The sequence below is a fragment of the Thioclava sp. F36-7 genome (assembly GCF_002020075.1).
GTDB lineage: Bacteria > Pseudomonadota > Alphaproteobacteria > Rhodobacterales > Rhodobacteraceae > Thioclava > Thioclava sediminum.
In genome coordinates this window covers 1-55,873 of the sequence record NZ_MPZR01000003.1, presented here as the reverse complement: position 1 = coordinate 55,873, position 55,873 = coordinate 1, and the positions used below count along the sequence as shown (strand labels likewise).

Here is a 55,873-nt window from a genome sequence, read left to right as displayed (position 1 = left end):
ATCGGCACATAGGGCCCGCCGAGAAATCCAAGCTCGGAATCGTAGGAATAGCTGAAGGACAGGTTCGCCGCGGTCGAGCCATTGGGCAGCGCCGGGGCGACGATCGGCCAGATCTCGGCCACGGTCGCATTCGTCGTCGCGCCCGAGCAGCTCACCGTGGCGGGCGCCGCGCAGACCCAGCTCTTGGCGCTGCAATTCGTACCGAATTGCGGCTCGGTCTCGTCTTTCGGCGTCACGCCGCGCTCATTCGTCTCCGGCACGCCGGCACATGCCGCCGGACGCACCGCTGCCACTCGCGCCGCGACCTGCAACCCACGCTGCATATTCACATAGTGAAAGGCCAGACGCCCGAAATCGAGAAGCCCGAAGAACACCAGAAGGTAGAGGCCGAAGACCAGCGTGAACTCGACAAGGGTCGCCCCCTCCTCGTCGCGCAGGAAGCGGCGCAGTGCGCGCGCGTGATATGCGAGAGGCCCGGTCATGAGCCGAAGACCCGGTTCTGGTCGGCGATCGTCGTGGTGACGGTGCCGAGCGTCGTGGGTGTGATGAGGGTGAAGAGACCGGCGAAGGGGAAGGTGATCGTGACATTCGCCGCCACTTCGACGATCGGCGCATCGCCGAAACGATAGCTGCCTTCGATGCAATCGAGGCTCGGCACTACCGTCGTGACGGTGATCCCGCCCCCCAGAACGCTGCCGCCGGTGATCGCGTTGCCGACGATATTCGCGAGCGTCGCCGCCTGATCATCGACGCTGCCGCCGGTTTCACAGATGCTGCGCGGGGTGATCCGGGCGAGGTAGCGGCTTGCATCGCGCACCCCTCCGATCACCGTCTGATAGGCAAGAAACATCCGCCCGCTCTCGATGATCGCCGCGAAAAGGATGAGCATCAGCGGAAGCACCAGCGCGAATTCCACCAGCTGCGCGCCCTCATCGTCGCGCCAGATCCGGCGCGGGGAGCGGAGGCGATATGCGCGAAACCACCGCATCGCGCTCACCGGTAAAGCTGGACGACGTCGCGGACCATGCCGCCCGTGCCCAGCTCCTCTTGGTCGCCATTGCTGGCGGACCCGATCACTTCGCCCCAGATATCCATCGTCGGCGGGCTCGATCCGTCCTCGCCCACCGGTTCGGTCAGGAAGACTTTGACGAATTCCTTCACCGGCACATTCGTCGCCGCGCCCTTGATCACGGTACCCGTCTCCGCGCTGCAATCGATGCCCGCAACGATCAGCACGCGTCGGTCGGCATTGGGGGCGGCAGCGGGCGCGCAGCTCGGCAGGCCCGTCTCGGCGCGTCCCGAGAGGATGTCGCCGCCAGCCGCAGCCGCGATCTCGGCAAGATAGAGGTCATAGCGGGTGTCCGCATCCGCGAAAGGATCCGTGGCACCCTCCGCCGTGATGTCGATGCCATAATTCTTCTGCATGTAGGTGATGCGGCCTTGCGACCAGTCACCATCGCCGAAGCGACCGCAGGGCTCAGCGGCCCCCTCCAGGAAGCAATCGTCACGCGGCAGGCCGACCGTATCGGGCGAAAGCTCTTCATTTTCCTTTATGCAGGTGTTTTTTCCGCCGCCATTCGACGTGGTGCCATCCTTCCCGCTCGGATTGGCGGCGACGATCCCCTTGATGACATTCGGCGCGGGCGCGTAATCGGGATCGTTGCTGAGCCCGTTCATGATCGACTGATACATGTCGAAGCGCACGTTGAAGATCGCCGCGTTGCGCCCTTCCTTCTGGCCCGGTTCGAGATCGACGCCACGCTGGTTGAAGCATTGGGTGATCTTGCTGACGGCGCCGAGCAGGCAGGCGTCGAGCTGCGCGCCGGATTTCTTCGCGCAAGGCCCCTCATCATCGATTTTCGCGCCGTTCGGATCGAGGAACCCGAAATCGCCGGGCCCCCAAGCGGCATCGCCGCCCCCGCCCGAGCGCAGCAGGATCATCTGTCCGACATCCTTCTCGGCATCGAAGCCGGGCGGCACGCAGAACATCAAGGGCGTGACATCGCAGGCGAGAATTTCGAGCCCCGCGACCGCCTGAGCCGTGGCCGAGCCGTCGAACGCGTCATACCCGCCCATCGTCGTGAAAGCGGCGGCGAAGACGCCCTGAACCTCACGCTCATCGACATCGACCCGCACGAAGGCGGCCTTCGCGGGATCGGTGGTCACTGCGTTTGTCGCGTCGCTATCGCTGTCCGGCAGTGCGCTGAGATAGGTCAGGGTCACATCGTTCGCAGCTCCCAGCACCTGCGAGCCAGTCGCGAAAGTCTGGCTGTCGACGATGAGCTGTGCAGCCGCATCGGCGCGGGTGATCGCGTCGGAATTACCGTCAAGTTCGCCCGCAGCCGCCAGCGCCACCGAATCCGCGAAGGATTGCAGCTCCGAGCGGGTGCTGCCGAGCCGGCCCAGATCGAAGGAGAGCGCGACCAGACCGAGCACCACCACGAGGCTCATCCCGAAGAAGACGAGGATCGTCCCGTCTTCCTCTCGGGCGAAACGCCGGATGCTGTTCTGGATGCGCCCCATCGACCCCGAGCCTCACTTGATCGTCGTTTGGGTCACTTCCGTGCCGCGCCGGATCGTCACCGTGCGCACGGGCGTGGGTTCGAGCTTGTTCGCAGACCGCTCGCTGAGAATATCCGCCAACCCGATCGAGGGCAGCGGATCGCTCTCGGCCTCGTCGAGCGTGCGGAGCGTCAGGCTGAGCGTTCCCGCCTTCTGCGCCAGCGCGAGGCGTTGGCCCTGATCGGGCGAGACCTCGACGGTGACAGTGCGCGCCACGCCGGGGGTTTTCACCTTCTCATCGGCTTCCTGATCGACCCCGATGACGCGAACGTCCTGAAGGATCGTCACGGTCTTGAGCGACTCGTTCTTGCCGCGGGTCATCATCACGTCGACGCGGTCGCCCGGCGTCACGAAGCCGCCGACGCCGCTCGTGGCGTTGACCTCGATCGCCATGGCGCGGCTGTTCGGGCCGAGGGTCTGAACGATTGTGACCTTCTCACCGTAATTCGAGACCTTGGAGGCGAGGATCAGCTCGCCCTGCGCGATCTCGGCGCGGGCGCGGCGCGGCTCTCCGCCCGTTTCGGGCAGGAGGGCTGCATAATCAGTGAAGACACCCGGCGGCAGCGCCTCTTTCGGCCAAGAGATCGAGGTCAGCTTCTGCGCCTCGATGGTCTGGCCGAAGGGAATGTTCTGTGCAGCGGCAAGGACCTCGACGAGGCCTTCGCGCTCGGCGGCAAGGTCGCGTTTGTATTTCGCCTCGAAGAAATCGCGCGCCAGGTAAGCCGAGCCACCTGCCACGGCGAGTCCTGCAGTGAAGGTCAGCAAAGATGCGATACGCATGGCGCTCTCCGTTTCATGAAATGAGTTGAGTGGCCCAGGGCAACGCGGTGACGGTCGCCCTGAGCGAAAGACGCGGCATCAGTTGCCGTAGGCGCCGGTTGCCGTCGAATCCATGATTTGGGCGCCAGACAGCATTTCCCCGTGCACCGCGGTACCGAGCGTCGTATAGATCGCCGAGCCGATGCCCACGGCCACCGCCAGCGCGATGCCGTATTCGACGACGGTGACGCCCTCTTCGTCCTTCTTCAGACGACGCAGCGAAGCGAGTTTGAACAGTTTCATGGTCTTTCTCCGTTTCTGAAATGCCGGCCCACCCCGGCGTTAAAATCTGGCCCCGTGTCCCCTGTTGAGCCGGGCAGCCAAGATTCAGATTGCGAGCGTTTTGACGTCGCGGCATCGGTTCAACGTCGCGAAATAACAATCAAGAGTTGTATTTCTTGGCAGCGATGCCGAAATCTGGACGCCAGATACGCCGTTTGGAGGAGCGATCACCCAGCAGCGCCGCTCTCGCGACTCGGCTTGAGGCGCGCGATTTTCGTCTTGTTTCGGAGGTTTGACGCGTGCGGCGGAACGATGCCGTTCAGGACGCTACACCGTTCGAGCTACAGGCCGCGCACGGTTTCGGTGACAGAGGCACCGGAATCTTCGGCAGCCCCGAAGCGGGACTGCCGTTTTCGCGAGATGTGAGAGCGGACGGCTTGGACGCCCAAACCTCAGCCGGGCAGCGCGTCCACGAGCTGCGCGAAGTGATCGCCGCGTTTCTCGAAATTCGGATATTGGTCGAAGCTGGCCGCTGCAGGCGCCAGCAGGACCGTATCGCCCTCTTCGGCATCGCGGGCGCAGGCGGCGACGGCGGCTTCCATCGTCTCGCAAATCTCATGCTCGACCGCCAGTTCCAGCGCGAAATCGCGCGCGGAATGGCCGATGAAATAGGCCTTCTTCACCGCGCCAAGATGTTCGGACAGCGAGGCCACCCCGCCCTCCTTGCCCAGACCGCCCGCGATCCAGCGGATGTTCGGGAAGGCTTCGAGCGCCTTCGCGGCGCTGTCGGTGTTGGTCGCCTTGGAGTCGTTGACCCAGCGCACCCCACGCTTCTCGGCGACGGTCTGGCTGCGATGCGGAAGCCCGGCGAAAGAATGGAACGCCTGTTCGATCACGCGTGGCGCAATCCCCAGCGCGCGCACGGCAGCATAGGCCGCGCAGGCGTTCTGGTGGTTATGCGCACCGGGGAGCCCCGTGACATCACGCAGGTCGATCGAGGCCACCTGCTTGCCCTTGCGCCATTCGCTGAGGAACCCTTTGCGCGCGTAGACCGACCAGCCCCAGTCGCCCAGCTTGCGCGCGGAGGACACCCGGATCAGCCGGTCATCGTTGCGACCCATCATGATCTGATTGGCGAGATAGACGCCCTCGGGCTCATCGACGCCGATCACCGCGCGATCCGGGCCTCCTTCCGCGAAAAGACGACGCTTGGCCGCGAAATAGCCGCCCATGCCCGCGTGGCGGTCGAGATGGTCGGGCGAGAGATTGGTGAAGACCGCGATGTCCGGCGTCAGCGCGCGCGCCAGATCGGTCTGATAGGAGGACAGCTCCAGCACCACGACCTCGCCATTCTCGGCAGGCTCCAGATCGAGCACGCCGCGCCCGATATTGCCCGCCATCTGCGTCGGGCGCCCGGCCTCTTCCAGAATGTGATGGATCAGCGCCGTCGTCGTGGATTTCCCGTTCGAGCCTGTGACGCAGATCGTGCGCGGGGCCTGATCGTAGCGCATGAAGTCATCGGTGGCCCAGGAGGCGAAGAACAGGCCGATATCGTTATCGACGGGCACGCCCGCCTCCATCGCTGCCGAAATCACCTGGTTGGGCTTGGGATAGAGATGCGGAATGCCGGGAGAGACGATCAGGGCCGCGACCTCCTCGAAAGCGCCGTGGCGCGTCAGGTCGCGGCAGCTATAGCCCGCTTCCTCGGCGCGGGCGCGGCCTTCGGGGCTGTCGTCCCAGCACAGCGGCTCGGCCCCGCCTGCGCGCAGCGCGGCCGCCGTCGCCAGCCCCGAGCGCCCGAGCCCGAGCACCGCCACTTTCTGTCCGTCAAAGCCCTGCACCGGGATCATGGGTCTCTCCTGTCGCCTCGCGCAAGGGCAGCGGGGGCCGCCTCGCGTCTTCGACGTTCTATCACGTCGTTCCATCTCGGGGGCCAGCCCCCGCACCCCCGGGATATTTGAACCAATACGAAGGGGAAAGGGGGGAACGAAGCGCGCACGTCGCCGGACATGCAAAAACGGCGCGCACGGAGGGGAGGATCCGTGCGCGCCGCAAAGGGTCTCCTAGCGAAGATCGTTAGATTACGACTTCTGATCTTGCTGCTTTTCGAGCGTCGAGAGAATGTCCGACAGGCTCGCATTCAGCATCAGCTTGCCCGAGCCGACTTCGGAGGCCGGAACGGTGATCTTGAACATCGAAACGGTCGTGTCGAGCGTCTCGTCGGTGCGGACATAGACTTCGTCGCTGTCGCCCATGTTCATGACTTTCTCGATCGTACCGACCGCAGCGCCGTCCGAGGACACGACGGCATCGTTAACGCCGGTCTGGACCTTGTTGCCGACGATGCCAGCATCTTTGTTCAGCTGGTTCTCAGCGGGGATCGACTCTTCGCCGCTGGAGGTCTGGTCGGTCATGGCAGCGCCGACTTTTTCGTCTGCGACACCAGCGGTGTTACCGACATCGCTGCCCGAGGTAACGTTGACCGCCGGCTCGGTGCCGTTGGAGGTCTGGTCGTTCGGAACGATCTGCATCTTGTAGTCGATCAAGCCGTACTGGCCGTTCTCGGACGAGCCGCCCTGAGTCACGCCATCTGCGGCGCTTGCGATGGTGCCAAGCGAGAGCGTGGCAGCGAGAGCGGTCGTCGACAGAATAATGTTGAACTTGCGGGTCATCGGGTTCTCCTCGTTAAAACTTTTACGACGTCTCGCGTCGCGGTTCGGGGAGACAACCAGTGGATTTCGCTTTGGTTCGCTCAAATAAAGTTGACGTAAACCAAGGGCGCCGCGGTGGAACCGCGACGCCCTTTTGCGACTTCGCGCGCACTCGCATACGCGCTAAATAAGAGGTATACGGGAAGGAATTCTCAGCGAATTTTCAGCGTCGCCAGACCGATCAATGCGAGGATCAGCGAGATGATCCAGAAGCGGATGACGATCTGCGGCTCCGACCAGCCTTTCTTTTCGAAATGGTGGTGGATTGGGGCCATCAGGAACACTCGTTTCCCGGTGCGTTTGAAATAGGCGACCTGGATGATCACCGACAGCGCCTCGACCACGAAGAGGCCGCCGACGATGCCGAGGACGATCTCGTGCTGGGTGCAGACCGCGATCGCGCCGATCGCGCCGCCAAGCGCAAGGCTGCCGGTATCGCCCATGAAGACCGCAGCCGGCGGGGCGTTGTACCACAGGAAGCCCAGACCGCCGCCCATCAGCGCTGCAGTGAAGATCACCAATTCGCCCGAACCGGGGACGAATTGCACGCCCAGATATTCGGTGAAGTCGGTGCGGCCCACGACATAGGCGATGGCGCCCAGCGTGCCCGCGGCGATCATCACCGGCATGATCGCGAGCCCGTCGAGCCCGTCGGTGAGGTTCACCGCATTGGCCGCGCCCACGATCACGATCATCGCGAAGGGGATGTAGAAATAGCCGAGGTTCAGTACGAGGTCCTTGAAGAACGGGATCGACAGACGCCCTTCTAGATCGGACGGGTGCAGATACCACGTCAGGAGCGACGCGAGCAGCGCGAGCAGGAAGCCGAGCGCGAGCCGCGCCTTGCTGCTGACGCCTTTGGTGTTCTGCTTGGACACCTTGGCGTAGTCATCGGCGAAGCCGATCGCGGCATAGCCGTAGGTGACCATCAGCACGACCCAGATATAGCCGTTGTCGAGCCGCGCCCAGAGAAGCGTCGACACCAAAAGCGCCGTCAGGATCAGGATGCCGCCCATAGTGGGCGTCCCGGCCTTGGAGATATGCCCCTCCGGCCCGTCGTCGCGGATCGGCTGCCCCTTGCCTTGCGTGCGCCGCAGGATACCGATCAGCCAGGGGCCGAAGATGAACCCCACCAGAAGCGCCGTGAAGAAGGCCCCGCCCGCGCGGAAGGTGATGTAGCGGAACAGGTTGAAGACGCCCCCGCCATCGGAGAAGTCGGTCAGCCAATACAACATTAGTCTTTTCCCTTATGGGCCTCGGCCGCGCCGGGCTGGCCGAGTTTTTTCAATACGCTCACGACGACGCTCACCTTGGAGCCTTTGGACCCTTTGACCAGAACGACGTCGCCGGGGTCGATCAGGTGGCGGGCGCGCTCTGCCAGCTTGTCCGCCTTTTCATACCATTCGCCGCGTTTGGCGCGCGGAAGCGCTTCGCGCAGCGCCGCCATGCGCGGTCCCGCGAGATGCACGAGGTCGATCTTCGCCATGGCGGGGTGATCGGCAATGGCCGCGTGCAGCGCCGCCTCGTCGTCGCCCAGCTCCAGCATGTCGCCGAGGATCGCGATGCGGCGCCCTTTCGCGGTGCGCCCCACCCCGTCGCGCGGCTTGGCGCCTGCCAGAACCTCGAGCGCTGCCGACATCGAGGCCGGGTTCGCGTTGAACGCGTCGTCGAAGAGATCGAAGCTCTCGGCCTCGTCCACCACATCCATATAGACCCGCTCGCGCTGGCCGCGCCCGGCGGGGGGCTGCCAGTTGCCCAGATCCATCGCGGCGATGGTCGGATCGCAGCCCGCGGCTTCGGCCAGGGCCAGCACGCCGAGCGCGTTATTCGCGAAATGCCGCCCCGGGGTCATCACCTTGAACAGGATCGGCGTGCCATGGTGATCGGCCTGAACCACGGTCGCGTCGCCCGCGATGCGGGCGTCGATCAGACGGTAATCCGAGCCCGGCTCGGGACCGAAGCTGACCATGGTTCCGGCCTGCTGGGCGGCCTTGCGCAGAATGTCGGACACCTCGAGGCCGGAGGGCACGATCGCGATACCGCCGTCGATGAGCCCCTCGAAGATCGACGCTTTCTCATGCGCGATGCCCTCGATGCTGTCGAAAGCGGCCAGGTGGGCCGGCGCGACGGTGGTGATCATCGCGGCATGGGGCTGCGCCATCTTCGCCAGCGGCGCGATCTCGCCCGGGTTGCTCATACCGATCTCGATCACGGCAAAATCGGCATCCTGCGGCAGGCGCGCCAGCGTGATCGGGACGCCCCAGTGATTGTTGAAGCTCGCCTCGGCGGCGTGAACCGTGCCTTGAGCCGAGAGGACGGCGCGCAGCATCTCTTTGCTCGACGTCTTGCCGACGGAACCGGTCACGGCGAGCACGCGGGCCCGCGCACGTGCGCGCCCTGCCCGGCCCAAAGCCTCTAGGCCGGCGAGGACGTCATCCACGATCAGCAGCGGATCGTCCTTCGTGCAGCCCTCGGGGATGCGGCTGACCAGCGCCGCGGCTGCGCCCTTGTCGAGGGCCTGACGCGCGAAATCATGGCCGTCGCGCACGTCTTTGAGCGCTACGAACAGATCGCCCGGATGAATCGTCCGGGTATCGATGGAGATCCCAGTCGCGGCGAAGGGTTGCGTGGCTTCGCCACCCGTCGCGGCGGCCGCGTCGCTCGAGGTCCAGAGCACGGCCATCAGATTTTCCCGTCCAGCGCGGCGACGGCGACCGAGGCCTGCTCGGCATCATCAAAGGGATAGGTGTCAGAGCCGATGATCTGCCCGCTCTCGTGGCCCTTGCCCATCACCAAGAGCGCATCGCCCGGCTGCAGAAGATCGACGCCGCGCAGGATCGCCTCGGCACGGTCGCCCACTTCCATCGCCTTGGGCGCGCCTTCCAACACGGCGGCCCGGATCGTCGCGGGATCTTCCGAGCGCGGGTTGTCGTCGGTGACGATGACGATATCGGCGTTCTCGGCGGCGGCCTGCCCCATCAGCGGGCGCTTGGTCGCGTCACGATCGCCGCCCGCGCCGACGATGGCGATCAGGCGGCCCATCACATGCGGGCGCAGCGCCTTGAGCGCGGTCTGCACCGCGTCGGGCGTATGGGCGTAGTCGACGAAAACCGTCGCGCCATTGTCGCGGGTGGCGGCGAGTTGCATCCGCCCGCGCACGGTGGAGAGCTTCGGCAGCGTCGCGAAGACGTCCTCGGGGTCGGCACCACAGGCGATGGCGAGCGCCGCCGCCGTGAGCACGTTCATCGCCTGGAACCCGCCGATCAGCGGCAGGCGGGTCATCTGCGTCCAGCCTTCCCACGAGAAGCGCACATCCTGCCCGGTCGCGTCAAATCGCTGGCCAAGGATCTGCATTTCGCATTGCTCGGTATGGCCGATGCCGATCAGTTCCTGACCGCGCGCGGTGATGTAGCGCGCCAGTTCCTCGCCCTTGGGATCGTCGAGATTGATCACCGCCGCCCCGTCTTCGGGCAGAACGCGGGTGAAGAGCCCGGCCTTGGCGGCAAAATACTCCTCGAAGCTCGCATGATAATCGAGGTGATCTTGCGTGAAATTCGTAAACGCTGCCGCCGAGAGCGTCACGCCATCCAGCCGGCGCTGCGCCAGCCCGTGGGACGAGGCCTCCATCGCGGCATGGGTCACGCCGACGGCCGCCATATCCGAGAGCAAGCGATGCAAGGTGATCGGCTCGGGCGTAGTATGCGGCGACGGGGCGGAATAGCTGCCTTCCACGCCGGTCGTGCCGATATTCGCGGCCTCGAACCCCATGAGCTGCCAGATCTGGCGGGTGAAGGTGGCCACCGAGGTCTTGCCGTTGGTGCCGGTCACCGCGATCAGGGTCTCGGGCTGGCGCTCGAACCACAGCGCCGCCGCGAAGGCCAGCGCCTGACGCGGGTCTTGCGTGATGACGATGGCGGTGTCGGTGCCTTCAAGCGCCTCGCGCGCGGCCTTCTCGCCCGCGCGATCGGTCAGAACGGCGGCCGCGCCCATGCGCAATGCGTAAGGGATAAACTCGGCCCCGTGGATCTGCGTGCCCGGCAGCGCCGCGAAGAGATGGCCCGGCTTGACCTGCCGACTGTCGACCGACAGCCCCGAGATCGCGCAGTCTGCGCCTTGCAGCGGCGTCAGCCCCAATTCGCTCAGCATTTTGGTGCCCGCAGCCATCGTATCCGTCCTTCATTCAGCTTGCCGCACTTATCCGGCGACGCGTCTGCGAGGTCAAGGCGACAGGCCCTTCCCCCGGTCTCTTTGCGCGAGTTCATGCGCGTGGCGCGAGACCCGCTGCCAGCCCGGAAAGGTCAGTCTTTCTTGACGAGGCTGATGCCGTCGAGCGTGTCGGGCGTGGTCGGTTCGGGGCGCAGGCCCAGAAGCGGCGCGACACGGCGGATCGTCTCGGCCGCGACCGGCACGGCGGTCCAGCCTGCGGTGCGGCGCGGCGTGTCGCCGGAGGTATCCGTCGGCTCGTCCAGCGTGAGAACCAGCACATATTCGGGGTTGGTCACCGGGAAGACGCCTGCGAAGGTCGAGATCACCTTCTTGTCGTAATAGCCGCCCTGCGGATCGGGCTTGTCGGCGGTGCCGGTCTTGCCCGCGACCTGATAGCCCTCGACATTGCCGTAGCTCGCCGTACCGCGCGTCACCACGGCGCGCATCATCGCCAGCGCCTTGCGGGCCACCGCCGGAGACACGACCTGCGCGCCTTCGGGCGCACCGAATTCCTGTTTATGCGGCTTGCGCGGGCCGCCGTTGGCGATCAGCGTCGGCAGCACGCGCCGCCCGTCATTGGCGATCGTCGCATAGGCCGTTGCAAGCTGCAGCGGGCTGTCGGAGAGACCGTGGCCGTAGCCGATGGTCATCGCAGAAAGCTCCGACCAGTTCTTCGGCAGAATCGGGCGGCCCGTCGGCGCCTCGATCAGCTCCACCGGCGAGGGCTCCAAGAGGCCCAGCTTGCCGAGGAATTCGCGCTGCTTCTCGGGGCCGATCTTCTGGACGATCCGCGCAGTGCCGATATTCGAGCTGTGCACGATCACATCCGTGACCGACAACTGCTTGCCGTAATTGTGGAAATCGTGGATGCGGAACTTGCCCCAGCGCAGCGGGCCCTTGGTGTCGATCATCGTCTCGGGTGTGACCAGACCGTCCTGCATCGCCTGGCTGACCGCGAAAATCTTGAAGGTGGAGCCCAGCTCATACATCCCCTGAACCGCGCGGTTGAACAGCGGGCTGTCGGAGGGATCGCCCTTCAGAAGCGGCGCGGGGCGGTCGTTGGGGTCGAAATCGGGCAGACTCGCCATCGCGACGATCTCGCCGGTCTGAACCTTCATCAGCACCGCCGTTGCGCCCTTGGCATTCATCAGCTTCATGCCGCCCGAGAGCACGTCTTCGAGCGCGGACTGCACGGTCAGGTCGAGCGAGAGCTTCAGCGGCTGCCCACCATTGGCCGGATCGCGCAGCCACTTGTCATATTCCTTCTCGATCCCGGCCACGCCGAGGATCTCGGCGGAGTTCACGCCCTCCGTGCCGTAGCGCGCGCCGCCAAGGATATGCGAGGCGAGATGGCCGTTGGGATAAAGCCGCATCTCGCGCGGGCCAAACAGAAGGCCGGGATCGCCGATATCATGGACCGCCTGCATCTGCTCGGGGCTGATGCGGCGCTTGATCCAGACGAATTTACGATGACCGGTGAAATCCTGCTTCAGCCGGTCGCGGTCGAGGTCAGGGAAGATTTTTACCAGCTTGTCCACGGTGCCCAGCGGGTCGATCATCATCGGCGGCTGCGCATAGAGCGAGTGGGTCAGCAGGTTGGTCGCGAGCACCCTACCCTTGCGGTCGACGATATCGGCGCGTTGGGCGTGGATCTGCTCGGTCGTGGAATCGGTCTGCGGCTCTTCGGGGCGCGCGGCGGCGAAGGAGCCCATGCGCAGCCCCACCGTCAGGAAGGCCGCGAGGAAGATCACCGACATGACCAGCAGGCGGCCTTCGGCGCTTTGACGCGCCTTGTCACGGGTGGCCTCGCCGCGCAGACGGCGGTTCTCGCGTTCGATCGCGTCGGGATTCTCACCCTTTTCGCGGGCGTCAAGGATACGGGCAAGCGGACGAAGGGGCGTGCGCATCAGTTCCCTCCCTCAGGATCGGCCTTGACCTCGATCGGGTCGGACAGGCCGGACAAATCGGTGCTCGACGCGTCGGCATCATCAGCCTGCGGCGTCGGATAGGCGATCTGCGCCACGGTCCCGAATTGCTCGGGCGTCATCGGCAGGAGACGCAGCGAGGTGAAGTTGAGATTGACCAGTTCGCGCAGGCGCTGCGGGCGGTTGAGATAGGCCCATTCGGCGTTGAGCACGGACAGCCCCTCGTTGAGCGAGGCGATTTCGCGGTTGAGGTCGCGCAGCTCGTCGATCCGGTCCTGCGTGTCGTAATTGACGTGATAGGCCCAGAAGGCGAGCGCGAGGACACAGGCGGAGGCGGCAAGATAGGCAAGCAGTCTCAACGGCGTTTCCCCTTCTTTTCCCCGGTGACGAGCTTCGGAAGCCCCAATTGCGTGCGATCGGCCTTGCCGGCGGGCGCCTCGGTGCGCCGTCCTACCCGAAGCCGGGCCGACCGTGCGCGCGGGTTTTCCGCCAGTTCCTCTGCGTCGGGCCCGTCGCCCTTCACGGTAATCTCGAAAGCGGGATCAAGGGTTTGCTGAACCGGTGCGTGGCGCGAACCGCCCCCGCCCGTCGACGAGCGCGCCGCAAAGAAGCGCTTCACCACCCGGTCTTCGAGCGAATGGAAGCTGACCACAGCCAGAAGCCCGCCGGGCTTCAGCGCGCGTTCCGCGGCTTCCAGCCCCTCGATGAGCTGGCCGAATTCGTCGTTCACCGCGATGCGCAGCCCCTGGAAGCTGCGCGTGGCGGGATGGCTCTGCCCCGGTTTCGGGCGCGGCAGGCAGCGCTCGATCACTTTGACCAGCTGCTGCGTTGTCTCGAAAGGCTGAACCTTGCGTGCTTCGACAATAGCCTTGGCGATCCGGCGCGAGGCGCGCTCTTCGCCATATTGGTAAAGGATATCCGCGAGTTCGGCCTCGTCCGTCTCGTTCACCAGATCGGCCGCCGAGGGCCCTTCCTGCGACATCCGCATGTCGAGCGGACCGTCGCGCATGAAGGAAAAGCCGCGATCCGCCTGATCGAGCTGCATCGAGGAGACGCCGAGATCCAGCACCACGCCGTCGAGCAATTCGTCGCTATAGGTATCGAGTTCGGAGAAGGTGCCTTCGACCAGCTCCAGCCGGTCGCCATACTCGCCGCGCCACGCTTCGGCCATCTCGAACACGGCCGGGTCGCGGTCGACCCCGATCACCTTGTCCGCGCCCGCCTCCAGCAATCCGCGCGCATAGCCGCCCGCGCCGAAGGTTCCGTCAAGCCAGGTCCCAGAGACAGGCGCGACCGCCCGAAGGAGCGGCCGCAGCAATACCGGGACGTGGGGGGCGTCTGGCAGGGCGTCCCGATCCGTCATGGCTCACCCCTGCGACAATAGGCTGAGCGGGTCGAAATCTTCGCCCTGCTCCTCGATCCACTGATCGATATTGGCTTCATCGGCAGCGGCGAAGGTCTCGGGGTTCCAGATCTCGAAGGTCTCGCCCACGCCGGAGAAATAGGCCTCCTTGTCGAGTCCGATCTTCGTGCGCAAAGCCGCCGGGAGAACCAGGCGGCCATCGGGATCGACTTCGGTCGGGTGCGATTTGGACAAAACCATCCGCTGCAGGATCGTGCGCTGCTTCGAGCCGCGCGGCAGCGCCGCGATATCGGCGGCCAGCGCCTCGAAGGCGGCCTGCGTGTAGATCTGGAGCATTTTCTGGGTGTCGGCACCGTAGACGATGACCATGCGGGGGCGATCTTTGTTCGGGCGCTCGGGGTCGCCCTCTTCCAGCTCACGACGAAACAGCGCGGGGATCGACACGCGACCCTTACTGTCCACCTTGAAGGTGTATTCGCCTATGAACATGCCCGCCAAAGCGCGCTCCTATCACCTGTCCCGCCGGGCGGGGCCCGAAATGAAAACAGCGGATTGGGCTGCTGCCACTGCCCAATCCGCCGCCCTCGTTCCCATTACTGGGTATGTCCGACTGCACGCGCCACCTGGGGGGATGGGGATATCTGCTCGCTCGCGCGCCGGATCTCTTTGTTTTCGTGAAGCGATGGCCTGTATGAAACCTGCATTTCGCCGTGAGGTCTTAGTGCCTCTATTTGTCTTCGCTTCCGATGAATTAGGGATGCCATGGGAATTCATGGCACGCAAGAAAAAAGTTGCCGAATACTGGGCACATGTTGTTCGCGAGGAGACTTCATTACAAGGTGTTGTGCCGAGATCGGACCACACCTAGCGCAAGTCTAGCGGATATTTACTATATATGGTAGAAAAACCGGAGCCGTCAGAGCTTCCCGTAAAATCCCAAAAAATTTCACCCAATGCGGAACCTGTGGTTTTTGAGCCGCAATTTGAACCCGCGACACCACTGATTTCAGCGCTCACCACAGGGTGATTTTGCGCGAGGGCGCGTGAAGCGCGCGTGATTCCGCCCAGTTTCGTGGCGAATCTCCGCTCACATGCCTTCTACGCTCCCGTGAAGTTCCATGAAAGGTGCCATGATTTCCCATAACGCCCCTGTGACCAGAAAAAAGGCGCCCGGATCGGGCGCCTTTCTTAGCGTGAGCTTGGCCTAGAGCTGAGATCAGAGCAGATCGCGGTCGACCAGCCCCTGCGCAAGAGCGGCATAGCCCTCGGCCGCCGGCCCCTCGCCCGCCGCAACCGGGGTGCCCGCATCGCCGGCGAGCCGCACATCCAGATCGACGGGCAGCGCACCGAGGAAGGGCAGCCCCAGCGCCTTCGCCTCCGCGGCGACCCCGCCATGGCCGAAGAGATGCGCCTCGTGGCCGCAATTCGGGCAGACATAAGAAGACATGTTCTCGACCAGCCCGTGGATCGGGGTTTTCAGCCGCTGGAACATGTCGATCGCTTTCTTCGCATCGAGCAGCGCGACATCCTGCGGGGTCGAGACGATGATCGCCCCGTCCAGCTCGGTTTTCTGGCACAGCGTGAGCTGCACATCCCCCGTCCCCGGCGGCAGATCGATCAAAAGCACGTCGAGCGGGCCGTATTCGTCCCATTTCACCTGAAACAGCATCTGCTGCATCGCGCCCATCAGCATCGGGCCACGCCAGATAACCGCCTCGCTCTCTTTTAGCATGAGACCGACCGACATCAGCGTGACGCCATGCGCCTGCAGCGGCAGGATCGTCTGCCCGTCCGGCGAGGCGGGCCGCTTGTTCGCGCCCATCATGCGCGGCAGCGAGGGACCATAGATATCCGCGTCGAGCAGACCGACCTTCTTGCCCGCGCGAGTCAGCGCCACAGCAAGGTTCGACGCGACAGTGGATTTGCCGACGCCGCCCTTTCCCGACCCCACGGCGATGATCTTCTTCACGCCCGGCACTTTTTGCGGACCTTGCTGGGGCTTGGGATGGCCGCCGATCGCGGGGCCGCGCTGTTGCGATTGCTGAGCGGTGCCGCCAAGACCGCGCGGCGCGCCCGCGGGCACCACCACTGTCACGCTCGTCACCTCGGGGAGCGCCTTGATCGCCGCTTCCAGCGCGGGGCGCATCGCTTCCAGTTCGGGCTGCGGCGCGCCTTCGAGCACGAAGCGCACCACGCCGTCTTGCACCGCAAGCGCGCGCACGAGATCGCGGCTGATCGCGGTCCCGCCGCCCGGCACTTCTACCGATTGCAACGTCGCGAGAACCGTTTCCTTGCTCAGAGCCATGCAGATTCCTCCATTCCCGGGTCCGTCATCGGCCCGACTGCTCGTGATTTGGCCGGAACTGTGGCGTTTTTGCCGCGCAGTTCAAGTCGAGAACTGCCCAAATGGTCAGGAATCCCCCAAACGCCCCAAGGCAAGCGCACATATCTTGCGTCTGCGTCTCGAAAATGGGTCAGAATCATTCATGCATTTTCTGCATGGCGGCAATGAGGCTTCCCGGCATTGTGCAGTCGCAGCATTAGCGCCATCTTTAGCCCAACGACGGAACACGAAGTAACGAATTCGGGTCGACAAGCTGGAACCGGCAGCGGCCCTCGCAAGTAGATAGATGAGGCTGAAACGATGGCACTCGTACAAGACATCCAACTGAACGAAGGCGGCTTCGCCGCGCTGAAATCGAAACTGACCGAAGCCCTGGCCCGCCGCAAGGTGTATCGCCAGACGCTCAACGAACTGCGCTCGCTCAACAGCCGCGAGCTGAACGACCTCGGGCTGCACAGCTCGATGATCACCCGCGTGGCCTACGAGGCCGCATACGGCAAGTAATTCGCTTCCCGAGCCCCTCTCCTCCTCCCTGGGGCTCAGGACTGCGGCGGCGCTCTCTCTCCTCCTCCCTGAGAGCGCCGCCACACCAAACATACCGGCCCCGAGCGGCGCGACGCCGCGATGCCGGATCCGAGCTGCCCGGATCTCTCTCTCCTCCTCCCTGAGAGATCCGCGCCGAGCAGGCGGCGACCTCTCTCCTCCTCCCTGAGGTCGCCGCCTATCACCGGCGGAAAGCTGCGACAGGCTGTCGCATGCTGCAGTGCAGCACTTGATATCCGGGCCGACAGGCCCAAACTGTTACGAAAGGCCCTCTCCTCCTCCCTGGGCCGATCGTTTCGGCGGCACTCTCCTCCTCCTCCCTGAGGGTGCCGCCACAAAATACCGAGGGTCCTCTCCTCCTCCCTGGACCCGAGGGTGTGACGCCGCTTCCTCCTCCTCCCTGAAGCGGTGTCGACAGTGCCGAAGGGTCTCTCTCCTCCTCCCTGAGACCTGACGGCAGAAAAGAGACGGCGGCGCCCCTCCTCCTCCCTGGGCGCCGCCGTTTTCTTTTACTCTCAGACAGGCTGACCCGAAGGAGGGGCGCTGCCCCGCGCGCTTAGCGCGCCCCCGGGATGTTTCTCTCGAGAAGAAGAGCATTGCCCTCGCGCGCGCCGACCGGCAGGAAGGGCGCAAGGAGACCGAACCAATGCTGTCTTACCAACACGCCTATCACGCCGGAAATCTGGCCGATGTGCACAAGCACGCGCTGCTTGCGTCTGCGCTCGATTACCTGACGCGCAAGGACAAGCCGCTGAGCTATCTCGAAACCCATGCCGGGCGCGGGCTTTATGCGCTCGACGGGGCGGAGGCGGCGAAAACGGGAGAGGCAGCGGCCGGAATTACGCGGGTGGAAGGCTTGGGCTGGTTCGCCTCCGATCACCCTTATATGCGCGCGCTGGCCGCGGTGCGGGCGCAACACGGGGCGCAGGCCTATCCGGGTTCGCCTTTGGTCGCGCAGGCGCTGTTGCGGCCGATGGACACGATTCAGCTATGTGAATTGCACCCGCAGGAGTTTTCCGCCCTGCGCACGGCCACGCGGCGAAGCGGCGCAGTCCTGCACAAGGCCGACGGGCGCGAGATGGCGCTAGCGCTGACGCCCCCCACCCCGCGTCGTGGGATGATGCTGATCGATCCGAGCTTCGAGGAGAAGGCCGATTACACGGCGATGCCGAAGCTGATCGGCCATATCGCGAAGAAATGGAACGTCGGGATCATCGCGCTCTGGTATCCGATGCTGGCCTCGGGCGCGCAGGAGGCAATGGTGCGCACCCTGCGCCGCGATTTCCCCGACGCGCTGAGCCATGAGGTGCGATTCCCGCCCGCCCGCGAGGGCCACGGCATGATCGGCTCTGGGATGTTTATCGTGAACGCGCCCTGGGGTCTTTCTGGCGAGGCCGAGCGGCTGTCGGAGCTATTTGCCAGCCTTTGACGCGAGGAAGGCCTCGAACGCCTCCAGCGTGCGCGACGAGACATGGTGCTCGATCCCTTCGGCGTCGATCTCCGCGACCTCTTCCGGCACGCCCACAGCGCGCAACAGGGCCACAACGGTCCGGTGGCGTTCGCGCACCTGATCGGCCAGCGCCTCCCCAGTCTCCGTGAGAAACACCCCGCGATAGGGCCGCGACACGGCCAGCCCTTCGCGTTTGAGCCGCGCCACGGCTTTCGTCGCGGTCGGATGGGCTACCCCGAGTCGCGCGGCAATCTCGGTGATCCGTGCCTCGCCGAATTCCGCCGTCAGATCGGCGATCATCTCGACATAGTCTTCCAAGAGCGCGCGCGCCGCACGCTCTCGGGCCCGGTTGAACCCCTTGATCTGGGAGGGATCGGTGTCAGTCATTCGCCTGCCTTGACGGTCCTTGTCTCAATACCGGTCGGGGCCTTTCGGGCACCATTTCCGGAGCGGACCGGATAACCTGTCGCGCCCGATATGCCAAGCAAAGCTTCGCGCGGCGCGCGTTGTGCTGTCAACGAAAATTAGCCACTTGCGAATCTTGTAGCCGAGGCTACATTTCGCAGCAGCAGCATTGACGAGGACCCCCATGACTGAACTGACCCGCAAGGAAAACATGACGAGCCGCACCCGCACGGCGATGGAGGCCGTGCTGTCGGGCAACCGGCGCGGCGGGTATCTGTTGTTCTTCGGGCCAGCCGTCATCGCCTCGGTCGCCTATATGGACCCGGGCAATTACGCGACGAACATTCAGGCGGGCGCGGGCTATGGCTATGCGCTTTTGTGGGTCGTGCTGGGGGCGAACCTGATCGCGATGCTGTTTCAGGCGATCTCGGCGCGCGTGGGCATCGTCACCGGCAAGAACCTCGCAGAACTCTCGCGCGAGAATTTCTCGAAACCCGTGACGATCGCGATGTGGATCGTCTCGGAGATCGCGGCGATGGCGACCGATCTGGCGGAGTTTCTGGGCGGCGCATTGGGGCTTTCGCTCCTGTTCGGCTGGCCGCTAATCTGGGGGATGGGCGTCACCGCCGTCGTCACCTATGCGATCTTGCTATTCGAGCGCGGCGGTTTCCGCCCGATGGAGATCGTGATCGGCGCGCTCGTGGCGCTGATCGGGGCGTGCTACCTCGCCGAGATGTTCGTGGCGCCGGTCGACTGGTCGGGAGCGGTGGCAGGAATGTTCGCGCCCTCAATGCCAGATGCGACGGCGCTGACGATCTCGGTGGGCATCATCGGTGCGACTGTGATGCCGCATGCGATCTTCCTCCATTCCGGCCTGACGCAGAACCGCGCCCTGACGCGTGATCCGGTGCAGAAGGCGCGGCTGGTGAAGTTCTCCAACCGCGAGGTGATCATCGCGCTCGCGATCGCGGGGATGGTCAATATGGCGATGGTGATCATGGCGGCTTCCGCCTTCCATAGCGGCCATTCCGAAGTGGCCGAGATCGAGACCGCCTATCACACGCTGACGCCGCTCTTGGGCGGATTCGCGGCGGCAGCCTTCCTGACCTCGCTGATCGCCTCGGGGGTTTCCTCGTCGGTCGTCGGCACGATGGCGGGGCAGATGATCATGCAGGGCTTCATCCGCCGTCGCATCCCGGTCTGGCTGCGCCGGGTCATCACGATGGCGCCCGCCTTCGTCGTCGTGTGGCTGGGGGTGAACACGACCGACGCGCTGGTGATGAGCCAGGTCGTGCTGTCGATCGCCCTGCCCGTCCCGATGGTCGCGCTGCTGATCTTCGCGCGGCGTAGCGACATCATGGGCAAGTTCGCCCTGCGCGGGCCGATTCTGTGGCTCGCGGTGCTGGGCGCGCTCATGGTGCTGGGGCTGAATTTCGTGCTGCTCTGGCAATCGGCCGGGCTGCCGGTGCCGGGTCTGGTAAGCTAAGGTTCAAGGTGCGAGGGGCCGGAGCCCCCATCGCTGCGCCCCCCATCGCCGCGATTGCAAGGCGCGCGCGGGCAGGCTAAACGAGCGCGCATGATGAACCGTCCCGCGCTCCCGCCCGAAATCGCCCGTCGCCGCACCTTCGCGATCATCTCGCACCCGGATGCGGGCAAGACCACCTTGACCGAGAAGTTCCTGCTTTTCGGCGGCGCCATTCAGATGGCGGGACAGGTGCGTGCCAAGGGCGAGGCGCGACGGACGCGTTCGGACTTCATGAAGATGGAACAGGATCGCGGGATTTCGGTATCGGCCTCGGCCATGTCCTTCGAGTATCGCGACTTCCGCTACAACCTCGTCGACACGCCCGGCCACTCGGATTTCTCGGAAGATACCTACCGGACGCTGACGGCGGTCGATGCGGCGATCATGGTGATCGACGGCGCGAAGGGCGTGGAAAGTCAGACCCGGAAGCTTTTCGAGGTCTGCCGTCTGCGCGACCTGCCGATCCTGACCTTCTGTAACAAGATGGACCGCGAGAGCCGGGATACGTTCGAGATCATCGACGAAATTCAGGAAAACCTCGCGATCGACGTGGCGCCTGCCAGCTGGCCGATCGGGATGGGCCGCGATTTCCTCGGCTGCTACGACATGCTGCACGACCGGCTGGAGCTGATGGATCGCGCCGATCGCAACAAGGTGGCGGAATCGATCAAGATCAGCGGGTTGGACGACCCGAAACTGGCCGAGCATGTGCCCGCCGACCAGCTCGAAAAGCTGAAAGAGGAAGTCGAGATGGCGCGCGAGTTGCTGCCCGCTTTCGATCGCCAGAGCTTCCTCGAGGGACACCTGACGCCGATCTGGTTCGGTTCCGCGATCAACAGCTTCGGCGTGAAGGAACTGATGGACGGGATCGGCGAATTCGGCCCCGAGCCGGAGGTCTTCAAATCCGCCGAGCGCGATGTGGCGCCCGAGGAGAAGAAAGTCGCGGGCTTCGTCTTCAAGGTGCAGGCGAACATGGACCCCAAGCACCGCGACCGGGTGGCCTTCGTGCGGCTCGTCTCGGGCCATTTCACGCGTGGGCAGAAGCTGCTGCATGTGCGCTCCAAGAAACAGATGGCGGTGTCGAACCCGGTTCTCTTCCTCGCTGCCGACCGCGAACTGGCGGAAGAGGCCTGGGGCGGCGATATCATCGGTATTCCGAACCATGGCCAGCTGCGCATCGGCGACGCGCTGACCGAAGGCGAGGCGCTGCGCTTCACCGGCATCCCGAGCTTTGCGCCGGAACTGCTGCAATCGGTGCGCGCGACCGACCCGATGAAGGGCAAGCATCTGGAGAAGGCGCTGATGCAATTCGCCGAAGAGGGCGCGGCCAAGGTGTTCAAGCCTGCGATCGGCTCGGGCTTCATCGTGGGCGTCGTGGGCGCACTGCAATTCGAGGTGCTGGCGAGCCGGATCGAGCAGGAATACGGCATCCCCGTGCGGTTCGAGGCTTCGCAATTCACCTCCGCCCGTTGGGTGTTGGGCGACAAAGCGGCGGTCGAAAAGCTGGTCAACGCCAACAAGCAGCACATCTCCTATGATCACGACGGCGACGTGGTGTTCCTCACGCGCCTGCAATGGGACATCGACCGGGTCGAGCGCGACTATGAAGGCGTGACGCTGTCGGCGACCAAGGAAATGATGCAATGACCACCCCCCTGCCCCCCGAACTCGTCTCGATCCTGTGCAACGAGGCCAGTGCTCCGGACGACGTGCGCACGGTCGAGGCGCTGGTCGATCTGTGGCTCGCCGACAATGCCGAGGAGCCCGAGGGCGAGGAGTTTCCCTGGTCGGTGCTCTGTGTCTTCGAGCTGCGCGAATATCCCGAGGTGCTCTGGACCTTCATCCGCAAGGCGCTGACAGGGGCTACGACGATCTGGCAGGTGGTGATGCTCGCCGCCGGGCCGCTGGAAGATCTGGTGGCGGAACATGGCGCGGAGTTCATCGACCGGATCGAGCGCGAGGCGCGTCATTCCGCGCGCTTCCGCTTTGCGCTGACGGGCGTCTGGCCGCAGGGCGAGGAAGACCCCACCCTTTGGGCGCGGATCGAGAAGGCGCGCGCGGCGGCGATGGATACGGGGCTCGATATGGGCGGTCCGCTGCCGCCGAAATGAGCGCAGGCGTATCGCGCGCCAATTAACGAAAATCACATCTTTGCGCCTGAGCTGTGCAGCAGTGCGCGCCGGACCTACCTCTGAGCAAGGAGGAGATCATGGCGCAGCTGTCTCGGATGTCCGGCAAGAGAATGGCGCGGTTTCTGCAAAAGCAGACCCGCTTCTACCAGCCCTTCGGCGTGATCCCGACCCGCGCGCTGCGTGCGACGCTGCGTCCGGGCGATGTGCTGCTGGTCGAGGGCGACCGGCGGATCTCGGCGGCGATCAAATATCTCACCCATTCCACATGGTCCCATGCGGCTTTCTATTCGGGCGGCCCGCCCGGCGGCGAGCTGATCGAGGCCGATCTGGAGGCGGGCGTGCGGATCGCGGGGCTGGCGGCCTATGCGCATCTCAACACGCGTATCTGCCGCCCCGTGGGGCTTGGGCACGACCGGATCGAAGAGGTGATCGACTACATGCAGAGCGCGGTCGGGCGGCAATACGATCTGAAGAACGTGATCGACCTCGTGCGGTATCTTCTACCGCGCCCGCCCGTGCCGCATCGGTTTCGGCGGCGGATGCTGGCTTTGGGATCAGGCGACCCGACGCGGGCGATTTGCTCGACCGTGATCGCCGAGGCGTTTCATTCGGTCCATTACCCGATCCTGCCTGATATCGAGATGGGCAGCGCCGACAGTCAGGGCGAGATCCTGCATATCCGGCACTCGTCGCTGTTCACGCCGCGCGATTTCGATCTTTCGCCCTATTTCGACGTGATCAAGCCGACGCTGGAAGACGGGTTCGATTTTCGCAAATTGCCACTGGAGGAATGACGCCGAAGGAGGGGAGCCTCCGGCGGGGATATTTATATCAAGAGGAAGCGAGGATGCGCCTTTCAGATAAGGCGCATCGCCTGCGTCGTTACATCGCGAAGGAGACGCCGCAGCCGCAGGAACTCGACGCGTTCGGGTTCTCGATCACGAAGCGCGCGCCGATCAGTTCTTCGGTGAAGTCGATAGTGGCGTTCTCGAGGAAGGGCAGCGAGACCGGGTCGATCAGCACCTTCTGGCCTGCGCCTTCAAGCACGATGTCGTCGCCTGCAGGCGTCTCTTCGAGCTTGATATCATACTGAAAACCGGAACAGCCGCCGCCCTCGACGGCCACGCGCAGCGCTTGCGGCGCCTCGCGACCTTCATTGATTTCCGCCAGACGCGCAAAGGCGCGCTCGGTCACTTTCGGAGGGAGTTGCATCGGATTGGCCTTCCTGACCCCACGGGGCCTGTATTTCCGTCACATCCGAGATATAGGAGGGCCGAAGCGTGCCGACAAGACGAGGTTTTACCAGTGCTCAAGCCCTATGCCTGCCAGCCCGGCGAGAGCCGCGGGCGGCTTCACCCCGAAAGCATGTCCACTTTCCGCTCGCCGTTCCAGCGCGATCGGGACCGGATCATCCACTCCTCAGCCTTCCGACGGCTCAAGCACAAGACGCAGGTCTTCGTCGAACATGAGGGCGATTATTACCGCACGCGCCTGACCCACACGATCGAGGTGGCGCAGGTCGCGCGCACCATCGCGGGGACGCTGGGGTTGAACACCGATTTGGCCGAGGCGGTGGCGCTGGCGCATGATCTGGGCCATCCGCCCTTCGGGCATACTGGCGAAGATGCGCTGGCCGAGCTGATGAAGCCCTATGGGGGCTTCGATCACAATGCTCAGGCGCTGCGGATCGTGACAAAGCTGGAGAAGCATTACGCGGGCTTCGACGGGCTGAACCTGACCTGGGAGACGCTGGAAGGTATCGCCAAGCACAACGGGCCCGCGATTTCCGACAAGGGCGGCTCGCACAGCTTCCCGAGCCGCGAGGAACTGCCCTATGCGCTGGCCGAGGTCGATGCGGCCTGGGATCTGGAGCTGGAGACCAATGCCAGCGCCGAGGCGCAGGTGGCGGCGGTGGCCGATGACGTGGCCTATAACCACCACGATCTGCATGACGGCCTTCGCGCGGGGCTCTTCGACGAGGATGACCTGTGCGAATTGCCGGTGATTGGGGCCTGTTTCGCCGAGGTGGACAAGCTGCATCCCGGTCTCGACCGCACGCGCCGCCAGCACGAGGCGCTGCGCCGGGTCTTCGGCGTGATGGTCGAAGACGTGATCGCGGTGGCCGAGAACCGGCTGACTTCGCTCGGGCCGCAATCGGTGGACGATATCCGGCAGATGGACGGGCCGATCATCCGCTTCTCGAAGCCGCTTTATCAAAGCCTCAAGGTGCTCAAGCAATTCCTGTTCGAGCGCATGTATCGTGCGCCCTCCGTGGTGGTGGAGCGCAAGCGCGTGACCGAAATGATCAACGCGCTGTTCCCGCTGTTCATGGAACGCCCGGAGCTTCTGCCCGAGGAATGGCAGGAGGAAGTCTCCCGCGCGCGCATCCTCGGCGGCGACTGCACGCGGCCCGAATCGAAGCAGGCGCTGGCGCGGGTCGTGCTCGATTACGTGGCCGGGATGACGGACCGCTTCGCCATTCAGGAATATGATAGGCTGGTGGGGCGCGGGCGCTGAGGCGGAACAACTGGCCTTCCGTCTCGTTGTCTCCGCGAATGCAACGCATAGGAGGGATTCATGATCCGCAAGCACGCATCGGCCCATTGGGAAGGCACCATCAAGGGCGGCAAAGGCACGATTTCGACCGAGAGCGGCGCGCTGAAGTCGCAGCCCTACGGTTTTAACACCCGGTTCGAGGATGAGCCCGGTTCGAATCCCGAGGAATTGATCGGCGCGGCTCACGCGTCCTGCTTCTCGATGGCGCTGTCGCTTCAGCTCGAGCAGGCAGGCGTCTCGGACGTCGTGATCGACACCAAGGCGGAAATCTCGCTCGACAAGGAAGGCGACGGCTTCGCGGTGAAGAAATCCGCGCTGACCTCGACCGTGAAGGGCACCGGCGACGAGGAGGCCATCCGCAAGGCGGCCGAGGGCGCCAAGGAAGGCTGCCCGATCTCGAAGCTTCTGAACTGCGAGATCACGCTGGACCTGACGATCAACTGAGCAGGTCCTGACTACTAAAGCAAGGGCGCCCGGTGAGGCGCCCTTTTTCATTTCTGGGGTCCGGCGTTCAGCGCTTGAAAAGATGCTTCTGCGCTTCGCGGCTCGAATTATCGCTGCGCTCATCGGCAGACAGGGCGCGGCCCGCTTTGACGCCCGGGCGTTCGCCGACCTCGTCGAGCCAGCGCTTCAGGTTCGGCTTGTCGTCGAGCGTCTGCTCCTGCCCTTCCCAGAGCGAGGCCCAGCCCCAGGACGCCATATCCGCGATCGAGTAGAAATCGCCCGCGAGGTAGCGGGTCTCGGCCAGACGGCGGTCCATCACGCCATAGAGCCGCCCCGTCTCGGCGCGGTAGCGATCCTTCGCATAGGGCAGGTCCTGCGACGGCTCCAGCTTGGGCGCGTATTTCAGGAAATGGTGCGCCTGACCGGCCATCGGGCCGAGCCCGCCGACCTGCCAGAACAGCCATTCGTCGACCGCGATCTGGTCGCGCTCGGTCTCGCCGTAGAACTGGCCGGTCTTGCGGGCGAGATATTGCAGGATCGCGCCGCTTTCGAAGATCGAGACAGGTTCGCCATCCGGGCCGTCGCGGTCGATGATCGCGGGCATCCGGTTGTTGGGCGAGATTTTCAGAAATTCCGGTTCGAATTGCTCGCCCTTGCCGATATTCACCAAGTGTGTCTCGTAGGGCAGGCCCATCTCTTCGAGCGCGATAGAGATTTTCCAGCCGTTCGGCGTGGGCCAATAATAAAGGTCGATCATGGGGTCTCCGTCAGGTTAGGCGGCAGGTTCCGCTCTACTTTGCTGCTCGCTGAAACGAGGGCAAGGCGAAACCCGGTGTGCGCGGACGCGCAAAAAGGCGCGACCAGCGGGGGTCTTGCGCCTTAGGTAGTGCTTCGGCGAGAAAGGGAAGCGGCAGCCGGTCCGGCTGGCGCAGCACTTGACGGTAAAGGTCGAACAGCCCCTCGCGCATGTAGCAGGCGAAATGGCAGACGCGTTTCGCGGGCGGGGCGACGGGATAGCCGAGATCTTCGAGAACCTCGATCACCTCGGGCGCGTCGATCTGCAGGTCAAGCCAGTTGCGCATCGGCTGCGACAGGCCATTTCCCAAAGACCGCTCGCGCCCGCCCGCGACGCCCCACTCGAACAGGAAATCGAACAGGTCGTTGTCGCGGCTGGTGACGTTGAGCACCTCGCAGCTGCGGCCCGCCGGGCTCGCCATCGCCTCTTCGGCGCGGCTCTGGAATTCCGCGGCGGCCAGCAGCACCATCCGCGCGACTTGCCCCGCATGGGCATGGCGCAGCGCGCGCAGCGCGACCCGCGCGCCCATTGAATGGCCGATGATGCCCACCGGACGCCCGGTCGCGGCATGAAGCGCGCCGATCAGACGGGCAAGGCGCTGTGCGGCGATCTCGGCCATGTCGTAGATCCGGGTCAGCCGCCCCGTCGATTGCCAGCTAAACGCGATGCCCAGCCCTTCGCCCGGATTGCTCCCGTCGAAGCCGAGCGCGCGCGGCCAGCTGATCGCGGTATGCAGATTGAAGCTCGGCTCCATCGCGAAGATATGCTGATAGGGATCGCGCCCCTCGACGCCCGCCGCATAGCCGTAGCCGTGGATCATCAAGACGACCGGGGCACCCTCCGGCAGCGCGCGCGCCTGAGCGATGACATCGGCGGGCAGCTCGGAGCTGGCATGGACCTTGAGAAGCGGCATTTGGGCCTCGGGGGAGGAGCGCAGGCGCGGGTTGTTGTTCTAATCCGAACGCAGCTTTTCGTCGGAAAGTTCCCCCCCCCTTGCGTGAGCCTGCAGCGACGGCACGCATTCGTTTTGTGCGATCGTGACATCGCCGCTATGCGTTGACCCAGCGCCGCCTGCGCGCTATCGCAGCCCCAAGCCGCGACAGACCGCCGCAGGAGGCACCGATGACCGAGCGCAAGACCCGCACCAAACTCGTCCATGACGGCATTCGCCGCAGCCAATATGGCGAGTTGGCCGAGGCGATGTTCCTGACGCAGGGCTTTGCCTACCCCTCGGCCGAAGCCGCCGAGCAACGGTTCCTCAACGCCTCCGACGATGAGTTCATCTATGCGCGCTACGGCAACCCCACCACGCGCATGTTCGAAGACCGGATGGCCTCGATCGAAGGCACCGAAGACGCCTTCGCCTGCGCCTCCGGCATGGCCGCGATCAACGGCGCGCTGACCTGCCTCGTGAAGGCGGGCGATCACATCGTGGCCGCGCGCCAGATGTTCGGCTCCTGCCTGCATGTGCTGAAAGTCCTGCAGGGCTTCGGCGTCGACGTGACGCTGGTCGACGGCACCGACCTTGAGGCATGGCGCGCCGCGATGCGCCCCGAGACGAAGGTCTGCTTCTTCGAGAGCGTCTCGAACCCCGGCCTCGAAGTGATGGATGTCGCGGGCATCGTGAAAATCGCCCATGAGGGCGGCGCGACGGTGGTGGTCGACAACGTCTTCGCCTCGCCGATCTTCTCGCGCGCGGTGGAACTTGGCGCAGATGTGATCGTCTATTCCGCGACCAAGCATATCGACGGCGGCGGGCGCGTGCTCGGCGGTGTCGTGCTCGGCTCGAAAGAGTATATCCGCGGCCCGCTGGAGACCTATGTGAAGCACACCGGCGGCGCGATGAGCCCGTTCCACGCCTGGGTTCTGCTGAGCGGGTTGCAGACGCTCGATCTGCGGGTGCGCGCGCAGGCGGCCAACGCGGCTGCCGTGGCGAGCGCCGTGGCCGGCCATGAGAAACTCGCCCGCACCGTCTATCCCGGCCTGATGGATCATCCCCAGCATGCGCTGGCGATGGAGCAGATGGGCTCGGGCGGCACGATGCTCGCGCTCGACCTGAAGGGCGGCAAGGAGGCGGCGTTCCGCTTCCTCAACGCGCTGCAGATCGTCTCGATCTCGAACAACCTCGGCGATGCGAAATCCATTGCGACCCATCCGGCGACGACGACCCACAAGAACCTGTCGGAAGAGGAGCGGGAGGCGATCGCGATTACCCCCGGTCTGATCCGCATTTCGATGGGGATCGAGGACGGGGGCGATCTTATCGCCGACATCAAGGGGGCGCTCGACGCGGCCTGAACGGGGTGAACCGATTGCCGCGAACCGGCGTATTGTCTTGGACATCGCCCTCAAAAACCCCATATCTGGCGGGACCGGGCGCTCCGGAGGACAGGATATGAACGTGCAAGGCAGGATCGAGACCCCCGACAATGAAGACGCCCGCGCCGCGCTCGACGTGCTGCGCGCATGGGCGGCGAAGGCCGACCCGGTCGAGGTCGCGCAGCTCGATCCGGCGATCGCGCGGCTGCTGCCGGGGCACGAGGTCTCGAACTACCCCGATCTCAGCCGCGATTATGACGCGGCTTTCGAGGCGGACGAGACCTACAAGGCGACGATGCCCGACCTGCAGAACGGGCCGTCCTCGCTGATCGTGGGCGCGCATACCCGGATCGAACATGTCGGCATCTCGAATTTCCGCCTGCCGGTGCGCTTCCATACCCGCGACAATGGCGATCTGACGCTGGAGGCGTCGGTCACCGGGACGGTCAGCCTCGAAGCGGAGAAGAAGGGCATCAACATGTCGCGCGTGATGCGCAGCTTCTACGTCCACGCGGAGAAGACCTTCTCCTTCGAGGTGATGGAAGCCGCGCTCGACGATTACATGGATGATCTCGAGAGCTTCGACGCCCGTCTGATGATGCGCGTCTCTTTCCCGGTGAAGCGGCCCTCGCTGCGCTCCGGGCTGGAGGGCTGGCAATATTACGATATCGCGCTTGAGCTGATAGAGACGGCCGGTGTGCGCACCAAGGTGATCCATCTCGATTACGTCTATTCCTCGACTTGCCCGTGCTCGCTGGAGCTGTCCGAGCATGCCCGCGCCAGCCGCGGGCAACTGGCGACGCCCCATTCGCAGCGCTCCGTTGCGCGGATCTCGGCGGTGGTCGAGCCGGGCGAGGTGCTGTGGTTCGAAGACATGATCGATCTCGCCCGCGCCGCCGTGCCGACCGAGACGCAGGTCATGGTCAAGCGCGAGGACGAACAGGCCTTCGCCGAACTGAACGCCGCCAACCCGATCTTCGTCGAGGATGCCGTGCGCGCCTTCGCCGAACGTCTCTTGGCCGAACCGCGCGTCGGTGATTTCCGCATCGTGGCCAGCCATCAGGAAAGCCTGCACAGCCATGACGCCGTGGCCATGTTGACCGAGGGCGAGACCTTCGCATCGGCCAGCGTCGATCCTAAGCTGTTCGCCACGCTGATCCATCAGGGCTGAGCGCGGGTGGGGGCTCTGCCCCCGCCCTGCGGCCCCCCCGGGATATTTTCACAAGAGCGAAGACGGGTGCGGAAGCTCACGTCAGGCGAACAGATGCTGAACATGCCCCTTTCCCTCTGAGGGCCGAACCGCTAGATTGCCTCCCATGAATTGGGCTGATGACGACGATCCGTATGAAGGGGCTGCGAGCCTGTCGCAACGTGCCATGGCAGGCGCCATGCAAGCGCGGAGCGCGCCGTATCTCGAAAAACTGAACCCCCAGCAGCGCCAGGCGGTCGAGACGCTCGACGGGCCGGTCTTGATGCTGGCAGGCGCGGGCACGGGCAAGACCTCGGCGCTGACCGCACGGATCGCGCATCTGATCCACACCGGCCGCGCGCGCCCGAACGAGGTGCTGGCGGTGACCTTCACCAACAAGGCCGCGCGCGAGATGAAAGAGCGCGTGGGGCGCCACTTGGGCGGTGCGATCGAGGGGATGCCGTGGCTCGGCACCTTCCACTCGGTCTGCGTGAAGCTCCTGCGCCGTCATGCCGAGCTGGTCGGGTTGAAGTCGAATTTCACCATTCTCGACACGGACGACCAGATCCGGCTGCTCAAGCAGCTGATCGTCGCCGCCAATATGGACGAGAAACGCTGGCCTGCGCGGCAACTGGCGGGCCTCATCGACGGCTGGAAGAACAAGGCGCTGACGCCCGAAAAGGTCTCGGGCCGCGAGACGGCGGCTTTCGACAATCGCGGCTCCGAGCTTTACGCCGCCTATCAGGCGCGGCTGAAGACGCTCAACGCGGTCGATTTCGGCGATCTGCTGCTGCACATGGTCACGATCTTCCAGACCCACGGGGATGTGCTCGCGCAATATCAGCGCTGGTTCAAATACATCCTCGTAGACGAGTATCAGGATACCAACGTCGCGCAGTACCTGTGGCTGCGGCTTCTGGCGCAGGGGCACAAGAATATCTGCTGCGTGGGCGATGACGACCAGTCGATCTATGGCTGGCGCGGTGCCGAGGTCGGCAACATCCTGAAATTCGAGAAGGATTTTCCTGGCGCCGCGGTGATCCGGCTGGAGCAGAATTACCGCTCGACCGCGCATATCCTTTCTGCAGCGTCGGGGCTGATCACGGCCAATGAGGGTCGTCTGGGCAAGGAACTCTGGACCGAGGCCGAGGGCGGCGAAAAGGTGCGCCTGATCGGCCATTGGGACGGCGAGGAAGAAGCCCGCTGGATCGGCGAAGAGGTCGAGGCGATCCAGCGCGGGACCCGTGGCAATCCGCCGATCAGCCTGAATTCGCAGGCCATTCTCGTGCGCGCCTCGCATCAGATGCGCGCCTTCGAGGATCGGTTCCTGACCATCGGCCTGCCTTATCGCGTGATCGGCGGCCCGCGCTTCTACGAGCGGCTCGAGATCCGCGACGCGATGGCCTATTTCCGCCTCGTGACTTCGCCCGATGACGATCTGGCTTTCGAGCGGATCATCAACACGCCCAAGCGCGGCCTTGGCGACAAGGCGCAGCAGCGCATTCAGGTCGCCGCGCGCGAGAACGGGCTGAGCCTTCTGGACGGCGCGCGGCTTTTGGTGGCCGAAGGGGCGCTGTCGGGCAAGGCGGGCGGGCAGCTGCGGCTGTTCGTCGAGAATGTCGCGCGCTGGCATGAGAAGGTCGTGCAGGCCTCGCCCGCGACCGCCGTGACACGGGCCGAGGATGACGACCTGCTGATCGAGCCCGCCGAGGATGGTGTGGCGCCCGCGAATGACCTCAGCCATGTGCGTCTGGCCGAACGGATCCTCGAGGAATCCGGCTATGTCGAGATGTGGCAGAACGACAAGACGCCGGAAGCGCCGGGGCGGCTCGAGAACCTCAAGGAACTCGTCAAGGCGCTGGAGCAGTTCGACAATCTGCAGGGCTTCCTCGAACACGTCGCGCTGATCATGGACAACGACAAGGCCGAGACCGAGGAGAAGGTCTCGATCATGACGCTGCACGCGGCCAAGGGCTTGGAATTCCCCGTGGTCTTCCTGCCGGGCTGGGAGGATGGGCTGTTCCCGTCGCAGCGCTCGATGGATGAAAGCGGGTTGAAGGGGCTCGAGGAAGAGCGGCGTCTGGCCTATGTCGGCATCACCCGCGCCGAGGAGCTTTGCACGATTTCCTTTGCGGGTAACCGCCGCGTCTATGGCCAGTGGCAAAGCCAGATGCCCTCGCGCTTCATCGACGAATTGCCGCCCGCCCATATCGACGTGCTGACGCCTCCGGGCCTCTACGGTGGTGGCATGAACGGGGGCGGCTTCGGCGGGTCCTCGGCTATGGAAGACCGCGTCTCGCGCGCCGATGTCTACAACTCGCCCGGCTGGCGGCGGCTGCAAAACGCGCAATCGCGCGGGACCAGCCAGCCCCGCGAGGCGCGCCATATGGTGATCGACGCCAAGGGCGAGAGCGATTACGAGATCGGCGACCGGGTCTTCCACAAGAAGTTCGGCTATGGCGAGGTGATGGGCTCGGAAGGCGACAAGCTCGTCGTGGAATTCGACAAGGCGGGCGAGAAGCGTCTGCTGTCGAGCTTCGTCGTGCCCGCCGCCGATGCCGACGACGTGCCGTTTTAACCCTTCGCCTTGGCGCAAAGATCCTGGGGGTGAATTGGCGCAGCCAAGAGGGGGCAGCGCCCCCTGCCCCGTCGCGATCCGCGCGGCTCTGTGGCAGATTTGCCCGGTATTCCGATGCATGCCGTCAAACGCTTGATCAGCGGGGAATTTCGCCGCAGCTAGAGGGTAACACCCGCGTGAGCGAGACCCATAAGATGACCGCCGATCCAAAGCCCCACCTGCCCGATCATCCGCAGCGCTTTGCGCTTGTGAACGAATTGCACGCCCGCCCCTATCCGAAACTGGGCGTGCCGGGACATGCGGTCTATGTCGCATTCAAGGAGCCGCGCGATGCCGCCAATCGCGACCGCAGCAAGGATCACGATCACCTCGTCGATCTGCTGACGCGTCATGGCGCGGCGCAGCCGAAGGCGGGGATTACCCATTACGGCGGCAAGATCGGGCGCCACGAGGTGAAATGGGAAAGCCATACCGAGTTCACCACCTATCTCGCGTTCGGCAAAGGCGTGTCGTCGCGCGCCTTCGACCCGGCGGAGACCGAGATCTACCCCGATAGCTGGATCGATGCGGCACCCGGCGGGCGGATTGCGGCGGTGCAGATCCGCATCGAGGAGCTGCCCGAGAACCCCGACGACATCTCGCCGCTGCTGGAGCAATGGTTCGTCACCGAAAGCCTCGTCTGCACCTGGGTGCTCGACGGGGCGGCGGTGGTCGCGGGCGATTTCCGGATCGATCCGAACGGGCAGATGCGCTTTGCCGTCTTCGCGCGGCCCGGCACCGGGCCGGGGCGGATAGGGCGCACGGTGCAGCGGCTTTGCGAGCTGGAGACCTATCGCGCGATGTCGATGCTGGGGCTGGCGCGGGCGCGCGACCTGTCGAAGCGGCTCAATGCGCTCGACCCGCGCCTGACCGAGATCGTCGACGGGATGGGCAATGACGCCAATTCCGCCGAAGAGACGCTGCACGACCTGCTGGAAATCTCCGCCGAACTGGAGAGCCTCGCGGTGCAACATTCCTTCCGCTTCTCTGCGACCGGAGCCTATGAGGCGATCGTGCGCGAGCGGGTGGAGGCCCTGCGCGAAAGCCGTTTCGAGGGGCGTCAGAAGCTGAGCGAATTCATCGCGCGGCGTTACGACCCGGCGGTGCGCACGGTGAATTCGGCCGAGACGCGGCTGCGCCAGATGGTGACGCGGGCGGCGCGCGCGGGCGAGCTGCTACGGACGCGGGTCGATGTGGAGCGCTCGGCGCAGAACCAGAAAGTGCTGGAAAGCATGGATCGCCGCTCCGACCTGCAGCTGCGCCTGCAGCACACGGTCGAGGGGCTGTCGGTGGTCGCGATCAGCTATTACGCGATCTCGGTCGCGGGTTATCTCGCCTATCCGGTCTCGAAGAAGATCGGGCTGAGCAAAGAGCTGATGATGGCGGGGCTGACGCCGATCGTGATCCTCGCGGTCTGGCTGATGATCCGGCGCATCCGCAAGGGGATGGGCGGTCACTGATCGGCGATGAGGGGCTTTGCCTCGGCCCGCGCGGCTGACAGCGCCGCAGCGGGGCGAAGTTCGATCATCAGCCCGCGCTTGCCGCCGTTCAGGATGATCCGGTCATAGCCAAGCGCGCTCTGCTCGAACGCCACCGGGCTTGCGCGTTTCTGCCCGAAGGGGCTGATGCCGCCGGTGCGAAACCCGGTCAGCTTCTCGGCCTTCGCGGGCTCCATCATCTTCGCGGATTTGCCTCCGAAAGCTGCGGCCACCTTCTTCATCGACAGCGTCGCATCGGACGGGATCACCGCACAGGCGGGCTTGCCATCCACCTCGACCATCAGCGTCTTGAGAACCCGCGCCGGCTCCACTCCGAGCGCACTGGCCGCATGGAGGCCGATCTTATCTTGACCGGCCTCATAGGCATATTCGTGCAGTTCGAAGGCGAGCTTGGCGCGGGTCAGCGCCTGTGTCGCCGGGGTGGCATAGCCCATCGGGCTCCTCAGAAATCGGCGGTGGCGGGGTCCGGCCCGATGCGGCCTTCCGCGCTGTCGATATCCTTGATCTGCGCCATCTCATCCTCGGTCAACTCGAAATCGAACACGTCGATATTCTCCCGCATCCGCTCGTGATTGGACGATTTCGGGATCGTCACGCAACCGAGCTGGATTTGCCAGCGCAGCGTGACCTGCGCCGCCGACTTGCCGTAGCGCGCCGCGATCTCGGTCAGGATCGGGTTCGAGAGCGCCTCGCCCTGCCCCAGCGGCGACCAGCATTCGGTGGTGATGCCGAGCTTTTCATGCACCTCGCGCTGCGCGGCCTGCTGGAAGCGCGGATGCAGTTCGATCTGGTTGATCGCGGGCGCCTCGCCGGTCTCTTCGATCAGCCGCTCGAGATGGTCGGGCAGGAAGTTCGACACACCGATCGCGCGGATACGGCCTGCGTCGCGCAGCTCGATCAGCGCCTTCCACGCCTCGACATATTTGTCTTTGGCGGGCATCGGCCAGTGGATCAGGTAGAGGTCGAGATAATCGAAGCCCAGCTTACCCATCGTCTCGTCGAAGGCGCGCTTGGTCTCGTCATAGCCCTGCCGGTCGTTCCAGAGCTTCGAGGTCACGAAGATGTCTTCGCGCGCCACGCCGCTTTGCGCGATGCCGCGGCCCACGCCCGCCTCGTTGCCGTAAGCGGCCGCGGTGTCGATATGGCGATAACCCGCATCGAGGGCGTTTTGGATGATGGCGGGCGCATCGGCATCGTCCATTTTCCAGACGCCGAGGCCAAGCTGCGGGATTTTGATGCCGTCATTGAGGGTGAGGGTCGGAACGCTCATGGTCGATCTCCTGTCTGCCTGTTGGGTTGGACAACAGCTTAGGGCGGCGCGGCGTTCCGGAAAGGCGCTCACGGGGTAGTGAAAGGCGCCAGAGATCGGCCCGGGGCTGGCACGCCCCGGGCCTTACGCCCTTACTCTCCGCGCGGGAAGCGTTTGTTTTCTTCCAGCACGTTAAGGTCCATGTGATTGCGCATATAGGCCTCGGAGGCTTTCTTGAGCGGCTGGTAATCCCACGGATACTGGCCGCCTTGGCTGAGCGCCTCGTAGACGACCCAGCGGCGCGCCTGACTGGCCCGGACGTCCGCGTCGAAACGCTCCAGATCCCAGCGCTGAGCCGCCTCGGCCTTGAGCGCGGCATAGGCCTCGGCATGGGCGGGATCGTCTGCGAGATTGGTCAACTCATGCGGGTCGGCCTCGACGTCAAAAAGCTGATCGGGATCGAGATTGCACAGGTTCAGCTTGTAGCGCCCTTTGCGCAGGCTCACGAGCGGCGCATAGGAGGCCTCGGCGGCATATTCCATCGCCACCGCCTCCGTGCGGGGTTCGCGCTTGGCCTGCGGCAGCAGCGAATGCCCGTCGAGCCATGGCGCGATCTCTTCGAGCGAGATACCCGCCAGATCACACAGCGTCGGCGTGACGTCGATCGTCGAGACCGGATCGGAGACCAGACCCGGCTCCAGCCCCGGCGCCGAGATCATCAGCGGCACGCGGGACGAGCCCTCATAGAAGCTCATCTTGAACCACAGCCCCCGCGCGCCCAGCATGTCGCCGTGATCGGAGACGAAGAGGATCGTGGCCTCCTGCCGGGTGTCTTCGAGCACCTGCAGCAGCTCGCCGATCTTGTCGTCGAGATAGGACAGGTTCGCGAAATAGGCGCGGCGCGAACGGCGGATGTCCTCGGTCGTGATGTTGAACTCGCGCCAATCGTTCGCGTCGAAAATCCGCTTCGAGTGGTTGTCCTGCTCCTCGTAAGGGATCGCGCCGACCTCGGGTTCGAGATGGTCGCAATCCTCGTAGAGATCCCAGTATTTCTTGCGCGCGACGTAGGGGTCATGCGGATGGGTGAAGCTGACGGTCAGCATCCACGGGCGCGCATCGTTGCCCCGCGCCAGATCGTAGAGCTTCATCTTCGCCTCATGGGCGACATTGTCGTCATATTCCATCTGGTTGGAAATCTCGGCCACCCCTGCCCCGGTCACCGAGCCCATATTGTGATACCACCAGTCGATCCGCTCGCCGGGCTTGCGGTAATCCGGGGTCCAGCCGAAATCGGCGGGGTAGATATCGGTGGTCAGTCGCTCTTCGAACCCGTGAAGCTGATCGGGGCCCACGAAATGCATCTTGCCCGAGAGGCAGGTCTGGTAGCCCGCGCGGCGCAAGTGGTGGGCATAGGTCGGAATGTCCGAGCGGAACTCGGCCGCGTTGTCATAGACGCCCGTCGTCGAGGGAAGCTGGCCCGACATGAAGGCCGCCCGTCCCGGCGCACAGAGGGGCGAGCCGGTATAGGCGTTCTCGAACCGCACCGAGCGTTCCGCGAGTTTGCGCAGGTTGGGCGTGTGCAGCCACTCCGCCGGGCCGTCGGGAAAGAGCGTCCCGTTGAGCTGATCGACCATCAGGATCAGGATATTCGGGCGCGGCTTGCTGTCGTCCTTGGCGGCGGTTTCGAGGTCAGGCATAGCGGCGCGCTCCTTTTATTGATCCACGGGTCAATAACCCCTGTAGCGATCCGGAGCGGGGGAACGCAAGGGCAAGCAGGTCACGCGGAAGTGGCTCGCGCCGGGTCAGGCGGCCGCGATGATCCGGGCCTCATGGCGTTTCAGGCTCGGCCGCGCGGCGAGATAGCTTTCGACTTCGCCGTCCAGTTCCGGGAAGAGCGCAAGCAATTCGGCCCGTTGCGCCTGATCCATATCGTTCATCGTCGCCTGCCCCGGCTGGAAGCTTTCGGTCCAGAGCCCGTCAGAGAAAACGATCTCGTGATTATCGAACATCACGTGGATATAGGTGACCGCCTCGGCCTCTTCGTCGATCTCGATCCCCGGCAACCCGACAAGATGGCGCGCGGCGGCCAACACCTCCGGCTCGCCCGCGATCAGCTGCGCGCGCGGCCCGGTCAGCAGGATGCGGTGCTGCGGCGAGACGCGCATCTCGCGCTCGGGCTGGTTCGCGCCCAGCGCGCCCGGTGCGATCTTGATGGAGCGGAATTCCGGCTTCGCCAGCAGTTCCGCCGCGCTGAGCGCACGGGTGCCAATCCAGCGGATGACCTGAAAGCCGCTGTCGCGAGTCAGAATGCGATCGCCGACCTGCAGGCTTTCGACCGCGCGGGCGCCGCTATGCGTCGCGATCAAGGTGCCCGGCGTGAAGCAGGGGATGACCTTTTCGATATTCGAGAAGTTGACCGTGCCGACGACCGCGCCATTGCCGTCATAGAAATCGATCGTGCCGTTTTCCGGGTTCGCCGCGTCACGATGCACGGCGACATTGTCCCAGCCCCAGTCGCTGAGGTCGATGATGTCGAAATCGTCGCCCGTCTCCGAGCCGTCGATCGTGTCGCCGGGGACGAGGTCGATGAACCTGTCGGCATCCGCGCCGCCGACGAGAGTGTCGCCGCCGCCGCCCGAGAGCGTATCATTGCCCGCGCCGCCGTCGAGTTGGTCGCTCCCGGCCCCGCCCTGCAGGACGTCGTTCCCGTCGCCACCGAAGAGCGTATCATCGCCGGTGCCGCCAACGAGGCTGTCATTGCCTTCGTCGCCGTAAAGCGAGTCGTTTCCCGATCCGCCCAGCACGGTGTCGTTGCCGGTGCCGCCGTAGAGGATGTCATCCGCGCCCGCGCCGTCGATATAGTCGTCGCCGCCATTGCCGTAGAAGACGTTGGTGTAGCCATCCGTCGGGTCCGAGGAGGCGCCGTCGAAGCCGATCAGCGTGTCGTTGCCTGCCGAGCCGTAAATCCCGTCGACGCCGCTGAGCGTATCGCCCGTCGCATCGCCGCCCGTGGCCGTTCCCGCGCCGAGGTTGATGTTCACCGCGCTCGCGGAATCGGAATAGTCGACATAGTCCATGCCGGTTCCGCCCGACAGGATATCGCCGCCCGCGCCGCCATGCAGCGTGTCGTTGCCCGTGCCGCCGTCGAGCGTATCGGTCCCCGCCCCGCCGTCGAGCGAGTCGTTGCCCGCGCCGCCGATCAGCCGGTCATTCCCGAGACCGCCGATCAGCGTGTCGTTCCCGATGCCGCCATCGAGCCAGTCATTATCCGCGCCGCCATCGAGGGAATCGTTACCGTCGTTGCCGGTGAGTATGTCGTTTCCGCTGCCGCCGAGGAGCGTGTCATTGCCGGTGCCGCCGATCAGCGAGTCGTTGCCCGACCCGCCATCGATCGAATCGTCGCCCGTACCGCCATCGACCGTGTCGTTTCCGAGCCCGGCCAGCACGGTATCGTTGCCGCCATAGGCGCGGATGTAGTCGTCATTGCCGCTGCTGCCCGCGAGCCCCGCATCGTTATTGTCCACGCGGTCGGAGCCATTCGCGATCGGCTCGACGTAGTTCACGTCGATCCGGTCCGCGCTATCGGTGCCGTCGACGTAGCCGTCGTCGAAGCCGGTGACGTAGCGATCCTGCGCGAGATTGGTGTTTTGATAGCTCACCGCTGAGCCGATGATCATCGACTGGATCGGTTTGGCCTCATAGGCCGCCGTGGTTGCATTATTCGACAGTTCCGGCGCGAGGAACACTTCGCCCGTCGTGGTCTGCACGAGGACCGATTGCACATTCGCCGTGGTGCCGTCGGTGTAGGTGATGGTCGTGTTGTAGACCACCAGACCGTCATAGGTGAAATCGCGAACGCCCTGACCGTCACCGATATCGGTCCGGATCGTGTCGTTGGACGTGTTGTTATTGGTGTCGAGAACGCCACTCGAGCCGCCATTGTCGATCAGCGTTGCTTCGGTGATGTGGCTGAACAGCGGATCGGTGGAGGACCCGGCGGAGGCGTTCTGGAGAAGGTTGTAATTCTCCATGCTCGAATTTCCCTCTTGGGAATCCAAGTAGTAGATGTTGCCGTTCGCGTCCTCGGCGACGCCGAGATATATCCAGTTGAACGTCGTGGCCATGTCGCCGCTGCTTTACCTTGTTACCGTCGGACAGGCCCGCGAGGGACCGGTCTCCGACTTTCGAAGACTGTGCAAAAATATCGGGGCCTATGACGTGGCTGCTCGATTTTTATAGTTACTGATACTCTAACAAGGCCCCCATTTGGCGCGGGTTCATGATCGTCTCACGGCGCAAATTGGGCGAAATGGGGGCTTTCCGGTCGAGGCGACACGCATAGGGAGAGTCGTGGCAACACGGCCACGAAGCCGCGGAAATTTCGGCGGAAAACTGGTAGGCCCGGCAGGACTTGAACCCGCAACCAAGGCGTTATGAGCGCCCTGCTCTAACCAATTGAGCTACAGGCCCACCATTGCGTATTCCTCTAGTCAGGCCGCACGCGCGCGTCAAGAAAGCGCGCACCCCCATCCCCTTCGACGTTGCGGGGCGCGTGCGGTTACGCTAGGGCTTCGGCCAGGAGTTTACTTGCCGGAGTGCGCCGCGATGACCGAGAAAAAACAGGGCCTCACCTATGCCGATGCGGGCGTCGATATCGACGCGGGCAATGCTTTGGTGGATCGGATCAAACCCGCAGCCAAGCGCACGCAGCGCTCGGGCACAATGTCGGGTCTGGGCGGATTCGGCGCGCTGTTCGATCTGAAGGCGGCGGGCTACAACGATCCGATCCTCGTCGGCGCGACCGATGGTGTGGGCACCAAGCTGCGCATAGCAATCGATACTGGCAATGTCGACACGATCGGCATCGACCTCGTGGCGATGTGCGTTAACGATCTGGTCTGCCAAGGTGCGGAGCCGCTGTTTTTCCTCGATTATTTCGCGACCGGCAAGCTCGAGCTCGATCAGGCCGCGCGCATTATCGAGGGCATCGCGGAAGGCTGCGCGCAATCGGGTTGCGCGCTGATCGGCGGCGAGACGGCGGAAATGCCGGGCATGTATTCCAAGGGCGATTTCGACCTCGCGGGCTTCGCGGTCGGCGCGATGGAGCGGGGCACCGACCTGCCCGCAGGCGTGGCCGAGGGCGACGTGCTTCTGGGCCTCGGCTCGAACGGGGTGCATTCCAACGGCTATTCCTTCGTGCGCAAGGTGGTCGAGATGTCCGGCCTCGGTTGGGACGCGGACTGCCCCTTCGATGAGGGCTCGCTCGGCGAGGCACTGCTGGCGCCCACCCGGCTTTACGTCAAACAATGCCTGGCCGCGGTGCGCGCAGGCGGCGTTCACGCGCTCGCCCATATCACCGGCGGCGGCCTGACCGAGAACCTGCCGCGCGTTCTGCCCGAGGGCATGGGCGCGACGATCGACCTCGGTGCGTGGGAGTTGCCCGGCGTGTTCCGCTGGCTGGCCGAGACCGCTTCGATGGAAGAGCGCGAACTGCTGAAGACCTTCAATTGCGGCATCGGCATGATCATCGTCGTCGCGGCGGACAAGGCCGACGAGATCGCCACCCTGCTCGCAGGCGAAGGCGAGAGCGTCACCCGCATCGGCACGGTCACCGCCAATGAGGGCATCGCCTACGAGGGCGCGCTGCTGTGATCCGTGTCGCGATCCTGATCTCGGGCGGCGGCTCGAACATGGTCCGACTGGTCGAGAGCATGGCAGAGGACCACCCTGCCCGCCCGGTGCTCGTCGCATCGAACGACGCGCGGGCGTCAGGGCTGGAGAAGGCCGCGCGGATGGGCGTACCGACCGCCGCCATCGACCACCGCCCCTATGGCAAGGATCGCGCCGCCTTCGAGGCCGAGCTGCTGAAACCGATCCTCGCCGCGAAGCCCGATATCCTCTGCCTCGCGGGCTTCATGCGGGTGCTGACGCCGGAATTCGTCGCGCAGTTCGAGGGCCGGATGCTCAATATCCACCCCTCGCTCCTGCCGAAATATCCCGGGCTGCACACCCATAAGCGCGCGATCGAGGCGGGCGATGCGGTCGCGGGCTGTACGGTGCACGAGGTGACCCCGGTGCTCGATGACGGGCCGATCCTCGGTCAGGCGCGCGTGCCAATCGAACCGGGCGACACGCCCGACGATCTGGCGGCCCGGGTGCTGGTGCAGGAACATCGCCTCTATCCGGCGGTGCTGCGCCGCTTCGCCGAAGGCGACCGCACGCCGGTCTTTCTGTAAGCGCCCATTTGTAAGCACGCTCACGCCGAAATGCGCCGCATCCGCTTGCGAGCGGCCGTCGCTTCGCGCATGACTGACGCATGGAAACGACCCCGGATACGGCCCCGCGCGGGCGCATGATCGCCCCCGACCTGATCCGGGCCGTGGCGCTGATCGGCATGGCGATCTTCCACCTGACCTATGACCTCGAGAATTTCGGCTTTGTGCCGCGTGGCACGGTCTTCCATCCGGCCTTTCTCGATTTCGCCCGCGTGGTCGCCAGCACCTTCATCTTCATGGCCGGCGCCAGCCTCGTGCTCGCCCATCGCCACGGCTTCCGCGCCGCGCCGTTCTGGAAGCGGATCGGCAAGGTGGTGGTCGCGGCGGCGCTGGTGAGTGCGGCGACCTATGTGATGATGCCGGACTATTTCATCTATTACGGCATCCTGCATTCCATCGCGGTCAGTTCGCTGATCGGCGCCGCGCTTCTGTTCCTGCCGTGGATACTGCTGGCGGCACTTGGCGTGATCGCGGTCTGGGTGCATCTGAACTACGCCTTCGAGATCTTCAATCACCCGTGGCTGTGGTGGCTGGGGCTGTCGACGAAGTGGCGACCCTCGATGGATTTCGAGCCGGTCTTCCCGTGGATCGGGCCGTTCCTGATCGGCATGGGCGCGGCGAAACTGCTCGACCGTCTGGGCTATTGGAAACGGGCCGCGCGCTACCAGCCGGATCAGACACGCGGTGTGATGAAAGTCGCGCTGTTCGCAGGCCGTCACACCCTGCCGATCTACCTGATCCACCAGCCCATCCTCTACGGGCTGACCTGGGCCGCGTTCCTCCTTCAGCACTGAAACTGGCGCTTCTGCCACGCAAACCGGGCCGTAACACGCGCCGCCCTTCCCTTTTGCCCCATGAAGGTCTAGGGAATTTGCACCTGCGCGGGATGAGCCCGCACCGAATTGAAAGCGCGATATGCAGACCATCACCACGACCGAGGCCCTCGCGGCCTTCTGCGAAAAGGCCAAGCAAGAGCCCTACGTCACCGTCGACACCGAATTCCTGCGCGAGCGGACCTACTGGTCCAAGCTGTGCCTCGTGCAGATGGCGCTCCCCAATCATGGCGAGACCGAAGGCGAGGCCGTTCTGGTCGACCCGCTGTCCGACGATCTCTCGCTCGAGCCGCTCTACGATCTTTACCGCCACAAGGAGACCGTGAAGGTCTTCCACGCCGCGCGGCAGGATCTGGAGATTTTCTACACCGACGCGCAGGTCTTCCCCGATCCGCTGTTCGACACGCAGATCGCCGCTATGGTCTGCGGCTTCGGCGAGCAGGTGGGCTACGAGACGCTGGTGCGCAAAATCGCCAAGCAGTCGCTCGACAAGTCCTCGCGCTTCACCGACTGGTCGCGCCGTCCGCTGACCGAGGCGCAGAAGAAATACGCCATCGCCGATGTGACCCATCTGCGCGTGATCTACGAATTCCTCGACGAACAGCTGAAGAAAACCGGCCGCGATGCCTGGGTCGAAGAGGAAGAGGCGGTTCTCCTGAACCCCGAGACCTATATCAACCGCCCCGAAGAGGCGTGGAAGCGGGTGAAGACGCGGACCAATTCGGGCCGCTTCCTCGCCATCGTGCGCGAGCTGGCGCAGTTCCGCGAAGGGTACGCCCAGAACCGCAACATCCCGCGGAGTCGTATCTTCAAGGATGACGCGCTGCTGGAGCTGGCCTCGACCAAGCCCTCTTCGATCGAAGAGCTTGGCAAGTCGCGACTGCTGCTGCGCGAAGCCCGCAAGGGCGAGATCGCCGAGGGCATTCTGACGGCAGTGCGCGAAGGGCTGGAGATGCCCAACGAGAAGCTGCCCCGCCCCGACAATCAGGCCCAGCAATTGCAGGTCGACACCGCGCTCGGCGATCTGCTGCGGGTGCTGCTGAAGGCGAAATCGCAGCAGGCAGGCGTCGCCGCGAAGCTGATCGCGACCTCGTCGGATCTGGATCGCATCGCCGCTGGCAAGCGCGACGTCGCCGCCCTGCAGGGCTGGCGCGCGGAGGTCTTCGGCACGGACGCCCTGCGTCTGGCCAAGGGCGAAGTGGCGCTGACCGCCGATAGCGGCGCGGTGAAGCTGATCGACGTGTAAAGCTGAGCCTCGGACGGAGGGGCGCGCCCGATCCTTGGGTGGGCGCGTCGCCGCGCTTTGAGGTCGGCGCTTTATCTTGCAAGCCCGTAAGACGCTCATTCGCGCGATAGCATCGCCAATGCGCCCTCCCATGGGGAGGGTCGGGCGCGGCCCGGGGCTGGTCGCCCCGCGCCGGGTCCCGGATACAAAGCGCGCAGCCTCGACAAGAAAAAGGCCCGGGGCGCCCCGAGCCTCCCCGATTCAGATCAAGCCAAGCTCAGCGCGCGACGGACCGCGCGTTGGAAACGCCCTGCACCACGATCTTGCGCACGCCCTGCAGCTTGTAAGTGCTGAGGAACGCAGCCGCCGAGACCTCGCGCGACGGCGCGTTCATCACCCGGCGCGCATCGGGGCTTTCAGCGGGCGGCGGCGAGACCATGAAGACATAGGTCACGGTGCCGTTCTCATCCGGCGCGCCATCGTTGAGCGGAACCAGATCGGTATCCCAATAGCCTTGCGTCGGCGGCAGACCCATCGCGGTGATGATCGCGCCCGAGGGGATCTTCTCGACCGAGAGCGAGGAAACCTGCGACACCTGCTGCTGGTTCGGCTTACCGACCTTCACGGGGTAGCCGCCGCGCGGCGCGAGTGTTTCCACCGGTGCAGCCGTGTCGCGCCCGAACCAGTTGAACGGGTTGAGCTTGCTGTCACGGATTGTGCCGCAGCCTGCGGTGGTGAGCGTCAGGGCAAGTGCCGCGATCAGGGCTTTGTTCATGATGGCTCCGATACTGTCCCGGGTCTGGACCCGGATTTGTGGTAGCCCATTGTAGCGCTTTTGAAAAGCCGCGTCTGGACCCTCGGGCGCGAACCCGTTACCCAATAGGCAATTCCCTGTCCGTAGGAGCGAGTGACCATGGCGCGCGAAGCCTTTGAAGAGATTGCCGAGACCTTCGAATTTCTCGACGATTGGGAGGACCGCTACCGTCACGTGATCGAGCTGGGCCGCGAATTGCCGCCCCTGGACGACGCTGTGAAGGTGCCCGCGACCAAGGTGGAGGGCTGTGCGAGCCAGGTCTGGCTGCTGCCCCGGATCGAGGGCGAGGGCCCGCAGGCGACCTTCGATTTTCAAGGGGAGAGCGATGCGATGATCGTGCAGGGGCTAATCGCGATCCTGCATGCGCTTTACTCCGGCCTGACGGCCGAGGACGTTCTGAAGGTCGACGCGCCCGCCGAGCTGGGCCGTCTGGGCCTGAACGACCACCTCTCGGCGCAGCGCTCGAACGGGTTGCGCGCGATGGTGGAACGGATTCGCAAGCTGGCCGGTGAGGCTGCGGGGGCGTAAGGCCCCAGGTTTTCTACTTAGCGACAGAGGGACGCGCCCGAGCCTCGGGTGGGCGCGTTGCAACGCATGTGGCTGGGCGCTTTATCTCGCAAGCCCGAACAACTTCCATGCCCGCGCCAACATCGCCAATGCGCCCTCCCGGGGGGAGGGTCGGGCGCGGCCCGGGGCTAGTCGCCCCGGACCAGTCGTCCCAAACGAAAACGGCCGGTCCCTCGACCGGCCGTTTCCAATTTCCCTGCCCTGCCGATCAGTCGATCAGCGGCAGCAGCTGGTTCACCGAGTCCTTGGCGTCGCCATAGAACATCCGGGTGTTCTCTTTGTAGAACAGCGGGTTCTCGATGCCCGAATAACCGGTGCCCTGACCGCGCTTCGAGACGAAGACCTGCTTGGCCTTCCACACTTCCAGAACCGGCATGCCGGCGATCGGCGAGTTCGGGTCTTCCTGTGCGGCGGGGTTCACGATGTCGTTCGAACCGATGACGATCACCACATCGGTGTCGGGGAAGTCCTCGTTGATCTCGTCCATTTCCAGAACGATATCGTAAGGCACCTTCGCCTCGGCCAGCAGCACGTTCATGTGGCCCGGCAGACGGCCCGCGACCGGGTGGATCGCGAAGCGGACTTCCTTGCCTTGGCTGCGCAGCTTGCGGGTCAGTTCCGACACCGCTTGCTGAGCCTGCGCCACCGCCATGCCGTAGCCCGGCACGATGATCACGCTATCGGCGTCACGCAGAGCGGAGGCCACGCCGTCGGCGTCGATCGCGATCTGCTCGCCTTCGACTTCCATCGCGGGACCGGAGGTGCCGCCGAAGCCGCCGAGGATAACGCTGATGAACGAGCGGTTCATCGCCTTGCACATGATGTAGGACAGGATCGCACCCGAGGAGCCGACCAGCGCGCCGACCACGATCAGAAGATCGTTGCCCAGCGAGAAACCGATCGCCGCCGCGGCCCAGCCCGAATAGGAGTTCAGCATCGACACCACGACCGGCATGTCGGCGCCGCCGATACCCATGATCAGGTGGTAACCGATGAAGAAGGCCAGAAGCGTCATCGCGATCAGTGCCCAAGCGCCCGCCCCGTTGATGAACAGGATCAGCAGGATCACCGAGAGGATCGCGGCAGCTGCGTTGAGCATGTGACCGCCCGGCAGCTTGGTGGCCTTCGAGGTCACCTTGCCCGCGAGCTTGCCGAACGCGACAACCGAGCCGGTGAAGGTCACGGCCCCGATGAACACGCCGAGGAACAGCTCGACGCGCAGGATCGACAGTTCGACCGGCGTCTTATGCGCGATCAGAGCGGCGAAGCCCTTCAGCGCGTGCTGCTCTTCCGCGCCCATCGCGCCGACGCGTGCCATCTCGATATAGGCGTTGTAGCCCACGAAGACGGCGGCGAGGCCGACCAGCGAGTGCATCGCGGCCACAAGCTGCGGCATTTCCGTCATCTGCACCCGGTTCGCGACGAACCAGCCGATGATGCCACCGGCCGCGATCAGGATGACCGAGAGAAGCCACAGCCCCGAGCCGGGGCCGATCAGCGTCGCCAGAACCGCAAGGCCCATGCCGACGATGCCATACCACACGGCCCGTTTCGCGCTTTCCTGCCCCGAAAGGCCGCCCAGCGAGAGGATGAAGAGAACTGCCGCGACGACATAGGCGGCGGTCGAGAATCCGTTTTCCATTACGCTCTCCCCCTCTTACGACTTCTGGAACATGGCGAGCATGCGCCGGGTGACCATGAAGCCACCGAAGATGTTGATCCCGGCCATGAACACCGACAGCGCGGCCAGCAGGATCACGAGCCACGAGCCCGATCCGATCTGCAACAGCGCGCCGAGGATGATGATCGACGAGATCGCGTTGGTCACAGCCATCAGCGGCGTGTGCAGCGAGTGCGAGACGTTCCAGATCACCTGGAAGCCCACGAAGCAGCTGAGCACGAAGACGATGAAGTGCTGCATGAAGCTGGCCGGCGCCACGAGGCCCACGCCCAGAAGCACGATCGCGCCCACGGCGAGCAGCGTGACCTGATTGCGGGTCTGCTTCTTGAACTCGGCCACCTCATTGGCGCGCTTCTCTTCCGGCGTCAGCTCCTTGGCCTTTTCCTTCGGCTTCTGCGCCGCGATCGCGGCCACCTTGGGTTTCGGCGGCGGGAAGGTGATCTCGCCCTGATAGGCCACGGTCGCGCCGCGGATCACGTCGTCTTCCATGTCATGGACGACGACACCGTCCTTCTCGGGCGTCAGGTCCGTCATCATGTGGCGGATGTTGGTCGAGTAGAGCGTGGAGCTCTGCGTCGCCATGCGGCTCGGAAAATCGGTATAGCCGACGATGGTCACGCCATTGTCGCTCACGATCTTCTGGTCCGGAACGGTCAGTTCGCAGTTGCCGCCACGCTCGGCGGCGAGGTCCACGATCACGGAACCGGGCTTCATCGCCTCGACCATGTCCTTGGTCCAGAGCACCGGGGCGTCGCGGCCCGGGATCAGCGCGGTGGTGATGACGATGTCGATATCGGGCGCCAGCTCGCGGAATTTCGCAAGCTGGGCTTCACGGAACTCCGGCGAGGACGGCGCGGCATAGCCGCCCGTCTCGGCGCCGTCTTTCGCGGCCTCCTCGAAATCGAGATAGACGAACTCGGCGCCCATCGACTCGATCTGTTCGGCCACTTCGGGACGCACGTCGAACGCGTAGGTGATCGCACCCAGCGAGGTCGAAGCACCGATCGCGGCGAGACCCGCGACGCCTGCGCCCACCACGAGCACTTTCGCCGGCGGAACCTTACCTGCCGCCGTCACCTGACCAGTGAAGAAACGGCCAAAGTTGTTGCCTGCCTCGAGCACCGCACGGTAGCCCGCGATATTGGCCATGGAGGACAGCGCATCCATCTTCTGCGCGCGCGAAATCCGCGGGACCATGTCCATCGCGATCACGTTCGCACCGGTCTTCTCGGCGGCTTTCAGAAGCTCTTCGTTCTGGGCCGGGTAGAAGAACGAGATCAGGGTCTGGCCGGGCTTGAGGCGTTTGACCTCTGTATCGCTCGGCGGCCGAACCTTGATGACGAAATCCACCTCTTTGAACAGCGCGGCGGCGGTCTTGATGACGGTCACATTCGCGGCCTCGTAAGCCTCGTCTGTGAAGCCGGCCCGGACGCCTGCCCCGGTCTCGATGAAGCACTCATGGCCCAGCTTTTGCAGCTGCAAAGCCGAGTCGGGCGTCATGGCGACCCGCGCCTCGCCCTCGAAAATCTCCTTTGGAGCTCCGATTTTCACTCTAACTCCCCCTTGGATAGCGGTGCGTTTAGCCGATGGCCTGCGCACCCGGAATCTTGCGTCGTACTCCTTAGCATCGCGCAATAATGTTTCACAAGCACCGATGGACCGTAAAACCTTGTTAATCGGTCACGGCGCGCCTCACCGGTTCGTGTATACCATTGAATACCGAACTTTGGGGTGATTTATAGTTTAATATCAGATCGTTAGGTCGTCCATTTTGCGCTGCGACCCGATTGCACCGCCACCAGCTTTTTTGACGGGCGCAGCACTTTGCCGCGGCCCGATCAGAGCCAGCGGCGGGTCCGGGCGCGGTAGGCGGTGTACGCGTCGCCGAAATGCGCGGCGATCCGGGCCTCCTCGCCGAGAATGTAGCGCTGCGTGATGAACCACATGAAGACCGGCACCAGCAGAAGCCCCAAAGGCGCGTGCCAGATCAGCGCCAGGCCCGCCAGCACAAGCGCGTCGCCGAGATAGATCGGGTTGCGCGACAGCGCGAAGACGCCGGAGGTCACGAGGTCAGACGGGTCACGGCGCGGGATGAAGGTGGTGCGGTGAAGCAGCATCTGCCCTACCGCGGCCAGCATGAGCGCGAGCCCGAGCGCGATCGCGATCATCCCCAGCGTTCGATCATAGCGAAACGGCATCGGCACGACCTGCCCCAGCGCCCAGACCAGCGCCGCGAACAGCACCAGCCAGAGCGGCGGAATGTCGATCTCGCGCAGAGGGTTCATCGCGCTGCTTACAGTTTGTAGACGGTGAGTTCAGGCAGATCGGTCAGTGGCACCTCGAGCAGGCGCAGCGCGGGCAGCGACACTTCCGAGCCCGAGCCAGCCGCCTTGCCCGACGGGATCAGCGTGACCTTCGCGGATTTGCCGGTTTTCGGGTCTTCGATCCGGCCGGGAGTCTCGCTTTTCACCAGCCCGGTCTTCACCCAGAAGCCCGGATCGGCCGGATCGCCAAGGCTCGCGATGGTGGTGCCAAGCTTGGTCTCGCCGCCCATGGGTTTCTTCGCCGCCTCCGCGCGCTGCTCCGCGGTGGTGGTATCAAGGGAATCGGCGGTTTTCGCACTCGGTTTCGGGATCGGGGCCGCGACCGGAGCGGCGGCGTCGGGGGCTGCCGTGGTCGCCGGACCCGGGGCGTTTGGGCCGTTGAGTCCCAGCGTGGCGCAGCCCGCGATCGGCATCATTAGCGTGAGCGCCAAGATCGGGCGGGAGAGGGGTTTGCGCATTCGAAATCTCCTTAAAATTTCGTCGAGCCTATGCCCAGTCCGAGGCGACTGCCACCCCCCGCTCTGCGCCCTGCCCGCACGTGATCCGCGCGACGCCCCTTGCCGCCCCGCCCGCCGCGCCTTACTTTCCGAACCATGGATAACACGCCCCTCATCGACCCCTTCGCCCGCCCTATCGACTACTTGCGGGTGTCGGTCACCGACCGCTGCGATTTTCGCTGCACCTATTGCATGGCCGAACACATGCAGTTCCTGCCGAAAAAAGAACTGCTGACGCTCGAAGAACTGGACCGGCTCTGCTCAACCTTCATCCGCCTTGGCGTGAAGAAGCTGCGCATCACCGGGGGCGAGCCGCTGGTGCGGCGTGACATCATGACCTTCTTCCGCTCGATCTCGCGGCATCTGGAAACCGGCGATCTGCGCGAACTGACGCTGACAACCAATGGCTCGCAGCTTGCGAAATTCGCCGATGATCTCGCGGCACTGGGCATGAAGCGGATCAACGTCTCGCTCGATACGCTCGATGCCGACAAATTCGCGAAGATCACGCGCTGGGGACGGCTCGAACAGGTGCTCAAAGGTCTGGAGGCCGCGAAACGCGCGGGTCTCAAGGTCAAGATCAACACCGTCGCGCTGAAGGGCTTCAACGAGGACGAGCTGTTCACCCTGATCGACTGGTGCGCGGCGGAGGGCTTCGATCTGACCTTTATCGAAGTGATGCCGATGGGCGAGATGGGCGACGATCTGCGGCTCGATCAATACTGGCCGCTCTCGGATGTGCGCAAGGCGATGGCCGAACGCTTTACCCTGACCGATCTGGCGGAATCAACCGGTGGGCCTGCGCGCTACGTCCGGCTGGAGGAAAGCGGTCAGAAGGTCGGCTTCATCACGCCGCTGACGCATAATTTCTGCGAGAACTGCAACCGCGTGCGGGTGACCTGCACGGGCGAGCTGTTCATGTGCCTCGGCCAGGAGGACAACGCCGATCTGCGCGCGCCCCTGCGAGCCAGCGAGGACGATGCCGCGCTGGAAGCCGCGATCCGCGAGGCGATCTCGCGCAAGCCCAAAGGCCATGATTTCGACTATTCGCGCCAGACCGTCTCAGGCCAGATGTCGCGCCACATGAGCCATACCGGCGGCTGAGCCTCACCGGACCTGCGTCCGCTACGCGCGCGGCGCAGGTCTCGGGCAACTCACGCGAATTTGGTGGCGCGGCTCCCCTCCGGGGTGACTCAAATCAATGCGCAGGGCCAAACCGTCTGGCAGGCTCCCGACAAAGAAAGGGAGCCAAACCAATGTATTCCAACATTCTCGTGCCCGTCGCCTTCGACGAAGATCACAACCCCGACGCCGCGCTCAACGTCGCGCGGGCGCTCGCAGGCGACGGGGCGCGCATCACCTTGCTGCATGTGATGGAAGACGTCCCCGCCTATGCGATCAACTACATGCCCGAGGGCTATGCGGAGGAATTGCGCGAGACGCTGGAGCATGACCTCGCCACGCGCGCGGCGGAGTTCGACGCGGGCGCCTGGGCGATCGTCGAAGGTCAGCCCGGCCATGAAATTCTCGACTACGCGGAAAATATCGGGGCCGATTGCATCGTGATCGCGTCGCACCGTCCGGGATTTGGCGATTACCTGATCGGCTCGACCGCCTCGCGCGTCGTGCGCCATGCGAAATGCGCGGTTATGGTGATGCGCTGAGTCTCACTCGGCAGGCAGACGCGCCTCGATCATGCCGACGAACCAGCTTGCACCCGCAGGCAGGATCGCGTCGTTGAAATCATATTCCGCGTGATGAAGCGGCGCGCTGGGGCCATTGCCGATGAAGCCATAGGCCCCGGGGCGCACCTCCAGCATATAGGCGAAATCCTCCGCCCCCATCATCGGATCGACGTTGCGGTCACAGGCCCCCGCCACAGCCTCGGCCACTTGGGCCGCAACCTCAGCCGCCGCCGCATCGTTGCGGGTGACGGGATAGCCGCGCCGGTAGTCGACCTCCGCCGTCGCCTCATGGGTCGCAGCCACCCCCTGCGCAATCTCGCGCAGGCGGCGCTCGGCCAGATCGCGGGTCTCGGCGCTCATCGTGCGCACGGTCCCGCCAAGGCTCACCGAATTGCCGATCACGTTAAGCGCCTTCGAGTCGGTCTCCAGCGTCGTGACCGACAGCACGATCTCCTCCAGCGGATCGGTCGCGCGGGACACGATGCTTTGCAGCGCGAGGATCAGATGGGCGGCAATCGGCACCGGGTCGATCACTTCCTGAGGTTTCGCCGCATGGCCACCCTTGCCGGTCACCACGATGTCGAAGAAATCCGCCGCCGCCATCATCGCGTCAGGCCGGATGCCGAAACTGCCCGGCTCCATCCCCGGCATGTTGTGCAGCGCATAGACCTCTTCGATGCCGAAACGCTCCATCAGACCGTCCTCGATCATCGCCTTGGCCCCGGCCCCACCCTCTTCGGCGGGCTGAAAAATCACCACGGCGCGGCCCGCGAAGGCACGCGTCTCGCAAAGGTATTTCGCCGCCGCCAGCAGGGTCGACGTGTGCCCGTCATGGCCGCAGGCATGCATCTTGCCCTCGACCTCGGAGGCATGTTCCGCGCCGGTTTTCTCGCGGATCGGCAGCGCATCCATATCCGCGCGCAGCCCAACACAGCGTAGCCCGCCCTGGCGCGCGCCGTGCCCTTCGATCACGCCGACGACGCCCGTGCGCCCGATCCCCTCGACCACCTCATCGCAGCCGAATTCACGCAGCAGCTCGGCCACGCGGCCGGATGTGCGCGGCAGATCGTAGAGCAGTTCGGGATTGCGGTGGAAATCGTGCCGCCATGCGGTGGCTTCCGCGTGCATCTCGGCAAAACGGTTCTTGATCGGCATGCTCGCTCCTTGGTTGGCGCTACCCTGCCTCGCTGCGCGTTCGGGTGCAAGCCGCGCTCAGCGGAAGGCCATCGGCAAGGAGAAGCTGTAGCTGGGTTTGCCCAAGCCTTGCGGCGCTGCGGGGAAACGACCCGCCCGGCGCACGGCATCGAGCGCCGCCCGGTCGAGCGCCGCATTGCCCGAGCTTTGTGCAACCGACGCGCCGATGAGCCGCCCGTCGCGCGCGATATTCAGCGCCACCACCACGCGGCCCGCGCCTGCCCCGGAGGGCGTTTGCTTGGCGCGTTCGATCCGGGCGCGGATGTCTCCGCCCCACGATCCCATCAGCGAGCGGATCTGCCCCGCCGAGAGCGTCGCCGCCGGGGCCGCGCGCCGGTCGCCTGCGGCCCCTTTGTCGCCCTGCCCCTTCGCCTGCTGCTTGGGCTGAGCCGCGGCGGGCTGCGAGGCCTGTTTCTTCGCGGGCGCTTTGGGCTTCGGCTTCGCCGGTCTCGGCGCAGGCGGCGTGGGCTTGGCTTCGGGCCGCGGCATGTCGGGCGGCGCGGGCTCGGCCTGTTCAGGCAACGCCGCATCGGGCGCAGGCGGCGCGGTCAGCGTCGGCGCAGTCGCGGTTCGCGGCGCGGTTTCCGGCGGCTCGGTCGGGGCTTCAGGCGCTTCGGGCGCGGTTGGAGCCTCAGGCTGCGTCGCCGCGACCTCCGTCTCGACCTCGGGCGGGCGCTCCCACTCCGCCACGCGCGCAGCCATGGACGGCGAAGACGGCGCAAGCGAGACGAGCGCATCGCCCCCGTCGCCTGCCGATTTCGCCCCGCCCTCAGGCGCGGGCTCCCAGACCATCAGCACGCCCGCGTGGACTGCCAAAGCCGCGCCGAGCGCGCCCACGAAGGCCAACCCGCGCAGCGTCATTTGCCCCGCACCACGAGTTTGAGATCGGTGAAGCCAAGGCCCGCCAGCTGCGGCATCAGCTTCGCCAGCGCGTTGCCGGGAAGCTGCCCGTCCGCACGCAGGGTCAGGCTGTCGGCGCAATCGCCACAGTCCGAGCGCGCATCCTGTGCCGCCGTCCCCAGCGCCGCAATCGCCGCATCGCCGCGCGCCTCCCCATAGGCGATCTCCCCCTCGGAATTCGCAAACAGGACCAGCGCGCCGGGATCGGCCTTGCCCTCGCCCGAAGCCTCGGGTGGGGTCACTTCAAAGGGCGTCGGCTGGGCCAGCGTCGCAGCCAGCAAGAAGAAGATCAGCAGCAGGAAGACCACGTTGATCATCGGCAAAAGCGGCTCGGGAAGGCTGCGCCGCGGCAGATCGGTGAAGAGCCTCATGGCACCAGCACCAGATTGCTCAGCCCCGCGCCACGCAGCGCCTCGATCACCTGCGTCAGCGCGGTCAGATCGCCCTCTTTCGGACGCAGCACGACCGGATCGGAGGGTTGGTCCATCAGCGGCTGCAGCGCGCCTGCCAGATCGGAGAGCGCGACCGTCTGCCCGTTCAGGCTGACCGTACCGCCTTCGCCCACATCGACCAGACGCGGCGGGCCGGACCATTCCGCGCCAGACGTGCCGCCGCCCAAGGTCAGGTCCAGCGTGCGCTCCACCCCGAAGCGCGAGGCGAGCATGAAGAACACCAGAAGCAGGAAGACTACGTCGATCATCGGCGTCAGCGCCGGGCGACGGCGGGGGCGCGGTTGACCGAAGGCGAACATCGCGCGCGCCTCACTCGGCGGCGGCGCGGGGCCGCTCGGTGAGCGTGGCGGGCGCGCGGGCGAAGATGCGGGTCGCGGCGTCTTCCATATCGTGGCGCAGGCGGTCCACCACCGCGTCGAAGCCCGACAGCGCGATCTGCGCCGGGATCGCCACGGCCATGCCCGCCGCCGTCGTCAAAAGCGCCTCCCAGATGCCGCCTGCAAGCGTCGCCGGATCGGCCTGAACGCCCGCCTCCTGCAATGCGCGAAAGGCGGCGATCATCCCCGCGACCGTGCCCAGAAGCCCCAAGAGCGGTCCGATCACCACCGCCAGCTCGAGCGCCCGCAGCCCCGAGCGTGCGCGCGCCAGCAGATCGCGCGCGACGCGGCCCGTTTCGGCCTCGGCCCCGGCCCGATCGAGCTGCGGATCGCGTAGGCTCGCCATCGCGGCACGGGCCAGCTGCGCGCGCAACGAGCGCCGCCCGGCCAGAGCCGCCTCGGCCCCGTCGGGATCGCCTGCCGCCCAGGCCGCAATCGCCGCCTGGCTATGCGCCCCGCCCGACCACGCGCCAGCGGCCAGCAAATCCCAGATTTTCCAGATAATCACCGCGAGCGAGATCACGGACAACGCCGCAATCGCCCACATCGCCGGACCTCCGAGCACGAGCGCATCGAACATGCGCCCCGGAAGAGCTCCGGAAATCTGAGCGGTAGCTTCCATCGCGCCCTCCAATGCACGCCCACAGGCGCGGTGAGGTGGTGCCGGCGGAGGGACTCGAACCTTTATCTTACCCTGCCGCACCTGTGTGTGTGTATATTTGGTGCCCCCACACGGACTCGAACCGCGGACCTACTGATTCATACCACTACGACTTTCGTCGCCACGCCGAAGCGCTTTGTGGTCTGGACTTTCTCTTCACCATGACCCCCTGGGGGCTTTAGGTGGGTGCCGTCAAGTCTCTACACGTTCGATCCAGAATGATCTGGAAAGCTTCGCTCGGGATTGCCAACAGCCTGAAACTGCTAAGGTTTCCCCGAATTTGACACCAGTTCACCTCAACGTTTCCAATGAGGGCTGCAACTTACCCCAGCTTTTGAGCCTGAGGCGACGCTACAAATCAGTTGCTCTACCAGCTGAGCTATAGGGGCACTTATATTACACCTTCTGCACACCAGTCTGCCGAAGCTCTTCGCGCACGGCCAACCAAATCCAACCAGGCAGGAGATCGATCTCTTCGCCGTCGTAACCGCGTATCGCGGAACAGATTAAGTGGAAGTTAACGTTCCATCGGAATCCGTCGAATTTCTACTACCGAGACCAACGCGGGTGCGCAAGTGGCAATCAGATCGACGAAGACGCAACCTTCTCCCTATGGTTGTATTTTCTGCAGAACGGCCATCGAGGCATCACATCAAATTTGGTGTTGACGAGTTGGAGTGCAAACTACCCTTCGACAGATGCCTTTCGAGTGAAGCATGAGAGCAAACGGCAAGGTGAAGGCTTTCACTACGCGCTCCATCTCAATCTTGATCTCTATCTAGCCCTTGCTTTTCCGAAGGGACTTTCGGACTCTGAGCGCAGCAACAAAAGACCTAAAAATGCGCAAAACAATGCCAAAGCTGACGAAGCACCAACAGCAAAAGATTGATGACGCCTGGAAAAAGTCCAAACCGGAGATCCTTACCGCGGTAGAGCGACATTACGGGCAACTTCGAATGCTTCTTATGGAAGCCGAGCAGGATGCCATCAGATTGACCCCTCAATGGAGCGGCGAGAAACGACTGAAAGAGGAAAAGCTTTTGCGCAAGGTCGCTGCGATAAAATCTTTCCTTCAAGAAAATGGCTTCTTCACAAATCAGACCAAAGGCATTCAAAACGCCGCACTCTTCGTTCGAGCCCAAAAGACAATCATAGCAAAGTCCGCAAGCCTCGAACGGCAACGAAAGTTGACAGGATTCGACAAAAACAGCATTCCAGTAGATGGATATGCATTTGAATATTGGGTCGCCGATTCCCTCCGTCGACTTGGCTGGTCCGTTGAGACAACATCAGGATCTGGCGATCAAGGCATAGATGTATTGGCCACCTTCCGCGACAGAAAGCTTGCCATCCAATGCAAACGATATTCAGGATCAGTGGGAAACAAAGCTATCCAGGAGGCCTACGCCGGACGCGCCTTTTATGAGGCGGACGCTGACCTGCCACGGGATTTTTCCTCCACCATCGATTAGAGTCCGACCCAACTTGAGGACGGACAATGAAGCGAACGAG

53 protein-coding genes and 1 tRNA gene (1 of these 54 cut by a window edge) are annotated in these 55,873 nt (G+C 64.6%); 20 read left to right on the top strand and 34 right to left on the bottom strand.

The features are described 5' to 3' along the window. From BMI89_RS06070 to BMI89_RS06000, 15 genes are all read right to left on the bottom strand, one after another. Positions 1–482, bottom strand: partial view of a TadE/TadG family type IV pilus assembly protein gene (locus tag BMI89_RS06070; RefSeq protein ID WP_078570224.1) — the 5' portion only. Its footprint begins 169 nt before the window's first position; 482 of the gene's 651 nt are visible here — the first part of the coding sequence; the start codon lies at positions 480–482; the stop codon falls past the left edge of the window. After that, complete coding sequence (locus tag BMI89_RS06065; protein WP_078570223.1) at positions 479–988, bottom strand: TadE/TadG family type IV pilus assembly protein; 510 nt, start codon at positions 986–988, stop codon at positions 479–481. The genes BMI89_RS06070 and BMI89_RS06065 overlap by 4 nt, the downstream gene beginning before the upstream one ends. 5 nt (positions 989–993) lie before the next feature. Further along, positions 994–2,523 carry a pilus assembly protein TadG-related protein gene (locus tag BMI89_RS06060; protein ID WP_078570222.1) on the bottom strand — a complete coding sequence of 510 codons (1,530 nt, stop codon included), beginning with the start codon at positions 2,521–2,523 and terminating at the stop codon, positions 994–996. Between the two features lie 12 nt (positions 2,524–2,535). Continuing rightward, the gene (gene cpaB, locus BMI89_RS06055; RefSeq protein ID WP_078570221.1) at positions 2,536–3,342 is read right to left on the bottom strand and encodes a Flp pilus assembly protein CpaB; all 807 of its coding nucleotides are present in this window, start codon (positions 3,340–3,342) and stop codon (positions 2,536–2,538) included. A 78-nt stretch (positions 3,343–3,420) separates the two neighbouring features. Next, complete coding sequence (locus BMI89_RS06050) at positions 3,421–3,624, bottom strand: hypothetical protein (protein ID WP_078570220.1); 204 nt, start codon at positions 3,622–3,624, stop codon at positions 3,421–3,423. 431 nt (positions 3,625–4,055) lie between these two features. After that, positions 4,056–5,453, bottom strand: a complete 1,398-nt coding sequence (murD, locus tag BMI89_RS06045; protein ID WP_078570219.1) for a UDP-N-acetylmuramoyl-L-alanine--D-glutamate ligase — start codon at positions 5,451–5,453, stop codon at positions 4,056–4,058. A gap of 231 nt (positions 5,454–5,684) precedes the next feature. Next, a complete protein-coding gene (locus BMI89_RS06040; protein ID WP_078570218.1) occupies positions 5,685–6,275 on the bottom strand; it encodes a hypothetical protein in 591 nt (196 codons plus the stop codon). A 191-nt stretch (positions 6,276–6,466) separates the two neighbouring features. Next, positions 6,467–7,549 carry a phospho-N-acetylmuramoyl-pentapeptide-transferase gene (mraY, locus tag BMI89_RS06035; RefSeq protein WP_078539566.1) on the bottom strand — a complete coding sequence of 361 codons (1,083 nt, stop codon included), beginning with the start codon at positions 7,547–7,549 and terminating at the stop codon, positions 6,467–6,469. Beyond that, entirely contained in the window at positions 7,549–8,997 is a 1,449-nt protein-coding gene (gene murF, locus BMI89_RS06030) for a UDP-N-acetylmuramoyl-tripeptide--D-alanyl-D-alanine ligase (protein ID WP_078570217.1), read from the bottom strand. Before murF ends, mraY begins: the two co-directional genes overlap by 1 nt. Next, complete coding sequence (locus BMI89_RS06025) at positions 8,997–10,478, bottom strand: UDP-N-acetylmuramoyl-L-alanyl-D-glutamate--2,6-diaminopimelate ligase (RefSeq protein WP_078546540.1); 1,482 nt, start codon at positions 10,476–10,478, stop codon at positions 8,997–8,999. Before BMI89_RS06025 ends, murF begins: the two co-directional genes overlap by 1 nt. Before the next feature lie 134 nt (positions 10,479–10,612). After that, entirely contained in the window at positions 10,613–12,427 is a 1,815-nt protein-coding gene (locus tag BMI89_RS06020) for a penicillin-binding protein 2 (RefSeq protein WP_246831974.1), read from the bottom strand. Further along, positions 12,427–12,804, bottom strand: a complete 378-nt coding sequence (locus BMI89_RS06015) for a cell division protein FtsL (RefSeq protein WP_078570215.1) — start codon at positions 12,802–12,804, stop codon at positions 12,427–12,429. The genes BMI89_RS06020 and BMI89_RS06015 overlap by 1 nt, the downstream gene beginning before the upstream one ends. Then, complete coding sequence (gene rsmH, locus BMI89_RS06010) at positions 12,801–13,808, bottom strand: 16S rRNA (cytosine(1402)-N(4))-methyltransferase RsmH (RefSeq protein ID WP_078570214.1); 1,008 nt, start codon at positions 13,806–13,808, stop codon at positions 12,801–12,803. Before rsmH ends, BMI89_RS06015 begins: the two co-directional genes overlap by 4 nt. A 3-nt stretch (positions 13,809–13,811) precedes the next feature. After that, positions 13,812–14,297 (bottom strand): division/cell wall cluster transcriptional repressor MraZ, encoded by a 486-nt coding sequence (mraZ, locus tag BMI89_RS06005; RefSeq protein WP_078520010.1) that lies wholly within the window; start codon positions 14,295–14,297, stop codon positions 13,812–13,814. A 727-nt stretch (positions 14,298–15,024) separates the two neighbouring features. Further along, on the bottom strand, positions 15,025–16,113 hold the full coding sequence (locus tag BMI89_RS06000; RefSeq protein ID WP_078570213.1) for an Mrp/NBP35 family ATP-binding protein: 1,089 nt from the start codon (positions 16,111–16,113) through the stop codon (positions 15,025–15,027). A 339-nt stretch (positions 16,114–16,452) separates the two neighbouring features. Between BMI89_RS06000 and BMI89_RS05995 the strand changes: the two genes are divergently transcribed. Then, positions 16,453–16,656 (top strand): DUF1127 domain-containing protein, encoded by a 204-nt coding sequence (locus BMI89_RS05995; RefSeq protein WP_078519474.1) that lies wholly within the window; start codon positions 16,453–16,455, stop codon positions 16,654–16,656. 685 nt (positions 16,657–17,341) lie between these two features. Beyond that, positions 17,342–18,124, top strand: a complete 783-nt coding sequence (rlmJ, locus tag BMI89_RS05990; protein WP_078570212.1) for a 23S rRNA (adenine(2030)-N(6))-methyltransferase RlmJ — start codon at positions 17,342–17,344, stop codon at positions 18,122–18,124. Here rlmJ and mntR read toward each other — a convergent pair. Further along, positions 18,107–18,532, bottom strand: a complete 426-nt coding sequence (mntR, locus tag BMI89_RS05985) for a manganese-binding transcriptional regulator MntR (RefSeq protein ID WP_078519476.1) — start codon at positions 18,530–18,532, stop codon at positions 18,107–18,109. The genes rlmJ and mntR overlap by 18 nt on opposite strands. Positions 18,533–18,734: 202 nt before the next feature. Between mntR and BMI89_RS05980 the strand changes: the two genes are divergently transcribed. From BMI89_RS05980 to BMI89_RS05965, 4 genes are all read left to right on the top strand, one after another. Beyond that, on the top strand, positions 18,735–20,036 hold the full coding sequence (locus tag BMI89_RS05980; protein ID WP_078570211.1) for an Nramp family divalent metal transporter: 1,302 nt from the start codon (positions 18,735–18,737) through the stop codon (positions 20,034–20,036). Between the two features lie 90 nt (positions 20,037–20,126). Continuing rightward, on the top strand, positions 20,127–21,722 hold the full coding sequence (locus tag BMI89_RS05975) for a peptide chain release factor 3 (RefSeq protein ID WP_078519478.1): 1,596 nt from the start codon (positions 20,127–20,129) through the stop codon (positions 21,720–21,722). Continuing rightward, positions 21,719–22,186, top strand: a complete 468-nt coding sequence (locus BMI89_RS05970; protein ID WP_078570210.1) for a DUF6869 domain-containing protein — start codon at positions 21,719–21,721, stop codon at positions 22,184–22,186. The genes BMI89_RS05975 and BMI89_RS05970 overlap by 4 nt, the downstream gene beginning before the upstream one ends. A 98-nt stretch (positions 22,187–22,284) precedes the next feature. Then, entirely contained in the window at positions 22,285–23,001 is a 717-nt protein-coding gene (locus BMI89_RS05965) for a lipo-like protein (protein ID WP_078570209.1), read from the top strand. Between the two features lie 88 nt (positions 23,002–23,089). Here the strand turns inward: BMI89_RS05965 and BMI89_RS05960 are convergent, their stop codons facing one another. After that, on the bottom strand, positions 23,090–23,419 hold the full coding sequence (locus BMI89_RS05960) for an iron-sulfur cluster assembly accessory protein (RefSeq protein ID WP_078519481.1): 330 nt from the start codon (positions 23,417–23,419) through the stop codon (positions 23,090–23,092). A 93-nt stretch (positions 23,420–23,512) separates the two neighbouring features. On the opposite strand from BMI89_RS05960, the gene BMI89_RS05955 reads away from it, so the two are divergent. Beyond that, positions 23,513–24,724 (top strand): deoxyguanosinetriphosphate triphosphohydrolase, encoded by a 1,212-nt coding sequence (locus BMI89_RS05955; RefSeq protein ID WP_075774417.1) that lies wholly within the window; start codon positions 23,513–23,515, stop codon positions 24,722–24,724. 60 nt (positions 24,725–24,784) lie between these two features. Beyond that, positions 24,785–25,207 carry an OsmC family protein gene (locus tag BMI89_RS05950; RefSeq protein WP_078519483.1) on the top strand — a complete coding sequence of 141 codons (423 nt, stop codon included), beginning with the start codon at positions 24,785–24,787 and terminating at the stop codon, positions 25,205–25,207. A 67-nt stretch (positions 25,208–25,274) separates the two neighbouring features. On the opposite strand, the gene BMI89_RS05945 is transcribed toward BMI89_RS05950, so the two are convergent. After that, positions 25,275–25,964 (bottom strand): glutathione S-transferase N-terminal domain-containing protein, encoded by a 690-nt coding sequence (locus BMI89_RS05945; RefSeq protein ID WP_078570208.1) that lies wholly within the window; start codon positions 25,962–25,964, stop codon positions 25,275–25,277. A gap of 34 nt (positions 25,965–25,998) precedes the next feature. Continuing rightward, on the bottom strand, positions 25,999–26,916 hold the full coding sequence (locus BMI89_RS05940; protein WP_078570207.1) for an alpha/beta fold hydrolase: 918 nt from the start codon (positions 26,914–26,916) through the stop codon (positions 25,999–26,001). A 209-nt stretch (positions 26,917–27,125) separates the two neighbouring features. On the opposite strand from BMI89_RS05940, the gene BMI89_RS05935 reads away from it, so the two are divergent. The 4 genes from BMI89_RS05935 to BMI89_RS05920 all read left to right on the top strand — a co-directional run bounded on the left by BMI89_RS05935 (position 27,126) and on the right by BMI89_RS05920 (position 33,588). Then, positions 27,126–28,301: an aminotransferase class I/II-fold pyridoxal phosphate-dependent enzyme gene (locus BMI89_RS05935; RefSeq protein ID WP_078570206.1), complete on the top strand. Its 1,176-nt coding sequence runs from the start codon at positions 27,126–27,128 to the stop codon at positions 28,299–28,301. 97 nt (positions 28,302–28,398) lie between these two features. After that, positions 28,399–29,493, top strand: coding sequence for a GTP cyclohydrolase FolE2 (gene folE2, locus BMI89_RS05930; RefSeq protein ID WP_078570205.1), 1,095 nt, complete (start codon positions 28,399–28,401; stop codon positions 29,491–29,493). 145 nt (positions 29,494–29,638) lie between these two features. Beyond that, positions 29,639–32,089: a UvrD-helicase domain-containing protein gene (locus tag BMI89_RS05925; protein WP_078570204.1), complete on the top strand. Its 2,451-nt coding sequence runs from the start codon at positions 29,639–29,641 to the stop codon at positions 32,087–32,089. Positions 32,090–32,283: 194 nt separating this feature from the next. After that, entirely contained in the window at positions 32,284–33,588 is a 1,305-nt protein-coding gene (locus BMI89_RS05920) for a DUF3422 domain-containing protein (protein ID WP_078570203.1), read from the top strand. Here the strand turns inward: BMI89_RS05920 and ybaK are convergent. The 5 genes from ybaK to BMI89_RS05895 form a co-directional block, all read right to left on the bottom strand. Continuing rightward, complete coding sequence (gene ybaK, locus BMI89_RS05915; protein ID WP_078570202.1) at positions 33,582–34,061, bottom strand: Cys-tRNA(Pro) deacylase; 480 nt, start codon at positions 34,059–34,061, stop codon at positions 33,582–33,584. The two genes, BMI89_RS05920 and ybaK, sit on opposite strands and share 7 nt — an antisense overlap. A gap of 8 nt (positions 34,062–34,069) precedes the next feature. Continuing rightward, positions 34,070–34,897, bottom strand: coding sequence for an aldo/keto reductase (locus BMI89_RS05910; protein WP_078570201.1), 828 nt, complete (start codon positions 34,895–34,897; stop codon positions 34,070–34,072). 131 nt (positions 34,898–35,028) lie between these two features. Continuing rightward, a complete protein-coding gene (betC, locus tag BMI89_RS05905; protein ID WP_078570200.1) occupies positions 35,029–36,573 on the bottom strand; it encodes a choline-sulfatase in 1,545 nt (514 codons plus the stop codon). A 105-nt stretch (positions 36,574–36,678) separates the two neighbouring features. Next, the gene (locus tag BMI89_RS21215) at positions 36,679–39,000 is read right to left on the bottom strand and encodes a Hint domain-containing protein (protein ID WP_143593836.1); all 2,322 of its coding nucleotides are present in this window, start codon (positions 38,998–39,000) and stop codon (positions 36,679–36,681) included. A gap of 269 nt (positions 39,001–39,269) precedes the next feature. Next, positions 39,270–39,346 (bottom strand) — tRNA-Ile (locus tag BMI89_RS05895). Between the two features lie 135 nt (positions 39,347–39,481). Between BMI89_RS05895 and purM the strand changes: the two genes are divergently transcribed. From purM to rnd, 4 genes are all read left to right on the top strand, one after another. Beyond that, on the top strand, positions 39,482–40,528 hold the full coding sequence (gene purM / locus BMI89_RS05890) for a phosphoribosylformylglycinamidine cyclo-ligase (RefSeq protein ID WP_078570199.1): 1,047 nt from the start codon (positions 39,482–39,484) through the stop codon (positions 40,526–40,528). Continuing rightward, complete coding sequence (purN, locus tag BMI89_RS05885) at positions 40,525–41,112, top strand: phosphoribosylglycinamide formyltransferase (protein ID WP_078546504.1); 588 nt, start codon at positions 40,525–40,527, stop codon at positions 41,110–41,112. Before purM ends, purN begins: the two co-directional genes overlap by 4 nt. 80 nt (positions 41,113–41,192) lie before the next feature. Beyond that, positions 41,193–41,945: a heparan-alpha-glucosaminide N-acetyltransferase gene (locus tag BMI89_RS05880; RefSeq protein WP_078570198.1), complete on the top strand. Its 753-nt coding sequence runs from the start codon at positions 41,193–41,195 to the stop codon at positions 41,943–41,945. Between the two features lie 121 nt (positions 41,946–42,066). Next, entirely contained in the window at positions 42,067–43,230 is a 1,164-nt protein-coding gene (gene rnd, locus BMI89_RS05875; protein WP_078519496.1) for a ribonuclease D, read from the top strand. A 256-nt stretch (positions 43,231–43,486) separates the two neighbouring features. Here rnd and BMI89_RS05870 read toward each other — a convergent pair whose 3' ends face one another. Next, on the bottom strand, positions 43,487–43,984 hold the full coding sequence (locus tag BMI89_RS05870) for a hypothetical protein (RefSeq protein ID WP_078570197.1): 498 nt from the start codon (positions 43,982–43,984) through the stop codon (positions 43,487–43,489). A 138-nt stretch (positions 43,985–44,122) separates the two neighbouring features. On the opposite strand from BMI89_RS05870, the gene BMI89_RS05865 reads away from it, so the two are divergent. Next, positions 44,123–44,551: a SufE family protein gene (locus BMI89_RS05865; protein ID WP_078570196.1), complete on the top strand. Its 429-nt coding sequence runs from the start codon at positions 44,123–44,125 to the stop codon at positions 44,549–44,551. A 247-nt stretch (positions 44,552–44,798) separates the two neighbouring features. On the opposite strand, the gene BMI89_RS05860 is transcribed toward BMI89_RS05865, so the two are convergent. The 4 genes from BMI89_RS05860 to BMI89_RS05845 all read right to left on the bottom strand — a co-directional run bounded on the left by BMI89_RS05860 (position 44,799) and on the right by BMI89_RS05845 (position 49,053). After that, on the bottom strand, positions 44,799–46,232 hold the full coding sequence (locus BMI89_RS05860; protein WP_078570195.1) for an NAD(P)(+) transhydrogenase (Re/Si-specific) subunit beta: 1,434 nt from the start codon (positions 46,230–46,232) through the stop codon (positions 44,799–44,801). A gap of 15 nt (positions 46,233–46,247) precedes the next feature. Then, a complete protein-coding gene (locus BMI89_RS05855) occupies positions 46,248–47,822 on the bottom strand; it encodes a Re/Si-specific NAD(P)(+) transhydrogenase subunit alpha (RefSeq protein ID WP_078570194.1) in 1,575 nt (524 codons plus the stop codon). A 287-nt stretch (positions 47,823–48,109) separates the two neighbouring features. After that, entirely contained in the window at positions 48,110–48,556 is a 447-nt protein-coding gene (locus BMI89_RS05850; RefSeq protein WP_246831821.1) for an isoprenylcysteine carboxylmethyltransferase family protein, read from the bottom strand. An 8-nt stretch (positions 48,557–48,564) separates the two neighbouring features. Beyond that, a complete protein-coding gene (locus BMI89_RS05845; RefSeq protein ID WP_078570193.1) occupies positions 48,565–49,053 on the bottom strand; it encodes a hypothetical protein in 489 nt (162 codons plus the stop codon). A gap of 135 nt (positions 49,054–49,188) precedes the next feature. Between BMI89_RS05845 and moaA the strand changes: the two genes are divergently transcribed. Together moaA and BMI89_RS05835 are read left to right on the top strand one after the other, a co-directional pair. After that, positions 49,189–50,196: a GTP 3',8-cyclase MoaA gene (moaA, locus tag BMI89_RS05840; protein WP_078570192.1), complete on the top strand. Its 1,008-nt coding sequence runs from the start codon at positions 49,189–49,191 to the stop codon at positions 50,194–50,196. A 152-nt stretch (positions 50,197–50,348) separates the two neighbouring features. Continuing rightward, positions 50,349–50,756 carry a universal stress protein gene (locus tag BMI89_RS05835; RefSeq protein WP_078570191.1) on the top strand — a complete coding sequence of 136 codons (408 nt, stop codon included), beginning with the start codon at positions 50,349–50,351 and terminating at the stop codon, positions 50,754–50,756. Positions 50,757–50,759: 3 nt separating this feature from the next. On the opposite strand, the gene BMI89_RS05830 is transcribed toward BMI89_RS05835, so the two are convergent. Genes BMI89_RS05830 through BMI89_RS05810 form a run of 5 tightly spaced genes read right to left on the bottom strand, consistent with a single transcriptional unit; the run spans position 50,760 to position 54,322 of the window. After that, entirely contained in the window at positions 50,760–51,932 is a 1,173-nt protein-coding gene (locus tag BMI89_RS05830) for a M20 aminoacylase family protein (protein WP_078570190.1), read from the bottom strand. Positions 51,933–51,989: 57 nt separating this feature from the next. Beyond that, positions 51,990–52,832: a TonB family protein gene (locus BMI89_RS05825; protein ID WP_078570189.1), complete on the bottom strand. Its 843-nt coding sequence runs from the start codon at positions 52,830–52,832 to the stop codon at positions 51,990–51,992. Next, entirely contained in the window at positions 52,829–53,242 is a 414-nt protein-coding gene (locus BMI89_RS05820; RefSeq protein WP_078570188.1) for a biopolymer transporter ExbD, read from the bottom strand. The genes BMI89_RS05825 and BMI89_RS05820 overlap by 4 nt, the downstream gene beginning before the upstream one ends. Then, on the bottom strand, positions 53,239–53,622 hold the full coding sequence (locus BMI89_RS05815) for a biopolymer transporter ExbD (RefSeq protein ID WP_078570187.1): 384 nt from the start codon (positions 53,620–53,622) through the stop codon (positions 53,239–53,241). Before BMI89_RS05815 ends, BMI89_RS05820 begins: the two co-directional genes overlap by 4 nt. 10 nt (positions 53,623–53,632) lie before the next feature. Further along, complete coding sequence (locus BMI89_RS05810) at positions 53,633–54,322, bottom strand: MotA/TolQ/ExbB proton channel family protein (protein ID WP_078546478.1); 690 nt, start codon at positions 54,320–54,322, stop codon at positions 53,633–53,635. An 878-nt stretch (positions 54,323–55,200) separates the two neighbouring features. Here BMI89_RS05810 and BMI89_RS05805 point away from each other — a divergent pair. After that, on the top strand, positions 55,201–55,833 hold the full coding sequence (locus BMI89_RS05805; RefSeq protein WP_078570186.1) for a restriction endonuclease: 633 nt from the start codon (positions 55,201–55,203) through the stop codon (positions 55,831–55,833). Positions 55,834–55,873 lie beyond the last annotated feature (40 nt).

Bases quoted from the DNA above. Each gene is read 5' to 3' on its own strand.
- BMI89_RS06065 (WP_078570223.1), bottom strand. From the start codon at position 988: ATGCGGTGGTTTCGCGCATATCGCCTCCGCTCCCCGCGCCGGATCTGG.
- BMI89_RS06060 (WP_078570222.1), bottom strand. From the start codon at position 2,523: ATGGGGCGCATCCAGAACAGCATCCGGCGTTTCGCCCGAGAGGAAGAC.
- cpaB (WP_078570221.1), bottom strand. From the start codon at position 3,342: ATGCGTATCGCATCTTTGCTGACCTTCACTGCAGGACTCGCCGTGGCA.
- BMI89_RS06050 (WP_078570220.1), bottom strand. From the start codon at position 3,624: ATGAAACTGTTCAAACTCGCTTCGCTGCGTCGTCTGAAGAAGGACGAA.
- murD (WP_078570219.1), bottom strand. From the start codon at position 5,453: ATGATCCCGGTGCAGGGCTTTGACGGACAGAAAGTGGCGGTGCTCGGG.
- BMI89_RS06040 (WP_078570218.1), bottom strand. From the start codon at position 6,275: ATGACCCGCAAGTTCAACATTATTCTGTCGACGACCGCTCTCGCTGCC.
- mraY (WP_078539566.1), bottom strand. From the start codon at position 7,549: ATGTTGTATTGGCTGACCGACTTCTCCGATGGCGGGGGCGTCTTCAAC.
- murF (WP_078570217.1), bottom strand. From the start codon at position 8,997: ATGGCCGTGCTCTGGACCTCGAGCGACGCGGCCGCCGCGACGGGTGGC.
- BMI89_RS06025 (WP_078546540.1), bottom strand. From the start codon at position 10,478: ATGGCTGCGGGCACCAAAATGCTGAGCGAATTGGGGCTGACGCCGCTG.
- BMI89_RS06020 (WP_246831974.1), bottom strand. From the start codon at position 12,427: ATGCGCACGCCCCTTCGTCCGCTTGCCCGTATCCTTGACGCCCGCGAA.
- rsmH (WP_078570214.1), bottom strand. From the start codon at position 13,808: ATGACGGATCGGGACGCCCTGCCAGACGCCCCCCACGTCCCGGTATTG.
- mraZ (WP_078520010.1), bottom strand. From the start codon at position 14,297: ATGTTCATAGGCGAATACACCTTCAAGGTGGACAGTAAGGGTCGCGTG.
- BMI89_RS06000 (WP_078570213.1), bottom strand. From the start codon at position 16,113: ATGGCTCTGAGCAAGGAAACGGTTCTCGCGACGTTGCAATCGGTAGAA.
- BMI89_RS05995 (WP_078519474.1), top strand. From the start codon at position 16,453: ATGGCACTCGTACAAGACATCCAACTGAACGAAGGCGGCTTCGCCGCG.
- rlmJ (WP_078570212.1), top strand. From the start codon at position 17,342: ATGCTGTCTTACCAACACGCCTATCACGCCGGAAATCTGGCCGATGTG.
- mntR (WP_078519476.1), bottom strand. From the start codon at position 18,532: ATGACTGACACCGATCCCTCCCAGATCAAGGGGTTCAACCGGGCCCGA.
- BMI89_RS05980 (WP_078570211.1), top strand. From the start codon at position 18,735: ATGACTGAACTGACCCGCAAGGAAAACATGACGAGCCGCACCCGCACG.
- BMI89_RS05975 (WP_078519478.1), top strand. From the start codon at position 20,127: ATGATGAACCGTCCCGCGCTCCCGCCCGAAATCGCCCGTCGCCGCACC.
- BMI89_RS05970 (WP_078570210.1), top strand. From the start codon at position 21,719: ATGACCACCCCCCTGCCCCCCGAACTCGTCTCGATCCTGTGCAACGAG.
- BMI89_RS05965 (WP_078570209.1), top strand. From the start codon at position 22,285: ATGGCGCAGCTGTCTCGGATGTCCGGCAAGAGAATGGCGCGGTTTCTG.
- BMI89_RS05960 (WP_078519481.1), bottom strand. From the start codon at position 23,419: ATGCAACTCCCTCCGAAAGTGACCGAGCGCGCCTTTGCGCGTCTGGCG.
- BMI89_RS05950 (WP_078519483.1), top strand. From the start codon at position 24,785: ATGATCCGCAAGCACGCATCGGCCCATTGGGAAGGCACCATCAAGGGC.
- BMI89_RS05945 (WP_078570208.1), bottom strand. From the start codon at position 25,964: ATGATCGACCTTTATTATTGGCCCACGCCGAACGGCTGGAAAATCTCT.
- BMI89_RS05940 (WP_078570207.1), bottom strand. From the start codon at position 26,916: ATGCCGCTTCTCAAGGTCCATGCCAGCTCCGAGCTGCCCGCCGATGTC.
- BMI89_RS05935 (WP_078570206.1), top strand. From the start codon at position 27,126: ATGACCGAGCGCAAGACCCGCACCAAACTCGTCCATGACGGCATTCGC.
- folE2 (WP_078570205.1), top strand. From the start codon at position 28,399: ATGAACGTGCAAGGCAGGATCGAGACCCCCGACAATGAAGACGCCCGC.
- BMI89_RS05925 (WP_078570204.1), top strand. From the start codon at position 29,639: ATGAATTGGGCTGATGACGACGATCCGTATGAAGGGGCTGCGAGCCTG.
- BMI89_RS05920 (WP_078570203.1), top strand. From the start codon at position 32,284: ATGACCGCCGATCCAAAGCCCCACCTGCCCGATCATCCGCAGCGCTTT.
- ybaK (WP_078570202.1), bottom strand. From the start codon at position 34,061: ATGGGCTATGCCACCCCGGCGACACAGGCGCTGACCCGCGCCAAGCTC.
- BMI89_RS05910 (WP_078570201.1), bottom strand. From the start codon at position 34,897: ATGAGCGTTCCGACCCTCACCCTCAATGACGGCATCAAAATCCCGCAG.
- betC (WP_078570200.1), bottom strand. From the start codon at position 36,573: ATGCCTGACCTCGAAACCGCCGCCAAGGACGACAGCAAGCCGCGCCCG.
- BMI89_RS21215 (WP_143593836.1), bottom strand. From the start codon at position 39,000: ATGGCCACGACGTTCAACTGGATATATCTCGGCGTCGCCGAGGACGCG.
- purM (WP_078570199.1), top strand. From the start codon at position 39,482: ATGACCGAGAAAAAACAGGGCCTCACCTATGCCGATGCGGGCGTCGAT.
- BMI89_RS05880 (WP_078570198.1), top strand. From the start codon at position 41,193: ATGGAAACGACCCCGGATACGGCCCCGCGCGGGCGCATGATCGCCCCC.
- rnd (WP_078519496.1), top strand. From the start codon at position 42,067: ATGCAGACCATCACCACGACCGAGGCCCTCGCGGCCTTCTGCGAAAAG.
- BMI89_RS05870 (WP_078570197.1), bottom strand. From the start codon at position 43,984: ATGAACAAAGCCCTGATCGCGGCACTTGCCCTGACGCTCACCACCGCA.
- BMI89_RS05865 (WP_078570196.1), top strand. From the start codon at position 44,123: ATGGCGCGCGAAGCCTTTGAAGAGATTGCCGAGACCTTCGAATTTCTC.
- BMI89_RS05860 (WP_078570195.1), bottom strand. From the start codon at position 46,232: ATGGAAAACGGATTCTCGACCGCCGCCTATGTCGTCGCGGCAGTTCTC.
- BMI89_RS05850 (WP_246831821.1), bottom strand. From the start codon at position 48,556: ATGAACCCTCTGCGCGAGATCGACATTCCGCCGCTCTGGCTGGTGCTG.
- BMI89_RS05845 (WP_078570193.1), bottom strand. From the start codon at position 49,053: ATGCGCAAACCCCTCTCCCGCCCGATCTTGGCGCTCACGCTAATGATG.
- moaA (WP_078570192.1), top strand. From the start codon at position 49,189: ATGGATAACACGCCCCTCATCGACCCCTTCGCCCGCCCTATCGACTAC.
- BMI89_RS05835 (WP_078570191.1), top strand. From the start codon at position 50,349: ATGTATTCCAACATTCTCGTGCCCGTCGCCTTCGACGAAGATCACAAC.
- BMI89_RS05830 (WP_078570190.1), bottom strand. From the start codon at position 51,932: ATGCCGATCAAGAACCGTTTTGCCGAGATGCACGCGGAAGCCACCGCA.
- BMI89_RS05825 (WP_078570189.1), bottom strand. From the start codon at position 52,832: ATGACGCTGCGCGGGTTGGCCTTCGTGGGCGCGCTCGGCGCGGCTTTG.
- BMI89_RS05820 (WP_078570188.1), bottom strand. From the start codon at position 53,242: ATGAGGCTCTTCACCGATCTGCCGCGGCGCAGCCTTCCCGAGCCGCTT.
- BMI89_RS05815 (WP_078570187.1), bottom strand. From the start codon at position 53,622: ATGTTCGCCTTCGGTCAACCGCGCCCCCGCCGTCGCCCGGCGCTGACG.
- BMI89_RS05810 (WP_078546478.1), bottom strand. From the start codon at position 54,322: ATGGAAGCTACCGCTCAGATTTCCGGAGCTCTTCCGGGGCGCATGTTC.
- BMI89_RS05805 (WP_078570186.1), top strand. From the start codon at position 55,201: ATGCGCAAAACAATGCCAAAGCTGACGAAGCACCAACAGCAAAAGATT.